This is a genomic window from Desmonostoc vinosum (assembly GCF_059505385.1).
In genome coordinates, this window is record NZ_JCACKM010000023.1 from 1 (window position 1) to 57,671 (window position 57,671).

General features: G+C 41.5%; 54 protein-coding genes and 1 pseudogene (1 of these 55 running past the window's edge). 24 read left to right on the plus strand and 31 right to left on the minus strand.

Annotated features, from left to right (window positions below):
• Positions 1–408: 408 nt before the first annotated feature.
• Complete coding sequence (locus tag AC5JMF_RS02395) at positions 409–1,557, minus strand: alanine--glyoxylate aminotransferase family protein (protein ID WP_495794126.1); 1,149 nt, start codon at positions 1,555–1,557, stop codon at positions 409–411.
• 199 nt (positions 1,558–1,756) lie between these two features.
• Between AC5JMF_RS02395 and AC5JMF_RS02400 the strand changes: the two are divergent.
• Positions 1,757–1,933 (plus strand): annotated as a pseudogene (locus tag AC5JMF_RS02400) (DUF1499 domain-containing protein); the annotation flags it as partial.
• Here AC5JMF_RS02400 and AC5JMF_RS02405 read toward each other — a convergent pair.
• Positions 1,930–3,015: a glycosyltransferase family 4 protein gene (locus AC5JMF_RS02405; protein WP_495794180.1), complete on the minus strand. Its 1,086-nt coding sequence runs from the start codon at positions 3,013–3,015 to the stop codon at positions 1,930–1,932. The pseudogene AC5JMF_RS02400 and the gene AC5JMF_RS02405 sit on opposite strands and share 4 nt — an antisense overlap.
• A gap of 452 nt (positions 3,016–3,467) precedes the next feature.
• On the opposite strand from AC5JMF_RS02405, the gene AC5JMF_RS02410 reads away from it, so the two are divergent.
• The 5 genes from AC5JMF_RS02410 to AC5JMF_RS02430 all read left to right on the plus strand — a co-directional run bounded on the left by AC5JMF_RS02410 (position 3,468) and on the right by AC5JMF_RS02430 (position 6,363).
• Positions 3,468–5,093, plus strand: a complete 1,626-nt coding sequence (locus tag AC5JMF_RS02410; protein WP_495794127.1) for a CocE/NonD family hydrolase — start codon at positions 3,468–3,470, stop codon at positions 5,091–5,093.
• 38 nt (positions 5,094–5,131) lie between these two features.
• Positions 5,132–5,389 (plus strand): hypothetical protein, encoded by a 258-nt coding sequence (locus tag AC5JMF_RS02415; RefSeq protein WP_495794128.1) that lies wholly within the window; start codon positions 5,132–5,134, stop codon positions 5,387–5,389.
• Between the two features lie 119 nt (positions 5,390–5,508).
• A complete protein-coding gene (locus AC5JMF_RS02420) occupies positions 5,509–5,817 on the plus strand; it encodes a DUF3181 family protein (RefSeq protein WP_495794129.1) in 309 nt (102 codons plus the stop codon).
• Between the two features lie 64 nt (positions 5,818–5,881).
• The gene (locus tag AC5JMF_RS02425; RefSeq protein ID WP_495794130.1) at positions 5,882–6,100 is read left to right on the plus strand and encodes a hypothetical protein; all 219 of its coding nucleotides are present in this window, start codon (positions 5,882–5,884) and stop codon (positions 6,098–6,100) included.
• A gap of 44 nt (positions 6,101–6,144) precedes the next feature.
• A complete protein-coding gene (locus AC5JMF_RS02430) occupies positions 6,145–6,363 on the plus strand; it encodes an acetyltransferase (RefSeq protein ID WP_495794131.1) in 219 nt (72 codons plus the stop codon).
• 124 nt (positions 6,364–6,487) lie between these two features.
• Here AC5JMF_RS02430 and AC5JMF_RS02435 read toward each other — a convergent pair whose 3' ends face one another.
• The 3 genes from AC5JMF_RS02435 to AC5JMF_RS02445 form a co-directional block, all read right to left on the minus strand.
• Complete coding sequence (locus tag AC5JMF_RS02435) at positions 6,488–6,952, minus strand: ABA4-like family protein (RefSeq protein WP_495794132.1); 465 nt, start codon at positions 6,950–6,952, stop codon at positions 6,488–6,490.
• Between the two features lie 130 nt (positions 6,953–7,082).
• On the minus strand, positions 7,083–8,123 hold the full coding sequence (gene cobW / locus AC5JMF_RS02440) for a cobalamin biosynthesis protein CobW (RefSeq protein WP_495794133.1): 1,041 nt from the start codon (positions 8,121–8,123) through the stop codon (positions 7,083–7,085).
• 342 nt (positions 8,124–8,465) lie between these two features.
• A complete protein-coding gene (locus AC5JMF_RS02445; RefSeq protein ID WP_495794134.1) occupies positions 8,466–9,182 on the minus strand; it encodes a biliverdin-producing heme oxygenase in 717 nt (238 codons plus the stop codon).
• 282 nt (positions 9,183–9,464) lie between these two features.
• On the opposite strand from AC5JMF_RS02445, the gene glmM reads away from it, so the two are divergent.
• Both glmM and AC5JMF_RS02455 read left to right on the plus strand, forming a co-directional pair.
• The gene (gene glmM / locus AC5JMF_RS02450; RefSeq protein ID WP_495794135.1) at positions 9,465–10,931 is read left to right on the plus strand and encodes a phosphoglucosamine mutase; all 1,467 of its coding nucleotides are present in this window, start codon (positions 9,465–9,467) and stop codon (positions 10,929–10,931) included.
• Positions 10,932–11,068: 137 nt separating this feature from the next.
• Positions 11,069–11,521 (plus strand): DUF2141 domain-containing protein, encoded by a 453-nt coding sequence (locus tag AC5JMF_RS02455; protein ID WP_495794136.1) that lies wholly within the window; start codon positions 11,069–11,071, stop codon positions 11,519–11,521.
• A 112-nt stretch (positions 11,522–11,633) separates the two neighbouring features.
• Here the strand turns inward: AC5JMF_RS02455 and AC5JMF_RS02460 are convergent, their stop codons facing one another.
• The 3 genes from AC5JMF_RS02460 to AC5JMF_RS02470 are packed head-to-tail and all read right to left on the minus strand — an operon-like array spanning position 11,634 to position 15,186.
• On the minus strand, positions 11,634–12,305 hold the full coding sequence (locus AC5JMF_RS02460; RefSeq protein WP_495794137.1) for an ABC transporter ATP-binding protein: 672 nt from the start codon (positions 12,303–12,305) through the stop codon (positions 11,634–11,636).
• 38 nt (positions 12,306–12,343) lie between these two features.
• A complete protein-coding gene (locus AC5JMF_RS02465; RefSeq protein ID WP_495794138.1) occupies positions 12,344–13,624 on the minus strand; it encodes an ABC transporter permease in 1,281 nt (426 codons plus the stop codon).
• A 23-nt stretch (positions 13,625–13,647) separates the two neighbouring features.
• A complete protein-coding gene (locus tag AC5JMF_RS02470; protein WP_495794139.1) occupies positions 13,648–15,186 on the minus strand; it encodes an efflux RND transporter periplasmic adaptor subunit in 1,539 nt (512 codons plus the stop codon).
• 528 nt (positions 15,187–15,714) lie between these two features.
• Between AC5JMF_RS02470 and AC5JMF_RS02475 the strand changes: the two genes are divergently transcribed.
• Positions 15,715–16,503 (plus strand): choice-of-anchor W domain-containing protein, encoded by a 789-nt coding sequence (locus tag AC5JMF_RS02475; RefSeq protein ID WP_495794140.1) that lies wholly within the window; start codon positions 15,715–15,717, stop codon positions 16,501–16,503.
• A gap of 170 nt (positions 16,504–16,673) precedes the next feature.
• Here the strand turns inward: AC5JMF_RS02475 and AC5JMF_RS02480 are convergent, their stop codons facing one another.
• The gene (locus AC5JMF_RS02480; protein WP_495794141.1) at positions 16,674–16,874 is read right to left on the minus strand and encodes an aldehyde dehydrogenase family protein; all 201 of its coding nucleotides are present in this window, start codon (positions 16,872–16,874) and stop codon (positions 16,674–16,676) included.
• A 74-nt stretch (positions 16,875–16,948) separates the two neighbouring features.
• Positions 16,949–17,866, minus strand: coding sequence for an Rpn family recombination-promoting nuclease/putative transposase (locus tag AC5JMF_RS02485; protein ID WP_495794142.1), 918 nt, complete (start codon positions 17,864–17,866; stop codon positions 16,949–16,951).
• Positions 17,867–18,083: 217 nt separating this feature from the next.
• Here AC5JMF_RS02485 and AC5JMF_RS02490 point away from each other — a divergent pair, with 217 nt between their 5' ends.
• Positions 18,084–19,055 (plus strand): CobW family GTP-binding protein, encoded by a 972-nt coding sequence (locus AC5JMF_RS02490; protein ID WP_495794143.1) that lies wholly within the window; start codon positions 18,084–18,086, stop codon positions 19,053–19,055.
• 121 nt (positions 19,056–19,176) lie between these two features.
• Here the strand turns inward: AC5JMF_RS02490 and AC5JMF_RS02495 are convergent, their stop codons facing one another.
• From AC5JMF_RS02495 to grpE, 7 genes are all read right to left on the minus strand, one after another.
• Positions 19,177–20,766 carry a glycoside hydrolase family 57 protein gene (locus AC5JMF_RS02495; RefSeq protein ID WP_495794144.1) on the minus strand — a complete coding sequence of 530 codons (1,590 nt, stop codon included), beginning with the start codon at positions 20,764–20,766 and terminating at the stop codon, positions 19,177–19,179.
• Positions 20,767–21,110: 344 nt separating this feature from the next.
• The gene (locus AC5JMF_RS02500; RefSeq protein WP_495794145.1) at positions 21,111–21,266 is read right to left on the minus strand and encodes a hypothetical protein; all 156 of its coding nucleotides are present in this window, start codon (positions 21,264–21,266) and stop codon (positions 21,111–21,113) included.
• Between the two features lie 203 nt (positions 21,267–21,469).
• Positions 21,470–22,573 carry a small ribosomal subunit biogenesis GTPase RsgA gene (rsgA, locus tag AC5JMF_RS02505; protein ID WP_495794146.1) on the minus strand — a complete coding sequence of 368 codons (1,104 nt, stop codon included), beginning with the start codon at positions 22,571–22,573 and terminating at the stop codon, positions 21,470–21,472.
• Entirely contained in the window at positions 22,573–22,827 is a 255-nt protein-coding gene (locus AC5JMF_RS02510; RefSeq protein WP_495794147.1) for a sulfurtransferase TusA family protein, read from the minus strand. Before AC5JMF_RS02510 ends, rsgA begins: the two co-directional genes overlap by 1 nt.
• Positions 22,827–23,960, minus strand: a complete 1,134-nt coding sequence (dnaJ, locus tag AC5JMF_RS02515; protein WP_495794148.1) for a molecular chaperone DnaJ — start codon at positions 23,958–23,960, stop codon at positions 22,827–22,829. The genes AC5JMF_RS02510 and dnaJ overlap by 1 nt, the downstream gene beginning before the upstream one ends.
• Before the next feature lie 708 nt (positions 23,961–24,668).
• On the minus strand, positions 24,669–26,627 hold the full coding sequence (gene dnaK, locus AC5JMF_RS02520; RefSeq protein WP_495794149.1) for a molecular chaperone DnaK: 1,959 nt from the start codon (positions 26,625–26,627) through the stop codon (positions 24,669–24,671).
• Between the two features lie 239 nt (positions 26,628–26,866).
• On the minus strand, positions 26,867–27,613 hold the full coding sequence (grpE, locus tag AC5JMF_RS02525; RefSeq protein ID WP_495794150.1) for a nucleotide exchange factor GrpE: 747 nt from the start codon (positions 27,611–27,613) through the stop codon (positions 26,867–26,869).
• 519 nt (positions 27,614–28,132) lie between these two features.
• Between grpE and AC5JMF_RS02530 the strand changes: the two genes are divergently transcribed.
• The 4 genes from AC5JMF_RS02530 to AC5JMF_RS02545 all read left to right on the plus strand — a co-directional run bounded on the left by AC5JMF_RS02530 (position 28,133) and on the right by AC5JMF_RS02545 (position 33,307).
• Complete coding sequence (locus AC5JMF_RS02530) at positions 28,133–30,145, plus strand: GspE/PulE family protein (protein ID WP_495794151.1); 2,013 nt, start codon at positions 28,133–28,135, stop codon at positions 30,143–30,145.
• 111 nt (positions 30,146–30,256) lie between these two features.
• A complete protein-coding gene (locus AC5JMF_RS02535) occupies positions 30,257–31,384 on the plus strand; it encodes a type IV pilus twitching motility protein PilT (RefSeq protein ID WP_495794152.1) in 1,128 nt (375 codons plus the stop codon).
• 57 nt (positions 31,385–31,441) lie between these two features.
• On the plus strand, positions 31,442–32,665 hold the full coding sequence (locus tag AC5JMF_RS02540; protein WP_495794153.1) for a type II secretion system F family protein: 1,224 nt from the start codon (positions 31,442–31,444) through the stop codon (positions 32,663–32,665).
• Positions 32,666–32,749: 84 nt separating this feature from the next.
• A complete protein-coding gene (locus tag AC5JMF_RS02545; RefSeq protein WP_495794154.1) occupies positions 32,750–33,307 on the plus strand; it encodes a hypothetical protein in 558 nt (185 codons plus the stop codon).
• 4 nt (positions 33,308–33,311) lie between these two features.
• Here the strand turns inward: AC5JMF_RS02545 and bioU are convergent, their stop codons facing one another.
• Positions 33,312–34,316 (minus strand): (S)-8-amino-7-oxononanoate synthase BioU, encoded by a 1,005-nt coding sequence (gene bioU / locus AC5JMF_RS02550; RefSeq protein ID WP_495794155.1) that lies wholly within the window; start codon positions 34,314–34,316, stop codon positions 33,312–33,314.
• A gap of 188 nt (positions 34,317–34,504) precedes the next feature.
• A complete protein-coding gene (locus AC5JMF_RS02555; protein ID WP_495794156.1) occupies positions 34,505–34,741 on the minus strand; it encodes a hypothetical protein in 237 nt (78 codons plus the stop codon).
• 337 nt (positions 34,742–35,078) lie between these two features.
• On the opposite strand from AC5JMF_RS02555, the gene AC5JMF_RS02560 reads away from it, so the two are divergent.
• From AC5JMF_RS02560 to AC5JMF_RS02570, 3 genes are read left to right on the plus strand one after another with little or no spacing between them, the layout of a single operon-like run.
• Positions 35,079–35,288 (plus strand): DUF2997 domain-containing protein, encoded by a 210-nt coding sequence (locus tag AC5JMF_RS02560; protein ID WP_495794157.1) that lies wholly within the window; start codon positions 35,079–35,081, stop codon positions 35,286–35,288.
• A 39-nt stretch (positions 35,289–35,327) separates the two neighbouring features.
• A complete protein-coding gene (locus tag AC5JMF_RS02565; RefSeq protein ID WP_495794158.1) occupies positions 35,328–35,714 on the plus strand; it encodes a DUF1257 domain-containing protein in 387 nt (128 codons plus the stop codon).
• Positions 35,714–36,175: a ferredoxin gene (locus tag AC5JMF_RS02570; protein WP_495794159.1), complete on the plus strand. Its 462-nt coding sequence runs from the start codon at positions 35,714–35,716 to the stop codon at positions 36,173–36,175. The genes AC5JMF_RS02565 and AC5JMF_RS02570 overlap by 1 nt, the downstream gene beginning before the upstream one ends.
• Before the next feature lie 67 nt (positions 36,176–36,242).
• Here the strand turns inward: AC5JMF_RS02570 and AC5JMF_RS02575 are convergent, their stop codons facing one another.
• The 6 genes from AC5JMF_RS02575 to hpsL all read right to left on the minus strand — a co-directional run bounded on the left by AC5JMF_RS02575 (position 36,243) and on the right by hpsL (position 43,440).
• On the minus strand, positions 36,243–36,881 hold the full coding sequence (locus AC5JMF_RS02575) for a peroxiredoxin (RefSeq protein ID WP_495794160.1): 639 nt from the start codon (positions 36,879–36,881) through the stop codon (positions 36,243–36,245).
• Positions 36,882–37,046: 165 nt separating this feature from the next.
• Positions 37,047–38,228 carry a hormogonium polysaccharide biosynthesis glycosyltransferase HpsP gene (hpsP, locus tag AC5JMF_RS02580; protein ID WP_495794161.1) on the minus strand — a complete coding sequence of 394 codons (1,182 nt, stop codon included), beginning with the start codon at positions 38,226–38,228 and terminating at the stop codon, positions 37,047–37,049.
• A gap of 42 nt (positions 38,229–38,270) precedes the next feature.
• Positions 38,271–39,446, minus strand: coding sequence for a hormogonium polysaccharide biosynthesis glycosyltransferase HpsO (gene hpsO / locus AC5JMF_RS02585; protein ID WP_495794162.1), 1,176 nt, complete (start codon positions 39,444–39,446; stop codon positions 38,271–38,273).
• Positions 39,447–39,631: 185 nt separating this feature from the next.
• The gene (gene hpsN, locus AC5JMF_RS02590) at positions 39,632–40,612 is read right to left on the minus strand and encodes a hormogonium polysaccharide biosynthesis glycosyltransferase HpsN (RefSeq protein WP_495794163.1); all 981 of its coding nucleotides are present in this window, start codon (positions 40,610–40,612) and stop codon (positions 39,632–39,634) included.
• 13 nt (positions 40,613–40,625) lie between these two features.
• Entirely contained in the window at positions 40,626–41,780 is a 1,155-nt protein-coding gene (locus AC5JMF_RS02595) for a glycosyltransferase family 4 protein (RefSeq protein WP_495794164.1), read from the minus strand.
• Between the two features lie 10 nt (positions 41,781–41,790).
• Complete coding sequence (gene hpsL, locus AC5JMF_RS02600) at positions 41,791–43,440, minus strand: hormogonium polysaccharide biosynthesis protein HpsL (protein ID WP_495794165.1); 1,650 nt, start codon at positions 43,438–43,440, stop codon at positions 41,791–41,793.
• A 365-nt stretch (positions 43,441–43,805) separates the two neighbouring features.
• Between hpsL and AC5JMF_RS02605 the strand changes: the two genes are divergently transcribed.
• The 4 genes from AC5JMF_RS02605 (at position 43,806) to AC5JMF_RS02620 (ending at position 46,625) form a co-directional block, all read left to right on the plus strand.
• A complete protein-coding gene (locus AC5JMF_RS02605) occupies positions 43,806–44,627 on the plus strand; it encodes a carbonic anhydrase (RefSeq protein ID WP_495794166.1) in 822 nt (273 codons plus the stop codon).
• Entirely contained in the window at positions 44,617–44,793 is a 177-nt protein-coding gene (locus tag AC5JMF_RS02610; RefSeq protein ID WP_495794167.1) for a hypothetical protein, read from the plus strand. Before AC5JMF_RS02605 ends, AC5JMF_RS02610 begins: the two co-directional genes overlap by 11 nt.
• A gap of 103 nt (positions 44,794–44,896) precedes the next feature.
• Positions 44,897–45,595 (plus strand): carbonic anhydrase, encoded by a 699-nt coding sequence (locus AC5JMF_RS02615; protein ID WP_495794168.1) that lies wholly within the window; start codon positions 44,897–44,899, stop codon positions 45,593–45,595.
• A gap of 130 nt (positions 45,596–45,725) precedes the next feature.
• The gene (locus AC5JMF_RS02620) at positions 45,726–46,625 is read left to right on the plus strand and encodes a S66 peptidase family protein (RefSeq protein WP_495794169.1); all 900 of its coding nucleotides are present in this window, start codon (positions 45,726–45,728) and stop codon (positions 46,623–46,625) included.
• 6 nt (positions 46,626–46,631) lie between these two features.
• Here AC5JMF_RS02620 and AC5JMF_RS02625 read toward each other — a convergent pair whose 3' ends face one another.
• A complete protein-coding gene (locus AC5JMF_RS02625; protein ID WP_495794170.1) occupies positions 46,632–47,375 on the minus strand; it encodes a class I SAM-dependent methyltransferase in 744 nt (247 codons plus the stop codon).
• 274 nt (positions 47,376–47,649) lie between these two features.
• On the opposite strand from AC5JMF_RS02625, the gene AC5JMF_RS02630 reads away from it, so the two are divergent.
• From AC5JMF_RS02630 to AC5JMF_RS02640, 3 genes are all read left to right on the plus strand, one after another.
• Positions 47,650–48,759 (plus strand): class I SAM-dependent methyltransferase, encoded by a 1,110-nt coding sequence (locus tag AC5JMF_RS02630; RefSeq protein ID WP_495794171.1) that lies wholly within the window; start codon positions 47,650–47,652, stop codon positions 48,757–48,759.
• A gap of 314 nt (positions 48,760–49,073) precedes the next feature.
• Entirely contained in the window at positions 49,074–49,727 is a 654-nt protein-coding gene (locus AC5JMF_RS02635) for a glycosyltransferase family 2 protein (RefSeq protein ID WP_495794181.1), read from the plus strand.
• An 18-nt stretch (positions 49,728–49,745) separates the two neighbouring features.
• Complete coding sequence (locus AC5JMF_RS02640) at positions 49,746–51,092, plus strand: ABC transporter substrate-binding protein (RefSeq protein WP_495794172.1); 1,347 nt, start codon at positions 49,746–49,748, stop codon at positions 51,090–51,092.
• Positions 51,093–51,201: 109 nt separating this feature from the next.
• Here the strand turns inward: AC5JMF_RS02640 and AC5JMF_RS02645 are convergent, their stop codons facing one another.
• The 5 genes from AC5JMF_RS02645 to AC5JMF_RS02665 all read right to left on the minus strand — a co-directional run.
• Complete coding sequence (locus AC5JMF_RS02645) at positions 51,202–52,401, minus strand: DUF4159 domain-containing protein (RefSeq protein WP_495794173.1); 1,200 nt, start codon at positions 52,399–52,401, stop codon at positions 51,202–51,204.
• Between the two features lie 104 nt (positions 52,402–52,505).
• Positions 52,506–53,543, minus strand: coding sequence for a phage tail protein (locus AC5JMF_RS02650; protein WP_495794174.1), 1,038 nt, complete (start codon positions 53,541–53,543; stop codon positions 52,506–52,508).
• Positions 53,544–53,554: 11 nt separating this feature from the next.
• Complete coding sequence (locus AC5JMF_RS02655; RefSeq protein WP_495794175.1) at positions 53,555–55,756, minus strand: putative baseplate assembly protein; 2,202 nt, start codon at positions 55,754–55,756, stop codon at positions 53,555–53,557.
• Between the two features lie 73 nt (positions 55,757–55,829).
• Entirely contained in the window at positions 55,830–56,237 is a 408-nt protein-coding gene (locus AC5JMF_RS02660; RefSeq protein WP_495794176.1) for a GPW/gp25 family protein, read from the minus strand.
• Between the two features lie 350 nt (positions 56,238–56,587).
• Positions 56,588–57,671: the 3' portion of a VgrG-related protein gene (locus tag AC5JMF_RS02665; RefSeq protein ID WP_495794177.1), read on the minus strand. It continues 677 nt past the right edge of the window; the window shows 1,084 of its 1,761 coding nt (coding positions 678–1,761); its start codon lies beyond the right edge, outside the window; its stop codon occupies positions 56,588–56,590.

Below are 57,671 nucleotides of genomic sequence, written 5' to 3' on the forward strand. Positions count from 1 at the left end.
TCGTGACTCAAAAAACGTTGTCAGTTAAGACTTAGGCTGGTCAGAATGGCTATCCGGATTTCTCTTTCAAGCCTCATGCCTTTAGGCTGAGGTTCCTGACAATTACAATATCTAGGAAATATTACTCAACCAGATAAATGCTAATCGAATTCTAAAACGGCATAAATCAGTATCTTCACTTAATTTAAATAGCTTAAATATCGTTATTGTTATACTTATTAAATACAGTCGTTGTTACTAGAGATATTTATTTACTCAACAAATTTAGCCAGAAGTACTATTATGTGGACACTGCCCATAACTTAAAAATCAGGGTTTAAGTGAAGTATAAACAGTGCCCACCTTACAAAAATTGCTATCAAGCAATTGTTAAAATGCGAATTAACAGCAGTATAAATTATGCTAAAACTACTTAGGTAAAACCTGTCGCAATGCTGCCAAAAGTTGATCAACACTTTCTTTGCGACTGTTAAAACCCATCAGACCGACGCGCCAAACTTGACCGGCGAGTTCACCAAGACCACCGCCAATTTCAATCCCATGTTCATTTAACAATTGTTTAGCGATCGCTTTACCATCCACTCCGGCTGGAATGCAGACAGTAGTGAGAGTTGGTAGTCGATATTGTTGCTCAACGTGTAAACTCAATCCTAAATCTTCCAACCCTTGCCATAGATACTCTACATTATTTTGATGACGCTGCCAGCAATTTACTAGTCCCTCTTCTGTAACCAAACGCAGTGCTTCTCGTAATGCATAGTACAGGTTTATTGGGGCTGTATGGTGATAGGTGCGTTCAGTGCCCCAATACTTGCTAAGCAATGACATATCCAAATACCAGTTTGCCACCTTAGTGCGACGTTGCTGCAATTTCTGGGCCGCACGCGGACTCATTGTAAATGGTGAAGCACCAGGCGGGCAACCCAACCCTTTTTGGCTACAGCTGTAGGCTAGGTCAACCCCCCAAGCATCTAAAAAGATGGGAACACCGCCTAAACTTGTCACTGTATCCACTAGTAATAGTGTGTTAAATTCACGACAAATCTCAGCAACTCCTTCTAAAGGTTGACGTGCGCCAGTAGAAGTTTCGGCATGAACCAAAGCCAAAATAGCCGGACGATGAGTTTCCATGGCTGTCCGTAGTTCTTCTAAACAGAAGACTTTTCCCCAAGGTTTGGTGATGGTTCGCACATCAGCACCATACCTTCCAGCCATATCTACGAGGCGATTACCGAAGTATCCAGCAACACCAATTAACACGACATCACCGGGTTCTATGGCATTGGCGATGGTTGCTTCCATAGCAGCTGAACCGGTACCACTAACGGCAATGGTCAGTGGGTTTTCTGTTTGCCAAACGTAGCGCAGCAACGATTGAATCTCATCCATGAGTTCCAAAAAAGCTGGGTCAAGATGTCCAACCGGTGAGGTGTTCATCGCTTGGAGAACTGTGGGATGAGCATTCGATGGGCCAGGCCCCAACAGTAGACGGTGTGGTATTGCTAAGGGTGTGAGTGATAAACGCTGAGTGTCGTTGATTGAGATTGTTTGCGTCATAATTCGACGATCACTTAAATAATACTGATCGCATAATAAGGCGATCGCATGGCCAATATTTTACTCAGCTAAAAACTATAGCCTGCTCTACATAAATCAAAGATGTGAAAGTTTAAGAGTCAGAGTTCTGATCCCATCCACCAAATTGCACCATTGAATTTCACATCTACCCCAGAATAAGCGATCGCAGTTCTTAAAGGTATCATTCAAAAGTGCTTTGATGGGATTTGTGGATGATGCCGAGCTCTATCTAGACCGGAATGCAAATGTAATTCAAGTTCGCTCAGCCTCGCACTGGGGTTACGGTGATTTAGGCGTTAATCGTCAACCCATAGAGACCATTAGAGCCAAGTTCAACGAGGTTCTGAACACCTAAATGCGGTTGTTTGCAATCCCAACCAAGCTACGGAAATGACCATTTTGAGCAAATCGGTCTGCTAAAATTTGTCGATATAGTGCCTCATAGCCATCGACCATTTGCTTGACGCTAAAACGGTTTTCAACATATTTCCGACAAGCATAACGGTCTAACTCTGATGCTTGCTCAATCGCACTGATGCACTCTTGAATGCTGTTGCATAACAAACCCGTCTTGCCATGGTCAATAATTTCCACAGTAGACCCTAGCTTCATCGCGATTACTGGCGTACCCGCAGCCATAGACTCAACCATCACTAACCCAAAGGGTTCGCGCCAAGTGATGGGGAAAAGAGTTGCCACTGCACCTCCCATGAGGGCATTTTTTTGAGCATGGTTAGCTTCACCGAGATACTCAATTTGCTTACCGTCGATGTGTGGTTTGATTTGTTGCTCATAATATTCCACATCAACAACGTCTACTTTCCCTGCCATTTTTAAATGCCAGCCAGATTTTTGAGCAATTTCTATTGCTAGGTGCGTTCCCTTTTCTGGAGATATCCTACCCAAGAACGCTAAGTAGGGAGGTTCTTCCGCTTGGGGATAAAATTTGTAACTGCTGACATCAATCCCATTGTAGACTGTGGCTGCATAGTTCAACCCTAATCTGGGTTCTCGTTGGGTATTGGAAATACTCACATAAGGCTGATTTTTGCCAAATTTAAAGATTTTTTCGTTGTCCGGGGTAAAAATACCGTGCAACGTATGAACAGTGGGAGTTGTCACCAGGTTTGTGTAAGGTAGTGTGATGTGTCCCACATGGGAGTGAATGATATCAAAATCTTCTGCATGTTCGTATACAGAAGCTAATTGCAGCATATCGTAAATGCTGTGATCTTTGATTGTCGAATCTAGTCTGAGGGCGCGGGGATGAACTGATAAGAGTTTTGCCAGACTGATAGAATCTCCCGATGCGAACAAAGTCACTTCATGTCCACGTTTAACTAATTCATCTGTTAGTAACCCTACAACAAGCTCGATACCTCCATAAGCTGGAGGTGGTACTCTCTCCCATAGTGGTGCTATTTGAGCAATTCGCATCATAAACCTCCTAAAAAATAAAACTAGAATTAAAAGTGTTTCCTTTTTGTTTCGATGTGCTTGTAAACGTTTATTTTTACTCTAGAAAAACAGACTTTACTTGATTAACGCATCAAGATTTTATGCGTTTATTTCTATATTGTTAGTCTATCTTAGGTAAGGAAACGTCCTTGACTAAAGAGGTATATTTCTTTTGCATTACTTAGAATGAGAAAAGTTTTTAGTAGTAAATATAAGCTAAAAATTAATTATTCGTCAACCCAGATTGATTGCTGTTTGTCATTCCATTTTTAGTTGGCAACGAGAATAGTTGTATTTATTCAAGGGGATGAATTCTAATCAACAAAATTTCTGATCGGTCGATGTCAAGTATTTAATTTTTCAATCCAAACTATAAGGATTTAGCGGATACTTAAGTAGGTGCAAATATTAAACTATACTTTTTAGATTTTATGCTCAAAATCTTTGCTAAAGAAACTGCCTGTATGCAAGCTAGAGACGGTGTTCGCCTAGATGCGGATATCTATCGTCCCGATGCGGATGGTGAGTTTCCGGTGTTATTAATGCGACAACCTTACGGCAAAGCGATCGCATCTACCGTTGTTTATGCCCATCCTAGTTGGTATGCTGCCCACGGCTATATTGTGGTGATTCAAGATGTGCGAGGCAGGGGCACTTCTGAAGGTGAATTTAAGTTATTTACTAATGAGATTACAGATGGTGAAGATACAGTCAATTGGGCAGCAAATCTATCTGGTAGTAATGGCAAAGTTGGCATGTATGGTTTTTCCTATCAAGGAATGACTCAGTTATATGCCGCAGCTACTAAACCAAGTGCCCTTGTCACAATTTGTCCCGCGATGATTGGCTATGATTTATACACAGATTGGGCTTATGAAGGAGGTGCATTTTGTTTACAAACTAATCTCGCTTGGGCAATTCAATTAGCAACGGAAACTGCTCGTTTACGTAAAGATAAAACAGCTTTTACAGGATTATCTGCCGCTAATGGCAATTTACCTCTAACTAATTCTGAAATTCTCCAGCAATTTGCACCTGACTCGTTCTATCACGAGTGGTTAATGCATTCCCAACCAAATGCATATTGGCAAGAAATATCACCCAAATGCCACCTACAAGGTATTGACTTGCCCATGTTACATATCGGTGGATGGTTTGATACTTATCTACGTGGTACTATGCATCTATACAAAGACATGGCAGCCCGTAGCAGGATGCCTCAACATTTATTAGTCGGGCCTTGGGCACATTTACCTTGGGGTCGTAAAGTTGGTGAGGTTGACTTTGGTGCTAAGGCGGTGAGTCCTGTAGATAAAATGCAAGTCCGTTGGTTTGATCAGTTTCTTAAAGGTGTAGATACAGGATTGCTTCGGGAATCGTCTGTTTGCCTGTTTGAAATGGGGAGTAATATTTGGCGCACTTTCCCTAATTTACCTATAGCAAACCAGAAATCTTACTTTTTGTCAACCACTGGGCTTGCTAGCATCAGAGAAGATTCAGGCACTCTCAGTACCCAAAACTCTCCACTTGGCACTCATGATGTATTAGTTCATGATCCTGGGCGACCAGTTCCGTCTCTGGGTGGACATGCGGCAATTCCAGCAGGTGTGTTTGAGCGATCGCATCTCGATTGTCGCAGTGACGTATTAACTTATACTAGCGAGCCATTAACAACTGACTTGCATTTGGTAGGGGATATAGCAGTAGAAATTTGCGCTCAAGCGGATCAGCCCAGTTATGATTTATGTGCTGTTTTGTCGCAAGTATATCCCGATGGACGCGTGTACAATGTGACCCAAGGTTATGCCCATTGTAGAGACGTGACATGTCACATCTCTATAACGAAAATTCAACTACAAACTACTTGTGTGCAAATTGCCAAAGGTAACGCCCTACGCTTGAGTTTAAGTGCGGCATGTTTTCCAGCTTATGCAATGAACTCTGGTAATAGTGCGGTGATTAGCAGCGAAAGTTTATTAGATGCTCAGATAATTACGCTGAGAGTGAGTTGTGGAGGCGAGGCGAATTCTCAAGTTTTGTTACCCGTGATTGTTTAAAATGAGTAGGGACATATTCAAACCTGTAATAAATATTTATGCCTCCTCGTTGGCCTCGTCAACCCGATCGCAAAGATCCAGCTTACCGTAAATTAGATGACCGGATGAATTTCGCCGTGCATGTAGCGATCGCTGCTACGATTAACTCTGGATTGTGGTTCTTCCATAACCTAAAAGCAACAACTTGGGAGTGGCTACCGTGGTTGACGGTGAGTTGGGTAGTAGTATTATTAGTGCATCTAATTTATATTACGGCGATCGCTAACTACACTGAAACCCCACCTAAATCCACCTGAAGATGGACTACTGTTGCTAGGGCGATTGTAACCTGTGGCAGTAGAGTTAGCCCGATTAATTAAGCGATAATATGAAATAGCCTAGAGTTGATACTCTTTATTAATGCAAGGTTATTTTTATGGCTAATACTAGCACCACAGAACTACTAGAAGCCCTAGCCGCTGAAATTGGCGAAAATGTCTACATAGATATTGCTAAATGGCATCTTTACTTATCTGATGCCAAATTGCATAAAGTTGTTGCGGAACAACTGTATCCTTTAATTACTTCCAATACCATCAACGAAGACAGAGTTATCCAAGTTTTAGAATCTATTCCAGTTAAAATCGGCGGTGGTAGACGGGAACTTGCCCTACTAGATTTACTGCCATTACAATGCCAAGTTAACCTAGTGGATATTTTAGAAAAATATCAACGCGAGATCTAACCCATCTACTATGCTTGTTCCATAATTTGCTTCTTTAGCAATCCTCCTATAGGAAGTGGAAAGCATGAATACTTATCAATTTCATGATGAATATACTTTAGCAGAGACAGCAGACAAACTGGGGAAAGTAGCTTTAAAGTTAGGTCTGATATCTAGCTTTGTCGTGCGTTATTTTCCTGATAATAGGCAATACTACATTCCCAACGAACAAGAATCTGAACCGCTGACACCAGAACAAGCATATATGCGGTTTAGAAAATTAATTGAAAATTCTGGGAAGTAAACACGCCCTCATACATCTTTATAATCTTTAGTGAGGTTAGTTATATGTTTTTACAAATCAAAGATAGCACCGACTTAATAAAAATCCTGGATATACAGGAATTACTTGATCCGAATAATGACATTATTCATGGGCAAGAACAAGAAGGTGAAGAAGAACAAGAAACTGATACTTTTAAGAAAGAAAATTTAGTTTTTCCGTCTGGCGAAAGTTTACCACGTTGTTGGCTAGATGCTGACTACAGAAAGGCAAAAGTATCGTAATTCTCTAATTATCAAAACAATCAGGTCTAAAACCGGACTTCGTCCAAAGTTTTTGTAGCGGGGTATAAATCCCCGTTACAAAAACGACCTGCGACCTGCTGTCTATGATATTGTGAGTTGATATTTATGCTTCTTCTGGTATATTCACCGCTTCATCTTGTTGTGACTTCGAGAAAAATTTCTTAGTAATCAAGTTAGTCAAGATGTGAGATAGTACTCCTAAAGGGCCAGCAAAAAAACATAAGGCAAGAGAGTGAATTGTCCAGACACCTGTTTTTTGTCCTTCCCAATATATCCAACGACCGACAAATAAATCCATAACTAAAAAATGAATCCAACCCGTAGCAGCGGCTTTTTCATCAGCAAAAAATCGCGCAATATCCGCTAATTGAGGATTAGATAAAGCTTGAGCAGTTTCTGGTGTCACACTGCTGATAAATAAATACAAATATACTCCAGCTAACACGATAAAAGGAAGAAATGATTCCATTAACCGCCTTGTAACTTGCCAATTTGGAAAAACAATCATCAATAACCAAAATGGCACAACGAAAAAATTAGCAATGTTGAAAATTTGAGAAATAATCATAATAGGGATGAAAGAGATTGTATAACTCACCACTCACAAATTATATAGGAATAGTATTTTATCTTTAAAAAAACTCCCTACTCCCCACTCCCTGTCTACGCAAATAATTTCATCAGCCAAGTTTAGATCCCTATAGCTTGATGAGTTGTGATTCTATTTCTGAGGATTTCAAATCACGACCGATAAAAACTAAGCGAGTTTGCCTAACTTCTTCTGGTTGCCAAAGACGATCGTAAAATTGATCAAATCGAGTCCCTACACCTTGCATAACTAAACGCATCGGTTTGTTAGGCACTGCAACAAAACCTTTAATGCGGTAAATCTCTTGTTGATTTGCTATTGCTTGTAACTGTCTTTGCAGTTTTTCTGGTTCAAAAGCACGGTCTAAAATCAGATGAGTTGAAGTAATTTCTTCATCATGATCATGGTCTTCTTCATGATCATGATGACTGGGACGGTTATCTAAATTATCTTCCACTGCCGCTTGAAATCCGAGTAATATAGATGGGTCTAGTTGACCGCGATCGCTCTCAATCATCTTCACCACTCTGGGCAACTCTTGTTTAATTAATTCCTCAACTTCAACTCGTGTTTTAGCATCTATCAAATCAATCTTACTCAACACCACCAAATCTGCACAAGCAAGTTGATCCTCAAACAATTCTTGCAAAGGTGTCTCATGTTCTAGACTATCATCAGCTTGTCGCTGTTGTGCGATCGCTTCAGGATCGCTGGCAAAAGTTCCCGCTGCTACCGCCGCACAATCTACCACAGTAATCACAGCATCCACAGTAGCAGCATTGCGGATTTCTTGCCAACGAAAAGCCTTAACTAGCGGTTTAGGTAAAGCTAAACCAGAAGTCTCAATCAAAATACAATCGATACTGTCTCGTCGCTTAATTAACTGTTGCATCGTCGGGAAAAACTCTTCCTGGACAGTGCAACACAAACACCCATTAGTTAACTCAAAAATATTACTTTCACCATCACCATCTTCAGGACAAATCTGACAAGATTTTAATAACTCACCATCAATACCAAGTTCGCCAAACTCATTAACTAAAACAGCAATCCGGCGTCCTTGATTATTTTGTAGCAAATGGCGAATTAAACTAGTTTTACCACTACCTAAAAAGCCCGTAATTACCGTAACAGGAATTTTTGTTGCCATAATAATAATTCGTAATTTGTAATTAAGACACAGTTTGAAAAGCTTGATACAAGATGTGTCCAATTTTTTATCCCGCACACATCATTGCTCAAAACTGAGGGGCAATTTCCCCATGCTTGCTTTCATCAATAAAAAGCATTCATAGGGCCATTGCCCCTAAATATGTTCAGTGCCTTACAAACACCCTAATTCATACAACCAACGCAAACCACCCTCTCACACTTTATTTTTTTGCGTCCTCTGCTCCTTAGGATGCTCGTACCTCGCTCTAAACGAGGCTATGCTGTAGGCTTTACGCTACCGCTTCGCTAATGCGTCTATGCTTCTCCTTAAAAAACCAAACTACTCAGCTGTAGCCAGCTCAGTACTACCACGAGTACGACGCCGTGTGAGGCTATTGTACAGCATGACACCGATCGCCTTAATCAAATTACCTTCCAACTCTTGGAACATCTTCATATTCATCCCAAAAGCGGCGTTAGCTTCATCAACAATGCGATCGCCCGTAGTATCATCAACAGGTAATTCATCCAAAGCTTGACGATACTTAACTTTAAATGCCTTCTCATCAGGAATTTCGTCAAATTCATAAAAAGCCGTACCTTGTCCATCAGACAAGTTCATCGCCGTTTGGGCAATATTTTTCAGGATTTGTCCCCCTGATAAGTCGCCAAGGTAACGAGTGTAAGAATGTGCTACCAATAATTCCGGTTCCTTTTGCGAAATTTCCCGGATACGCTGTACATAAGCTTCCCCAGCCGGAGATAATTTAATTTGCTCCCGCCAATTACCACCGTAGTAGTAAACTAAGTCTTGCTCTAGAGTATGCTTACGGTTAAGCTGGGGAAAATTAATTCGTGAAACAATCGGATGCTGACGAAGCTTTTCCATCTCCTCTTCCATCGCAGAGTAGATGAAGTAGAAGTTAGCAACTAGTTTCCGGTACGAGTTTTTCTCAACTACACCTTTTAAAAAGCACTTGACAAAACCTACATTTTCTGCCATTGTGTGGGCTTTCTTAGTACCTACACGTAATTTGGTTGCTAAATTGCTGCTCATGCTAAATTTCTCAACTTTAAAAAGTCAACTGCTGGAGTCTGGATTTACGAACGGCTAAAAAAGCCATTAAAACGTTACATTAGAACTATTTGATGAGAATTTATATTAATATTTCTTAAGCGTAGATGTTTTGTAAAATTTTACACAGCAAATTGGCTAGGAAATGGGGAACTCGGGGCCCCCGCTTCTGGAGGGAGTGGGGAATTGGGAATGTAAAGAACATTTAACCAATGACTAATGAATAATGACTAATGACTAATTGTGTGGAGTGTTTAAAAGATTATGGTTTCATCTATAACTAAGATTTCCGAGATTTCTGGGGATTCTGCTGCCGCAAGTGATGGATTGGGTAAAAGTATTGAGGATAGCTTTATGCTCAACTTAATGCCTCTACCAGCAACTCCTCTGTTTGGCACAGATGGCATTCGCGGACGAGTAGGAGAATTGCTGGGTGCGCCTTTGGCTTTACAAGTTGGTTTTTGGGCGGGTATTGTTTTGCGTAGCCATGCTACTCAAGTCGGGCCAGTGGTTTTGGGACAGGATTCTCGCAACTCCAGTGATATGCTGGCAATGGCTTTGAGTGCGGGCTTAACAGCAGCAGGGTTAGAAGTTTGGTATTTGGGATTGTGCCCTACTCCTTGCGTTGCTTATCTCACCAGCGTCAGTGATGCTATAGGTGGAGTAATGATTTCTGCTAGTCATAATCCTCCAGAAGACAACGGAATTAAAATCTTCGGTGCAAATGGTACAAAGTTACCCCAACCATTGCAAGCAGAAATTGAGGCTGGACTACGCGGTAACATCTCAGCAGCTATTAGCGGCAAGTGCGGACGGCATCACTCGCGTTTTGGGTTAATAGGGCGTTATGGCGAGGCGTTGCAAAAACCTTTACAAAATAAGATAACTCTTCAAGGAATGAAGATTGTCTTAGATTTAGCATGGGGGGCAGCAGTTGGTTTAGCACCAACAGTATTTACACAAATGGGTGCCGAAGTCATCTGTTTACATAACGAAGCAGATGGCGATCGCATCAACGTCAACTGCGGTTCCACTCACCTAGAAATCTTACAAGCTGCGGTAAAAGAACACAATGCCGATTTAGGCTTCGCTTTTGATGGCGATGCTGATCGCGTTTTAGCCGTAGATCATACTGGTAGGCAAGTAAACGGCGATTACATTCTCTATCTGTGGGGACGCGACTTACAACAACAGCAACTCCTACCAGATCAGCTGATTGTGTCTACGGTGATGGCCAACTTAGGCTTTGAAAGGGCTTGGCAGCGACAAGGAGGCAAATTGATTCGCACCGCCGTCGGTGATCAATACGTACAAGCCGAGATGCTGCGGACTGGGGGAATGTTAGGTGGTGAACAATCAGGACATATTTTGTGTTGTCACTATGGCATGACTGGAGATGGCTTGTTAACAGCCTTGCATTTAGCAGCCTTAGTGAAACAAGCGGGAGTTTCTCTAGCAGAATTGGTAGATCAAAGCTTTCAAACCTATCCACAACTACTGCAGAACGTGAGAGTATTAGATCGCGATCGCCGTTTAGCATGGAAAGATTGTCAACCTCTACAACAAGCGATCGAACTTGCTGAGGCCGCCATGGGTGACTCTGGTAGAATTTTAGTCCGCGCTTCAGGCACAGAACCAGTCATCAGAGTCATGGTAGAAGCCGCCGATGCAGAACTTGCCAACCACTGGACAAATGAGTTAGTCTCACAAGTCGAACAACACTTAGCGTAGAGAGTGCTGAGTAATCATGAACAACCCCTGACTAACATCGTTTGAGCCAGGGGTTTCTACATCCCGGCGTAGTTTGAGATTATCCCTGTTGTGTCGCTCTAGGCAGAAGAAAAATAAGTGATACTGGTAAAAATATTATGCTCAAAGGATTAAAACTTAGTGTATTAGTAGCAGTGCTGATGAATCTGGCATGGTCATTGCACGCCCAAGCAAACTTTAACGGCAAACTTACCGTAGAAATTGATGGATTAAAAAATAAACAAGGACAAATCTGCGTTAGTATTTTTGCTAACAGTCAAGGTTTTCCCAACAACCGCGATCGCGTCTTACAAAAGCAATGTACCAAGATTGGCGACACCCCTTTACTCGTTAGCTTTGACAACCTCAAAGCAGGTAACTACGCTGTTGCTGCAATCCACGATCAGAATAATGACCTTACCCTCAATCGTAACGACCTGGGGATGCCCATCGAAGGCTTCGGATTTTCTCGCAATCCCGAAGTTCGCACCAGCGCACCTAAATTCGGTGAAGCAGCTTTTTTAGTAGCAGGCCCAAACACAAATATCCAAATTCAGATGAAATACTTTTAAGGGGCCTGGGGACTGGATAATTATCTTTCTCCCTCGCTTCCTCATCTCCCGGTTGGTGAGCGAAGTCGAACCATATCTCCCCCAACTCCCCACCCTGTTCCTTATCTTCAATCTAGCCCACAATTAAACCATCCTGAACGCGGATAATTCTTCTAGTTTGGGCAGCAATATCTGACTCATGGGTGACAATCACAATTGTGATGCCTTGCTCATTTAGTTCTGTTAGCAAATTCATTACCTCACGGGAAGTTTCAGTATCTAAAGCACCCGTTGGTTCATCTGCTAAAACTAATGCAGGCCGATTTACCAAAGCACGAGCGATCGCTACCCGTTGTTGTTGTCCCCCAGACAGTTGACTGGGGCGGTTGGAGATGCGATCGCCTAGTCCTACTCTTTGCAAAGCTTCTAATGCTCTTTGACGACGTTTTGGTTTAGGCAAATTCGCATAAACCATCGGTAACATCACGTTTTCCAAAGCTGTTGACCGCGCCAATAGATTAAATTGTTGGAAAACAAAACCTATCCTTTGGTTGCGGATATAGGCTAATTCATCATCATCAAAAGTAGTCAGATTTCTACCTTCAAAAATATAATTTCCTGTCGTTGGACGATCCAGACATCCAACAATATTCATCAATGTAGATTTTCCCGAACCAGATGCACCCATAATAGCAACATATTCACCCTCTTCAATTGACAGTTGAATTCCTTTTAATATGGGTACATTCACCTCACCCAAACGGTAAGCTTTAGTAATAGATTCCATCCAAATCATGGTAGGCATAATCAGTAGTATTGAGTGTATTGAGAGTGCTGCTAGATTTAATCGCTACGCAATGCAGTAATTGGGTCTAATTTGGCGGCGTTTCTAGCTGGAATTACACCAGCAATTAAACCAACAGTTAAAGACAGTCCAAAGCCAGCAATAATTGATAATATAGAAATAACAAACGGAAACCTAAAAATATTTGCTGCGGCAAAAGCAATTACAACACCGCTTCCCATCCCAATGCACCCCCCAACAATTGAAATAACGATCGCTTCAGCTAAAAATTGATTTAATATTGCAGAATTAGTGGCTCCTACTGCTTTACGAATTCCGATTTCTCGTGTTCTTTCGACAACAGAAACTAGCATAATATTAGCAATACCAATTCCACCAACAACTAGAGAAATTCCCGCGATCGCTACTACCATGACTGTAAATAATCCGACTACATTAGTGAAGGTGCTGACGATATCGGCTTGGTTAGTGAGGCGAAAGTCATCAACTTGCGGCGGATAGATATTGTGTCGTAAACGTAATATATTAGTAACTTGAAATTGAGCAGCTTCTAATTTTTGCTGATTGCTAGCTTTAACCAAAACTCCACTCACAGAAATGCCAGTTAGGGCATTGTTACCAACTAATCTGCCGGACATACTCGTCAGGGGAATGAAAATTTGATCGTCTCTATCCATTGGCCCTTGAGAACCTTTAGGTTCCGTCACCCCAATTACCTTGTAAGCCTCTCCCTGAATCCGAATTGTTTCATCTATGGGGTTAACGCCATCACCAAAGAGTGTTTTTTGGACTGTTGGCCCTAGCACGGCAACTTGGGCAGCATTATCTAGTTCTTCTTGAGTAAAATATCTCCCTTCTTGGGGGTAAGTATTTCTGGCGTCTGGATAGTTCAAATCAGTACCGTAAATTGTAGTTGAGGTGTTTTGTTCCCCATACACAACTTGTGCATTCCTTTGCAGGTAAGCAGAAACAATTTCAGCCGATGGTGCTTCCTTGGCGATCGCTTTTGCATCTTCCCAGGTTAAGGTGCTAGTAGAACCCAGTCCTTGACTGATATTATTACCGCTTCTAGAGGCACCAGCTAAAACTTGCAGCACATCCGTACCCAACGCTTGGATTTGTTGCTCAACTCCTTTCTGTACTCCCTGGCCAACAGAGGTAATGGCAATGACTGAGGCAATACCAATAATCACACCCAGCATCGTTAGGCCTGTGCGTAATTTATTACTCCACAGCGTTTCTGCTGCCATTGACAGAATTTCCAATAGTGGCATTGTGCGAGTATTCTTAGCTTTAAACTTGTAAAATCCCTTCAGCATAATTGTTGTATTTAAAGCTAAGTTTAAGGAGAATTCCCACCAGAACGACGATTACCTCCTCCCGTACTAGGAAGAATACCGCCTCGTGGCCTTGATTGTGGTCGCATCCCTGGTGGGAAACTCAGCATGACTTTCTCAGTTCCCTGCAACCCAGATTTCACTTCCGTAAAATTATTGACAGTCGCGCCAGTCTCAATGCGCTTAAAAACAGGCTGACTATCTCCTTGGACTACAAACACACCCGTACCGCGTTCTCGACGAACAACTGCTGCTGTCGGCACTACCATCGCATTGTCTAATCGGCCGGCTTGAAAATCTACTTCTACATTCATGCCAGATCGTAGTATTCTTTGCGGATCTGATAAAGTTGCTTTTACTTGAAAGCTGGTGACATTTTGCTCTACTGTAGCTTGGGCAGCAACTTGACTAACTCGACCTGTAAAAGTTTTTCCTGGATGAGCATCTGCTCGAATTGTGACTTGTTGACCCAGACGAATTTTAGCAATGTTCGATTCAGCGACATTGGCTACAACTTGATTTGTCGAAGCCAAAGACAAGATGGAAGAAGAAGTTGCCGAAGAAACAGAACTCCCTGATGTTGTGGGAGTTACAAAAGCACCAGGATCGGCATACTTTTGGGTGACGATACTATCGAAAGGTGCGCGGAGTATAGTGTCATTGATTTGGGCTTGGATATTTTGTAATGAACCACGCGCAGACATGACTTGGGCACGGGCTGCTTCAATATCTTCTGTGCGCGTTCCGGCTTTTAGCAATGCCAAAGCTTGCTGTCTCTGTTTCACTACAGATCGTGCTTGTTCAATGTCTTCTGGACGTGACCCAGCTTTTTGCAAAGCTAATGCTTGCTGTGCTTCATTTACAGCAGCTTGGGCACTGTCGCGATCGCTGCGTTTTTGATTTACAGTCTGAAGAGAAATAGCCCCAGTATTATATAGTTGCTGGTTACGGCGAAAATCATCTTCTGCTTTACTCAAATTAGCTTGAGCGCTTTGTAGGCGTGCCTGCGCTTGGGCAATGTCTTGAGGACGATTGCCTGTTTGCGCCTTTTGTAGATTTGCTTGGGCTTCTTCTAATTGTGCCTGTGCCTGGCCAATATCTTGAGGACGGTTACCTGCTTGCGCCTTTTGCAGATTTGCCTCTGCTTGAGCTAGTTGTCCTCTTGCTTGGGTGAGTTGCCCTTGCAGATTAGAATCATCCATGTAAGCAAGCACTTGCCCCTGTTTGACAGTATCTCCCTCTTTTACCAGCAGTCTTTTCAATATGCCGGAATTTTTTGGGCTAACATTAATAGACCTTTCCGGCTTGACTGTACCGTTAGCTAAAACTGTGATTGGCATACTTTGCCTTTCTACTGACTGAGTGATCATCTGCTGTTTTGCTTCTTGCTTAGGAAGTACAGCTACTTGGTAGTAAACTGCATAACCAATTGCACCCACAAGACCAAACAGAAATAGCCAAGATAACCAATGATTCTTGCTCTTTTTTTTTGCTTGTGGAATCAAAGGTAGTGAATCTACAGAGTTTGATGTATCAACTGTCATATTTACTATCAATTTGGGAAAAATCGCCACCAAGCCATAGTCCAATACATTTAGTTAAAGGTTATTGGTGAAAGTATTGTTAGTAGAAAAGTGACAATGCAACATTTCTACATAAGTAAGCTGCCAACCGCGCTTGAACCATTGCACTCACCAAGGTTTTATCTGAACTGTATTGAACAATTGCCTGATGCATTTATCGTATAAATTCATGTAAGTAATTATCGATCAAAAAGCCGCTAATCAATGTATGACCAAAGTCACTAGTAATTTCAAATTGATGTATGACCTTGGTCATTAATTTATGAACAACTGAATTCCTTACTTTTCTAAAAAATGGTAACTTAAGTACTTTCACTTAAAATCTTCAATTTTATTTATTCAAGCTTATTAAGTGCTTATACTTAACAATAAGCAATATTTTATATTTAATAGAATTTTTAGTAAAAAATAGAGCTTTTTATAGACAGCATAGAAAACCTTACTTTAAGCTTGGGTTTGTAATTGATATGTTATTTGAGAGAGATAAAAATGCTGTCTTTAGGCAAATCTATAAATCAACACAAATCATTTCTAATTTTAGGTTTAGTAACACTGGGGTCATTTGCAGCAATCAACCCAGCCCAAGCGGTGACATTCGAGTCCAAAGCATGGACTACAGATACTGAATTTATATCGTTAGTGAATCGTAAAGAGTTTGAAGAATTGTTTGTTGCTGAAGGTCGGGTTGGTGACAGTGGAGGTATGGCACAGAAGGAAGTAAAGATTAATGGTGATGTTGTATTAGGCGCTCCGGTTCTTGACGAAAAGAACTTTAATTGGGGTAATAGTGGTACACTATGGGACTTTACCCTGGCATATACAGGAAGCGAAGTTAAATTCACCGTTGGTAACACACTCATAAGCACCACAAAAGTAGCAGCCAACAGTGAAATAGGTGATATCTTTATCCGTACTGCTGCTGTAAAAAACAGCAATACGACAGACAGCATTATGACGCTGAGTAACTTGCTGTTTAATGGTCAAGCAATAACGAATTCTTCAGGAGTGAGTAGCATCTCTTCTATAGGCTCTACAGGTACATCTAACGGTAGAGACATAGATTATTTACAAATTAAGGATGTGTCATCCACTAAATTTACAATCACTGGTAAAACATCTATGAGTTGGACGGGCACACGACCATCTAATTCTAATCTCGCTTTCCAAATCAAAGTGGGCAAGAAAAAAAGCGTACCAGAGCCTGGTATGGTCGCTGCAATCTTAGCAGTTGGAATCGTGGGTGCAACTGTTAGCAGAAGAAAGCAAGTAGTTATATAGGGAATGGGGAATGGGGAATTGGTTAAAAGTCAAGAATCAAGAGTTATTCCCTTACTTCCTCATACCCCGGTTGGTGAGCGGAGTCGAACCACATCCCCCTCATCTTCCCTCTAGCTTCTTACAGTTTGACAGTAACTGTCTTAACTTCGGTGTATTGCTGCAAGCCATATTCACCTAGTTCTCGACCGATACCAGATAGTACCAGCACGCACGTTATGAGCGATCGCATGTGCTTTGGTGATATCCTTTGTCCAGACTGCGGCGGCAAGTCCGTACATCGTACTATTAGCCCGTTGAATTGCTTCATCAATATCTTTAAATTTGATAATGCTCATCACTGGCCCAAAGATTTCCTTTTGGGCTATTTTCATGTCATCACGCACATCGGTTAAAACCCTACTTGTATAGTGAGTGGCTTAGTTTCCCCGTTCCCTTACTTAAATTACTACAGAAGTTGCCGGAACTCTTCAATAGTGTTTACAGTTTTGATAGCTTGTTGAATACTTTTTAATTGCTGTAAATCAGCAATTTGATAGATTGTAGGCATTAATTCCAAACCGGAGTTGCCAAATTTAATCTCTAATGCCAATTCAATACCTGAAAATAATTCCTCTCGCCGTCCACGTTCTTCCCCGCGTGCTTCCCCGCGTGCTTCCCCGCGTGCTTCTCCGCGTGCTTCCCCGCGTGCTTCTCCGCGTGCTTCTCCCTCGCGTAAAATTTCTTGATACCAAGGCGATTCACGTAACACAGTCATATCCCACCTCATAATTTCCTGAACTAACCCACTCTCTAAAACAAACGTAGCAAAAAAAGCTAATACCGTTTCCAGTTGGTTTAGTTGTTCATCTGCACGCAGAATTTGTAATGCTTCTCTAATGGTAGATTCATTTTCGCCACCTTTGAGAATGGGGACAAACGGCAGTAAGGATGGTAACGGTTGTTGAAAAGCAATATTGACATCAACTTCCCACAGGTTAATTACCCGATAATCTTGTATTGCCCGTAATCCTGCAAGATTGGAGATAAAGCTCGTGGGTATTTCGTTGTTGCCAGTTTTTAGAATGTTGATCAGAACAGGGTATATTGGTAAATAATATTTTTCTTCAGCAAGTGCTGCATATGCACGTATCCGGCGTGGTATTCTCGATTGATAGCGCAGTTGCACTTCATTGAGAACAAGAAATTCTCCATACTCAAGACTGTTGACACGGATTAAAACATCACTTTCTCGACTTATCCACTGAAATTCACCACTGAGAATTTCTCCAGCAACAATATCGGGGATTTGAGTCACCCATCTTACCCAGTTATCGGGCGCGAGACTGATTAATCTTTTGGTGCTAACATCAGCAGGTTTTGTCATTGAGTTGTAGACACACTTAGAAAATAAAGCTAATCGTAACCTAAAGGAGACAGAAACCGTAAACTACCATACAAATCGAAAAAATAGCTGTTTTTACTGGATTTTATGCAATTATTTGACCTAAGCACTAAGCAAACGCCAGTTCGCACAAAAATATAAAAAGATTTATGATCAGCGATAATGATTATCCATATGGTGAGAAAAGAGGCATGAGAGTATGGTGTCTGACGTAATCACAGATTCAGTTCCTGTTACTGTTTTAACTGGCTATCTGGGAGCAGGTAAAACAACTCTACTCAATCACATCCTCACCTACGAACATGGCAAAAAAGTAGCTGTGATCGTTAATGAATTTGGGGAAGTGGGCATTGATAACCAATTGATTATCGATGCAGATGAAGAAATATTTGAGATGAATAACGGCTGTATTTGTTGTACAGTGCGTGGTGATTTGATTCGCATCATTGGCAATTTGATGAAGCGACGTGATAAATTTGACCATTTAGTCATAGAAACTACTGGCTTAGCTGATCCTGCACCAGTGATTCAAACATTCTTTGTTGATGAAGATATGCAAAGTCAACTATCTTTAGATGCTGTGGTGACAGTGGTAGACGCTAAGCATATTCAACAGCACTGGGATGCAGATGAAGCGCAAGAACAAATTGCTTTTGCTGATGTGATTTTACTGAATAAAACTGATTTGGTAATACCGCAAGAATTAGATGAATTAGAAAAGCGGATTCGGTCGATGAATGCCATGGCAAAAATCTATCGGACACGTAATTCTGAACTCAAAATGGATGCCTTATTGGGCGTGAAAGCTTTTGATTTAGACCGCGCGTTAGAAGTTGACCCAAATTTTTTAGGCGAAGATACTCACGAACATGATGACAGTGTATTTTCTGTAGCTTTATTAGAAACGGGTGCGATTGACGGACAAAAACTAAACGCTTGGCTTTCTGAATTACTGCGTACTCAAGGGCCAGATATCTTTAGAATGAAAGGTATTTTAAACATTGCTGGAGAAGACAATAGATTTGTATTTCAAGGGGTGCATATGATATTTGATGGCAGATCTGATCGCCCCTGGAAACCAAATGAAACCCGTAAGAATGAGCTAGTTTTTATCGGACGCAATCTGGATGAAGCGCAACTTAAACAAGATTTTCGTGCTTGTTTAGCTTGAATAGAGAATAGGACGTGTTTTCAAACTGATATAGCAGATTGCAGGTAAATTTAGCAATGGACAGTTTGCTCCCGGTTGGAATCAGGCTGTATGCAACTGTCCTTACTTTTATGTCAAATCATTACAACGGGCGATAGACGCGGTAGTTGATGTTAGGGAAGATATTATCCATTAGCTCGACTTTTTCTAGCCAACCACTGTCTACTTTGCCAATTTTCAACTCCTCATAAAGCTTATTGAAGCGCATGAGGTGCGATCGCGTCCTTCTAACTGCATAGGGTACCATCGTTCCCGTCCGCATAATAAACGCCCAGTCAGAAGATTGAGCTAGTAGCAGTTCTCGCGCTGCTTGATTCAGCGCTCGCCACTGTAATTCATCCTCTGGCTCTAGGTGCGATATTTCAATCATCCGCTCTGCACCTTTGTGCAAATGTGGGTAAATCCACGCATTCGTTTCATTCAACCAATATTCGTGGAATCCCTTAAAACCCCAACTAGATTGCGAAGGACGACAAACTTGCTGAGTCGGTTCTGCTCGTAAATAATCCGCCAAGTGAGTCATTGCATAAGTTCCTTGGTCATGCCATGACTTACGGAATAGGTAATCGATGAACCATGGCCCCTCATACCACCAATGCCCAAATAATTCTGCGTCATAGGGCGAAACAATCACTGGCGGACGCTGCATGATCCCATGGAGATGCTCAACTTGCCGCTCTCGGTTATACATAAAGTTGCCAGCATGTTCTGCTGCTTTTTCTCTTGCCCAATAAGGATCGTAAAGTGCCTTATCAGATAAACCTAAACCACGACCTGTAATTTTATGATACTTAATACCCGTATTTTTACGCTGGCCATTAGGCATGATATAGGGCTTGATGTATTCATATTCAGCTTCCCAACCCAAATCTTTGTAAAATTCTCGATATTCTGCAGCGCCTGGATAGCCCACTTCAGAAGACCAAACTTGTTGCGAAGATTCATGATCTCGACCAAAGGCTGCGACACCAGTTTCAGTAAAAATCGGGGCATAGGTACCAAAACGCGGACGAGGACGGGCGTAAAGAATGCCATGCCCATCAGTGAGGAAGTAGCGTAAACCGGCATCTGCCAGCATTCGCTCTACACCCTCATAGTAAGCACATTCTGGCAACCAAATACCTCTAGGTGCCTGTCCAAAGGTTTCTTCGTAGTGTTCGCAAGCTACTTGTATTTGTGCCCACACTGCTTGTGGATACATTTTCATTAACGGTAGATAGCCGTGAGTAGCGCCGCAAGTGATGATTTCTAAATTGTTAGAGTCTTGAAACTGCTTAAAAGCTGTCACCAAGTCACCCTTGTTGCGTTCCCATATCTGACGCGCTTCGTTAAATTCAGTAGCGTAATGTTCAGCTAGATAAAGAATATGCCCATTGTGGAGATTACGCTCAGCCTCCATTTCTATAAGTTCTTCTAGTTGGGCTAAATGTGCGTCATAGCGTTCTTGCAGTAAGGGATCACGGAGCATCGACACTAAAGGCGGTGTCATGCTCATTGTGATTTTAAAGTCGATGCCGTCTCGCTTTAAGCCTTCAAATACTTTCAATAAAGGAATGTAGGTTTCGGTAATGGCTTCATAGAGCCATTCTTCCTCCAGCACATAGTCACTTTCTGGGTGACGAACGAAGGGCAGGTGTGCATGAAGTACAAGCGCGACGTAGCCAATAGCCATAGTGATTCTGGGGTGATACTTGTAAAGTGAAGTCGAGGGTTGGCAGAAATTAACAATATTTTAAGACTTTATCGTCCTTGTGATAGTAGTTTTGTCTCAAGTATTAGGAATCAAAGATAAATTCTTCCTAGTTCCCAGTCTCTAACCCAGTTCTCAAATACTCGCTCCAGATCAATACCTGCTGTTTGTCAACGTTTTGTCAAGATAATTGCGATCGCACTTTTTTGTTTCCATGTTAGCGTGAGTGAGCGGGCGCTCATAAGTAATTACAAGTGTTTATTTATACAAGTTTTAAATTTGTGATCAAGTAGGGATATATTCGGTGGATCGAATTACGTGAAGGATTAGGAATAGAAATTTTCGATTGTCGTTTGCGCGATCGCCTGCATTATACAAAACAGTTTTCCATCAATAATTTCATAGCGCTTCCATTCGTCAGTTGCGAGTAATTCTAGGTCTGAGGTTGTCCAACGAACTTGGTTAGAGATTATTTGATTCACAGCACTATATTGCCTGATGGAAAAATTCTACTTTCGGTGAACTCAGTTTGAAAGCAATGGCAACAGATTGAAACGTAGCGATGCCTACTGCGGTAGACTAGGCATTTTTTTGTCTCTATGCTAGCGGGACTGAGCAATCATAAATTTGTAGTTCTCTGTTCCCTTTATTTAGGTTGAGCAAATTATTGACTCGAAAAACCTTTTTATTCTTCACTATCCTGATATAAATCCTGCAAAGCTTGCTGTTGAGTTTTACGAGAAATACGGCGATATTTTTTACTTTCTAGTTTTGGTTCATACTGTTGTTGCCCTTTACCTTTAGTTTTCAACTTCATGCTAGATTCTGGATCGGCTTGTTGATGGAGCTGAGTTTGATGAGCGATCGCATCATCTAAAAATTCCAAATAATGTGGATATCGCTCCCAGTTTCCTCGCACAGCACACTCAGGTTCATCTCGGTGCAAACAATCATTAAACCGACAATTAGCAACAGCTAACCGTTCTCTGGCTTCTGGGAAATAATGTATTAATTCTTCTGGAGTAGCGTCAATATCAGGTTGATTAAAGCCGGGAGTGTCCGCCAGCAAGCCACCATCAGGTAACTCAAATAATTCTACATGGCGCGTAGTGTGGCGACCGCGAGCTAATTTCCCCGAAACTTCTCCTACACGCAGTTTAGCAGTGGGAATTAGCCCGTTAATCAAGCTAGATTTTCCCACACCGGAAGGCCCAGCAACTACAGTAATTTTATCGCTCAAATAATTAGCTACTTGGTCGATATTTACGCCATTCTTGACACTTATAAATAGCGGTTGATATCCCCAACCTCGTAGGCGATCGCTAATTTGCTGCTGCACCTGCAATGAAATTAAATCACTTTTATTGAGGCATAAAATCACATTTAAGCCAGTAAATTCAGCCTTTACTAAAAACCGACTTAGCTGATAAGGTTCCAAAGGTGGATCAGCGACGGCAAAAACCAACAGAATTTGGTTGACATTGGCAATGGGTGGACGATCTAGCTGAGTTTGACGCGATAAGACATCAGCGATCGCCCCTCTACCACCAGCCCAATCAGGTTCTTCAATGACGACGCGATCGCCCACCATCACCTGTTGCCCAATTTTTTTAAGGCGTGTTCTCCGAGTACACAGGAGAAATTGAAGCTGAGAAGGTTCTTGCTCCTTCTTCTCCCTGATTCCTCTCATCTGTTGTTGTTGATCTAGCTGTACTTGGTAAAAATTAGCCTGCACGGCCAGCACTGTACCAATTAACTGTTCAGATGCACTCAAGTTTTCCCCTCTCATTAGCCAGTAACTGGACGGCGTACTAACAGAGAAAAATAATCAGTGCAGTCTGTAATTTGTTCCACAAAATAGCCCGCCATTGCCAGACTATCAGGAACTTGCTCAATTGGCTCTCCAGAGTCTAGCCAGACTTCGAGCAAGCCACCTGGTTGCATCGTTTCCAAACGCAATTTTGTCCGCACAAAATTAATCGGGCAAGGGGTGCCACGCAAGTCGAGTTGAGCATCAGGAGTTGAAAGGGAGGAGGGCTTCATTACTTAAATAGATTTCCCAAGAATCCTTCTAGACCACCTTTACCAGTGCGGTCTCCCTTAATTTTAGCCAGTTTCTCTAATAGTTCCCTCTCCTCTGGAGTTACCTTTGTGGGAATATCAATTAATACTGTCAGCATATGGTCGCCCCTGCTTACAGGATTTCCCAAGCGTGGTACACCGCGATTTTCCAGTTTCATGATGGTATTTGGTTGAGTTCCGGCAGGAATTATCAGCTCCACTGGGCCGTCTACCGTATCTACTTCTAAACGACAACCTAGAATCGCTTGCAGGTAGCTGACTTTGATTTCCGAGAGAATGTTGATGCCGTCTCGATGGAATTCCTGATCTTCGTTGACAAACAAGTAAACATACAAATCTCCGGGAGGGCCACCACGTTGACCAGCATCCCCTTCTTGAGAGATTCGCAAGCGCGTACCATTATCTACCCCTGCTGGAATAGTAATTTTGAGTTTCTTGGTGACTTGATTTGCGCCTTTACCGTCACAGGCTTCACATTTGTCTTCAATGACTGTTCCCGTACCATTACAGGTGGGACATGTAGAAACTTGAGTGAAACTACCAAAGGGTGTTCTAGTGACACGGCGTACTTGACCCGATCCGCTACAAGTTGAACAAGTCCGAGGGCGCGTTCCTGGCTTAGCACCGGAACCATTACAGACTTCACAGTTTTCTAAATGTGAAATCCGAATTTCTTTTTCGCCGCCAAATACAGCTTCTCGAAAGTCTAACTTCAGGTCTAGGCGTAAATCATCACCTCGAACCGGCCCGCCACGTCGCCTTTGCTGCTGCGTTGGGCCACCCATACCACCAGCAAAGCCACTAAAAATACTTTCAAAAATATCAGCAAAGCCGCCCATATCGCCCATATCTTGGAAGCCACCGACACCAGCACCTGATACACCCTCTGGGCCAAAGCGATCGTAACGAGTGCGAGTTTCTGGCTCTGAGAGTACCTCATAAGCGCGGTTAATTTCTTTAAAGCGCTCTTCCGCTCCCGGTTCTTTGTTCACATCTGGGTGATACTTTCGGGCTAAGCGGCGATAGGCTTGTTTGATATCCTCTTTGTCGGCGTCGCGAGCGACACCCAGAATTTCATAATAGTCGCGGGCCATATAGCAAAGGTAAAAGTTAGAAGTAAGGAAGCAGAAAGCAGAAGGCAAAAGTTAACTTATATTAATAATTGATTGTACCTTTTACTTTTTACAAAAATCATCACCAAGTCTGGAGCAACAAGCGCTTTTTTCAAAGGAGACAACAAAAGCTAACGAAAGCTTATGTTCAGACTTTTTACTGCCTAAGACTGTCTCTTTTACAATTGTGCTACGTAGCAGGTTAAAATCTCGCCTATTAACTAGAGGAGCTAGCCGCACCATTAGGTGTGGAAAACCCCCATATGCATTGGATCGCATCTGTACTAAGACACTATGCCACAGATGGCAATTCGCTTCTACAATCTACCAAACCTTTGGGGAATGGGGGCAGGGGAGATGAGGGAGTTAACAATTCAAAATTCAAAATGACGCGACGCTCCTGTGTCGTTACCGCTGACACTCGTACCGACGCTCGATGACTCGCTACCGCTGCGAAGTGCAAAATTCGCCCATTAAAGACATTTTGAGTCGGGGATTTAAACCCCGACTCAAAATATGCTACGTGTAGACGTAGCGCAAAGTCTGAGCGCCAGCCTACGGCAACGTCTCCGACGAACAGAACTTTGTAACAGCCTAGTCTCAAACCCTTGAATGTACGATGAGGGAGAAATTTTCCGCGCGTCCCCGTGTCCCCGCGTCCCCGTGTCCCCGCGTCCTCTTGTCCATTCCCTAATCTATCGCTTCATAATCAGCCTGTGCGGTACTTTCTTCATCAAAATCAAAGTTGAACTGTGGGATTAAAGTGCCGTTCAGGGGTTGGTCTACTTCTGAAGGAAATGGATTAGCTGAAGCCTCATTACCGTCATCGTTTTGGCTGTTCGCGCGGTTGTAGACATCGGCACCGATGGCAAACAGAGTTTGTTGAAAGTCATCTAAGCGCTGCTTAAATTCTATAACAGAAATGCGATCACTTGTCATGGCGGCTTGGAGTTGCGAAACTTTTTCACTTGCCAAAACTTTCATTTGTTCACCAATCAATTCACCATTATCTTTTAAGGTAGATTCATAGCTGAACAATAGATTATCCCCTTGGTTTCTCAGTTCTACCAATTGTTTGCGTTGATCATCTTCTTCAGCAAATAATTCAGCTTCTTGCCGCATCCGTTCAACTTCGTTGGCACTCAGTCCACCTGTGTTAGTAATCCGGACACTCTGTTCTCTACCTGTCCCTTTATCTTGGGCAGAAACTTTAAGGATACCGTTGACATCGATTTCAAAACATACCTCAATTTGGGGAACACCACGGGGAGCTGGGGGAATTCCTGTGAGTAGAAACTTGCCGAGACTCTTGTTATCTCGTGCCATTGCGCGCTCACCTTGGAGAACATGAATCTCCACTGAGGTTTGCCCATCTACTGCTGTGGAAAAAACTTGTGACTTACTCGTGGGAATTGTGGTGTTACGTTCAATGATTTTAGTGAACACTTCTCCCAAAGTTTCGATTCCCAAAGATAGGGGAGTCACGTCTAATAGTAGAAGATTATCGACTTCTCCACCCAGCACTCCAGCTTGGATAGCAGCTCCCAGTGCTACGGCTTCATCAGGATTAATAGAACGATCAGGAGCTTTGCCGTTGAAAAACTTAATTAAAGCGTTTTGGACTGCGGGAATGCGCGTCGAACCACCTACCAAAATAATCCGATTGATGTCTTGAGGCTTGAGATCTGCATCTTTGAGTGCCTGGGCCATTGGTTCGATGGTAGCTTCAATTAAATGCCCTGAAAGCTCTTCAAATTTGGAGCGGCTAAGTTCCATCTCTAAATGTTTAGGGCCTGAGCTATCAGCGGTAATAAATGGCAAGTTAATGGAAGTACTCGCCATGTTGGAGAGTTCAATTTTTGCCTTTTCCGCTGCTTCCCGTAGGCGTTGCAGTGCCATTTTATCTGGGGAAAGGTCGAATTGCTCTTGTTTTTGGAAGCGTTCAATCATCCAACGCACAATGCAGTTATCAAAGTCGTCTCCACCTAAGTGATTGTTACCGCAAGTAGCTTTGACCTCAAAAACACCGTCTCCCAGTTGGAGGATAGAAACATCAAAAGTTCCACCTCCTAAGTCAAATACTAAAATTAGCTGTTCTTGGTCTTGTTTCTCCAAACCAAAGGCTAAAGCAGCAGCAGTTGGTTCATTGATAATTCGTAGAACTTCAAGCCCAGCAATTGTACCAGCATCTTTAGTTGCCTGCCGTTGCGCGTCTGTGAAATAGGCAGGTACGGTAATTACTGCCTTATCTACGGCTTCACCCAAGAAATTTTCCGCATCCTGTTTTAGCTTCTGGAGGATCATGGCGGATATTTCTTGTGGTGTGTAATTGCGTCCGCGAATCTGGACATCGACGGTATCGTCTCGACCCTTAACACAGTTATAGGGAACACGATCGCGTTCTATTTCGGTATCTTCCCAACGGCGACCGATGAATCTTTTGATACTATAAACTGTATTTTCGGCATTGGTGACAGCTTGGCGTTTTGCCAGTTGACCGACCAAGCGATCGCCGCTTTTGCCAAATCCTACAATACTAGGAGTAGTCCGTCCACCTTCGGTATTGGCAATTACAAGTGGTTGACCACCTTCCATAACTGCGACGCAACTGTTAGTAGTGCCTAAGTCGATCCCAATAACTTTTCCCATAGTTACCAGTATTTTTACTGAGTTCTTCTGCTGTATTTTACTGCGCGATATTTTTTTGGCGAAGAACCAAGGCTAGTGTAAACAGGCACTAAAAACGGGGAGTGGGAACTGGGGATTAGGGATTGGGGACTGGGGATTGGGGACTTGAATTATTTCTTCCCCTGCTCCCTCATCTCCCTTATCTCCCTCATCCCCCTCATCCCCCTCATCTGTTGATCAGCGAGGCGAGCAACTACAGGTTAACTGTCGGCTGGACTCGACTGATCTTCCTCCGTAGGAGGTGTGTCTTCCTTTGGAGCTGCTACTTTGACCATTGCATGGCGTAGTACGCGATCGCCCAAGTAATATCCGCGCACTAACTCTTCTAACACTGTTCCTTCAGGATGTTCATCCGTAGGTTCGCGCATTACGGCTTCATGGAGATTGGGATCAAATTCTTGACCTTCAGGACGCATCGGGGATACACCGAGACGCTTGAGACAGTCTACTAATTGTTTATAAACCCCTTGGTAACTTTTGTGGATGGTCATCTCGCCATCAGATTGCGGTTTGAGGTGCGATCGCGCCCGCTCAAAATTATCGACTACCGGCAACAACTCCGTAATCGTATTCCGCTTCACTAGCGCTTCTAGTTCTTCTTTTTCTTTGCTTGTGCGTTTCCGGTAATTCTCAAAATCAGCAGCAATTCGCATGTATTGAGTACTACGCTCGTCTAATTGCGCTTTTAGGGACTCGATTTGTTGAGTCAATTGTGCCAAAGCAGCCGCTTCCACTTCAGTCTTCTCAGTTGCAGCGACGCCATTGTCTTGTGGAATTGCAGAATCTCCAGATACATTAGCCTGGGTTGTTACTTGCTCAGTAACTTCGCTGCCAAATTCGTTAGAGTTGATTTCGGCTGGGGAGTCGCTCTTCATTGCTTGATTTACCTCTGTTGGTTCACCCAATTGCTGGCTTGTATAGTTTACCTGTTTATTTTCGTCCATCATTATCCACTCATCCCAGATACTTTTTACAGCATTGCATCGCCGGATATTGCGATCGTTGTGATTAACAACTAGCTATCGAGGCTGATTTTGTGCTGATATTTCCTGGATGTCATGTCACCGTCCTCTTATTGTGACAAATGCTGAACCTCATAGTGTAGGCTGAGAGCTAGGGGTTAGGGGTTAGAGAATTCAAAATTTCTTTTGAGAGCAAGGATTTAATAATTATTGATACCTGATGTTTGGGTGATATGTATTCTGCAAAGCAGAAATATAGGTAGTTTACCTCAATACCCTGTAAAGATTTAGCAATACTAAACCCCTTTCCCCATACTTCTCCTGTCAGAGACGCTACACGTAGCTTACTTAAGCATAAGGGTACGCTAAGTACAAGTTCCCTATTCCCCCTTCCCCGTTCCTAAATTATGAAGGGAGTATTAAATTTAATCAGTGTATATGAGAATTCTGCTTGTAAGGCTGGGAATACTCTAATGAGAGGTTTCCCCTACTCATTGCTCATCTATGACATCCTCTTCACCACAACGGCGCAGTACCGCTCTCACCACCAGAACAGAGTTGTCGCCCTTCGGCAACAAGCTAGTGCAATCTGGCTATGTCAATAGCGAACAGATGAAACAGGCACTGATTGAAAGCCGCAAGTCTGGCAGACCACTGACGGAAGTGCTAGAGTCAATCACTGGGCAACAACTGTCACCTGAGTTACTCAGGCAATATAAGAAACAGCAGCTATTTGAACTTAAAATACTCTACGGTGTTGAATTTCTTGATCCGGAAGTCAACCAAGTAGGTAACACGATGGTGGGGAACCTAATCGATACCCTCATCCCAGTGGATATTTGTCGTCGCCATCGCTTGGTGCCACTATCGAAAAATGAAGACCAAAACCCGCCCTCAGTATTAGTGGCGATGGTCGCGCCGGATAATTTAGAGGCTTCTGATGATCTAAACCGGATCTTACGCCCCCAAAACTTGGTTTTGCAGCGGATGGTGATTACCCAAGAGGATTACCAACAGCTAATCAACCAATATTTGGATGAAATGGCTGTCCGGCAGAAACATCTAGAACAAGAAAAGTTTACGGATATCAATCAGGATTTAGAAAATCTTGGAGGCCTTGACATCCAGGATGCGCCTGATGATATGGAGGCTGATTTAGGGGCAGCCATGAAGGGTGCGGAGGATGCACCAGTCATCAGCCTAGTCAACAGAATCCTAGCCAAAGCTTTGCATGAGAGGGTTTCTGATATCCACATTGAGCCTCAAGAGGAAAACTTACGAATTCGTTTTCGTAAGGATGGGGTGCTGCGTGAAGCTTTTGACCCTTTACCGAAAAAAATTATCCCGGCGGTGACAGCTCGGTTTAAAATCATCGCTAATTTAGACATTGCCGAACGGCGTCTGCCTCAAGATGGACGCATCCGCAGGATGTTTGAGGGACGGAAGGTGGACTTCCGTGTCAATACCTTGCCCAGTCGCTACGGGGAAAAGGTAGTACTGCGGATTTTGGATAACTCTGCAACGCAATTGGGATTGAATAAGTTAATTACTGATCCTGAAACTTTGCAGATTGTTCAGGATATGGTGGCCAAACCTTTCGGTTTGATTTTGGTAACGGGGCCAACTGGTTCGGGTAAAACAACCTCGCTGTATTCGGCACTATCAGAACGCAACTCTCCTGGAATTAATATCAGTACGGTAGAAGACCCGATTGAGTACAGTCTGCCAGGGATTACTCAAGTACAGGTAATTCGAGAAAAAGGGCTAGATTTCGCTACTGCATTGCGGGCTTTCTTGCGGCAAGATCCGGATGTGCTGCTAGTGGGTGAAACGCGGGATAAAGAGACGGCTAAAACAGCGATTGAGGCTGCTTTAACTGGTCACTTAGTATTAACAACCTTACACACTAATGATGCCCCAGGAGCGATCGCTCGTTTGGGCGAAATGGGTATTGAGCCTTTCATGGTTTCTAGTTCCTTAATTGGCGTTCTGGCTCAGCGTCTCGTCAGGCGTGTATGTACTGATTGTCGCATTCCTTACACACCCACATCTGAGGAACTCGCTCGTTATGGGATGTCAGCTTCCCAAGAAATAGGATTAACCTTCTATAAGGCTAACAGCTTGTCATTAGAAGCGATCGCCGAAGCTAAAGCCAAAAATCACCTTTGCCCGACATGTAACGGTGTTGGCTATAAGGGGCGTTGTGGTGTTTATGAAGTCATGCGAATTAGCGAAAACTTGCAAACTCTCATCAACGAAGAAGCACCAACGGAACGTATTAAAGAAGTTGCAGTTGAAGAAGGGATGAAAACCCTTCTGGCATACAGCTTAGATTTAGTTAAACAAGGTGCTACCACCCTAGAAGAAGTAGATCGAGTCACCTTTACTGATACAGGTTTAGAAGCAGAATTAAAAGCCAAACGTAAAAGCGGTCTTACCTGCCGGACTTGTAATGCTGAATTAAAACCAGAATGGCTAGATTGTCCGTATTGTATGACATCTCGTTTTCAAGATTAGTCAACCCCTGCGGGTAATTCAAAATTAATTTTTTGACTTTTGACAAATAACAAAGAACAAATAACAACTTACCTTGAGCAAAGTTGAAGGGATGACAAAGGATAAATATTTATGGAAATGATGATCGAAGACTTAATGGAGCAGATGATTGAAATGGGAGGCTCGGATTTACATTTATCCGCAGGTTTGCCTCCTTACTTTCGGATTAGTGGTAAACTCACTCCTATTGGCGAGGATGTATTAACTGCTGACCAGTGCCAAAGATTAATTTTTAGTATGCTCAATAATACCCAGCGTAAAACTTTAGAACAGACCTGGGAATTAGATTGTTCCTATGGTGTTAAAGGTTTGGCTCGCTTCCGGGTGAATGTTTATAAAGAGCGTGGTGCATACGCTGCTTGTTTACGGGCATTAAGTTCTAAGATTCCTAATTTTGAAAAATTAGGTTTGCCAGATGTGGTACGAGAAATGTCTGACAAGCCCAGAGGATTAATTTTGGTGACAGGCCCCACTGGTTCTGGTAAAACTACTACTCTAGCGGCCATGATCGACTTGATTAACCGCACTAAAGCAGAACATATTTTAACGGTAGAAGACCCAATCGAATTTGTTTATGAACCAATTAAAAGTTTGGTTCACCAACGACAACTAGGTGAAGATACCAAGAGTTTTGCTAATGCTTTGAAAGCAGCTTTACGGGAAGATCCAGATATTATTCTGGTAGGGGAAATGCGCGATTTAGAAACAATTTCTTTGGCCATTTCTGCTGCGGAAACAGGTCACTTAGTGTTTGGTACATTACACACCAGTTCAGCTGCACAAACTGTTGACCGGATTATTGATGTTTTCCCCCATGAAAGACAAACCCAAGTAAGAGTACAGTTGTCTAACTCACTAGTGGCTGTATTTAGCCAAACTTTGGTACCCAAGAAAAACCCTAAACCAGGTGAATATGGTCGGGTGATGGCTCAAGAAATTATGGTTGTTACTCCTGCTATTTCTAACTTAATTCGAGAAGGTAAAACATCACAAATTTATTCTGCTATTCAAACGGGTGGTAAATTAGGAATGCAAACTTTAGAGAAAGTTTTAGCTGACTTATACAAAGCAGGAACTATCTCATTTGAGGCAGCAATGTCTAAAACTTCCAAACCTGATGAAATTCAACGTCTTATCGGTACTACACCGCCGCCTGGAGGTGCAAAACCCGCTGCTAATGGAGCTGCTAGAGCGCATTAAAAAACAGGGTTAGGGGGAGAATTAAAAACTCTTGAATTTTGAATTTTGAATTGATTTATGCCAACTTTTGTTGCTCGTGTTAGAGACTCACAAGGAAAATCCAGAAAAGAAAAGATTGTAGCCAACTCCTTGGTGCAAGCCCGGACTAATTTGAGAGATCAGGGTTTTGTAGTTCAAGAACTTAAACAATCTTTGGGCTTTGAAACAAACTTTGACTTACAGAAAATCCAGAACTCTTTTGTCTCTGTTTCTGTAAAAGATAAAGCCGTTTTTTCTCGTCAATTTGCTGCTTTGGTAAATGCGGGAGTTGCGATCGTCAGAGGTTTAGGAGTACTCTCTGATCAGTGTACAAATCCTAAATTAAAACAAGCTTTGGTAGATATTAGCACTGATGTTCAAAGCGGAGTTAATCTTTCAGACTCTATGCGTAAACATCCAGATTGTTTTGATGGTTTGTATGTGAGTATGATTCAAGCTGGGGAGGTAGGCGGTGTATTAGATGAAGTGCTAAATCGGTTGGCTAAATTATTAGAAGATGTGGCGCGATTACAAAATCAAATTAAATCAGCTTTGGCTTACCCAGTTGTTGTAGGAATTTTAGCAACTGGTATTTTTGTGGGAATGACTGTTTTTTTAATTCCCATTTTTGCAAAGATTTTCCAAGATTTGGGAACTGAGTTACCTGCTCTCACTCAATTTTTGATGACTTGTAGTGAAATATTAAGAAGTTGGCGAGTTTTTGTGGTTATCGGTCTAATTGTAGGATTTACTATTGCCTATAAACAGTATTACAAAACTCGTGTCGGTCGTGAAACTATTGACCGTCTTTCCTTAAAAATGCCGCTATTTGGAGACTTAATTCAAAAGTCTTCAGTTGCTCGCTTTAGTCGGACTTTTGGAGCTTTGGCTCGTTCAGGTGTGCCAATTTTAACTTCTTTGGAAATTGTTCGCGATACATCAGGAAACCAAGTGGTTGCTAATGCTATAGATGCAGCACGCTTAGAAATTCAACAAGGAGGAATGATTAGTATAGCTTTGCAAAAAGACAAAGTTTTTCCTCCTATGGCAATTCAAATGATTAGTATCGGCGAAGAAACTGGAGAATTAGATGGTATGTTGATGAAAATTGCTGATTTCTATGAAGATGAAGTCGAGCAAGCAGTGAAAGCATTAACTAGTGTTTTAGAACCAATTATGATTTTAGTTCTAGGGGGTATGGTTGGTACGATTTTGTTAGCAATGTATCTACCCTTATTTAAGGTATTTGAAAAACTAGGCTAAAAAAAAGATGCAAACAGAAGGATCAAGAGTAGAAAATTTTATTCTTGATCCTTGATTTTTTATAATTAATACTTTAGAAGAAATATGCCTGTACAAAAATCTCACTATGAGGCTAGCTTGGCTGAGTATAGTAATCATCAGGCTGCGATCGCTCTACTCAAGCAGTACCGACCTTATCTAGAAATGATACCTAGTCTACGTCGTCCAGATGAAAGTATGATTACTATACCTTTACCAGTTGTGCGAATTCGCAAAACTGCAACGACAGAACTACAGGCGATTTCTTTATGCTGTGATGTGGCAATTTTAATGTGCGATCCGGAGTGGAAAATTAAAACTGGAGTTGAGATTTTAGTCTTTATTCATCGTCCTCATGAAGACTTTTCTGATTTGTTGGGACGTTGGCGACAAACCCAAGTTTGGTTAGATAAAGATTACGAATGGCTCATGCCCCCCCGTTACAATCATATTTTGAATGAGGGGGCTAATACTATATATCCTCTGTTCGTAGTTTTTGCAGAAACATCAGAACGTATTCAACGAGGCCTTATAGGTGCAGAACTTCCATTTATTATGGAAACAACTCAACTGGTACTTGAAGAGGTGGGAAGGGGTGAGGAGGGGCTAGCCCCTAGCCCCTAGCCCCTCACTTGACAAACTGAGGCATAATCTCAGCAGCGGTAAATATCCCGTAAATGCCGCGTTGGTGCAATTGCTTACCAGCTTTGAGATAGCCAAAAGCAGGGCCGCAGACATTCGCTGCCATGCTGGTGTCATCTCCTAATGTAAAAGTATGAGTGGAAATTTTGCCTTCAAAGGTGCGTCCTGTCACCTTAACATTGGTGCTGAGGGGCTTTTTGGGATTGCGAGTATCAACTACACCACCAACTGTAACGCGATCGCGCCCTACTATCCCTGCTATCTCTAACATGACATCATCGGCGTGTTCCATATTTTCTAAGGTAAGCACGCCATTGGTTTTATCTAGTAGTGCTTCTACCTCTGCATCAGTCATTGCCTTAGCAGTTTCTACTGTGTAACCAGGCATGTGACCAATATCTTCGCGGACGGTGGCGCGATAAGCTTCCCAGTTGGCAATGCCCACACCAAAGGTAATCTCTACCTTGTGAATTTCAGCATAACTTTGGGCGGCTAATGCAGCTGCTGCGGTTAATAGTCCTGGCGTCGCCCCACACCCTGTCATATAAGTAATTCCAGCTGCTTGCAGTTCCTCTTTCATCGTTAGTAATTGTTCTACTGCACTGGTGCGCTTAATTGCATCCACTAGCACACCCCGCCAACCGGATTTGATAAACTGCTTGGCAACTGAGGGAATAAAATCATTTGGTAGATTGGGTAAAGCCAGAAAATACCCATCTACAGGTTGACTTGTAGTGATTAAATCTTGAATACTGTTATTGCTTAATGTGCCAACTGGTTCTAGATAACCTACTGAGCCTTGAGATTGGTAGGTGGCGATGCATTCTGGAGTATTTAAACCTTCAGCGGCGTAAGCATAGCCTTTTTGATCTGCTGCTGCGACTAAAATCATTTCGCGTTTGCCAGTAAGTAGTTTAGTGGCGGCTTGTCCGAGTCCACCGAAACCCAGTACTCCGACGCAGATTGTTTTGTTCGCCTGTTCTGTATTCATAGTCAATTTGTTGAGTTGAATTAAAAGCCTTCAGTATTTGCCGTCTTAGATTCCGGCTTCTGGCTGATGGCTAAAAGCTATAAAGGTTAATTATGCTTTATTATCCTTGGTTCTTCGGCTGACCAATGCATTTTTTTTACAGGAAAGTTTTTGTTGATGATTTGAGATGCAGCGAAACTATATCAGTGTTAATACCTTAAAAGGAACTTTTGTTTTACCTTTGGCTGATGACTTTGACGAACCTCTCCCAGATTTTCACGAATATATGGAATGAGTAATTTTCTCTCAAATATTTGTGCAAAGGCATACTCTATAGTACTACTGCACTCACTCCCAAGGCTAAGAGAGGCGATCGCATACTCTACCATTTTGGGTTGAGCCATACTAATCTGAATTCCGCCTCGCCCATCGGTGAACTCAATCATAATGATATATTTTTTCAATAAATTTTATATTTTTGTAACCAACTTGGCTAGTTATGGTAACTGTAATGCTTATTTTTAGGGCTTTCGCTGCTTACGTAGCAAACTCAATTATTACCTTGACTAATCAATGAGGTTAAGAGACACTAACTAATGACAGACGTGTGTACTTACTAAGATTGATAATTTTTGTAAATATTCTGAGATATTTATTTTGAAAGATGAAACATTAGTTAAAAAATGGCAAGTTAGTATCTAAACACGATGTTTCAACGGCTATGTATTTAGCCATCAGATCAAGCAGTACAGTTCAAGCGTACTATAGTGGTTTGCCAAAAGCATGGAGACATTAGAGTTCATAATCTATCCAGATGGTCGGGTACAAGAGAAAGTTACTGGCATTACAGGCGCTTCTTGTGCTGAGGTTACAGCAGCGATAGAGGCGCAACTGGGGCAAGTACTTAATCAACAGACAACCTCAGAATACTTTGCCGCCCAGGTACAGCAACTTAGGGTGGTAAATACGCAAACCACTTTCAGCGATTGGTAAGTTTTCACAACAGTTTAGTGTTATTGATTCAGAACCACCATGTCACACTTTAGCCAAATTAAAACTCAAATCCGTAACCTTGACTCTCTCAAAGATGCTCTGACTGAGTTGGGTGTAGACTGGAAGCCAGGCCCACGCGAGGTACGGGGCTATCGCGGTCAAACCCATCCTGCGGAAATTACAATTGAACAGGAAAATGGCTATGATATCGGCTTCAGATGGAATGGCAAGGAATACGAATTGGTGGCTGACTTGCAATACTGGCAGCAAGATCTATCTGTAGATGGTTTCTTGCGCCAAGTAACCCAGCGCTATGCTTACCAAACAGTTGTTAAAGAAACTGCTCGTGTTGGTTTTCAAGTTGCCCAGCAACAACAAAATACAGATGGTTCGATTCGTCTAGTAGTACAGCGCTGGAGTGCGTGATGTCTGAGCTTCTGCCGTCGTCGGAAGAACAAGGAGAAAACCGCTCTGGTTTAGAGCCAGAGTTAGGGGGTTTTTTGCGGGATGCCCCTGAACGTTCTGGTTTGGAACCAGAATTAGGTGGAGTGCTACGTCAAAAGGGTGTTTATGTTGATGAAATCACCTGCATTGGTTGTAAGCACTGCGCTCATGTGGCGCGTAACACCTTTTATATTGAACCAGATTATGGGCGATCGCGCGTGGTTCGTCAAGATGGGGACGCGGAAGAAGTCATCCAAGAAGCAATCGATACTTGTCCGGTTGATTGTATTCATTGGGTTGATTACACTGAATTGAGAAAATTAGAATCAGAGCGTAAATATCAAGTAATCCCTGTAGTCGGTTATCCGGTTGAACATGCAGTTGCTTCTACAGAACGACGGCGCAAGAAGCAGAAGTTAAAGAGCAAAAAATCCCGTTATTAAAATAAAAAATTCAATAAATACAAATAATAAAGGACTGGTTTTATCCAGTCCTTTTGTTTTGTGTTTTTTACTTATTAGGCTGAGGAGTCATTCGCAGATAAGGTTTGACTTCTTCGTAGCCTTTGGGGAATTTCTCTTTAAGAACTTCGGGATCTTTCAGCGAGGGGACAATGACGACATCATCGCCGTCTTTCCAGTCAGCCGGAGTAGCTACGCTGTAATTATCAGTTAGTTGCAGTGAATCAATGACTCGCAAAAGTTCATCAAAGTTGCGTCCTGTGCTGGGGGGATATGTGAAACTCAGACGAAGTTTCTTGTTGGGGTCAATCACGAAAACCGATCGCACCGTTAACATTGCATTAGCATTAGGATGGATCATGTCGTAAAGATCAGAAACTTTCCGGTCTGCGTCTGCCAAAATTGGGTAGTTGAGAGTGGTGCTTTGAGTTTCTTCGATATCTCCCACCCATCCTTTGTGAGATTCTACATCATCAACGCTCAGAGCGATCGCTTTGACGTTACGCTTGTCAAATTCTGGCTTTAGTTTGGCAACCGTGCCTAATTCAGTCGTGCAAACAGGTGTAAAATCAGCTGGGTGAGAAAACAGCACTACCCAGCTGTCACCCGCCCATGCATAAAAATCGATATCGCCGTGTGTTGAGGTTTGCGTAAAGTTGGGTACTGTATCACCAAGACGGAGAGCCATGTGAGAATCCCTGTAGTTAAAAAGGCATAGTGTTCTACTTTGCCATCATGACACAAAACCCCGATTCCCCAATCGGGCTTGAGCTGTTTGAAACAAAATTTTAGAAATAATCAAAACCCCTGCTGAACAAGGCAGTGGCTACAGCAATACCTCGATTGATAAGTGTTAAAGCTTTTTATTAAAAATAATTTGATTGTAAGCTTGGATTGTTTGCCGAGCGATCGCATCCCAACTAAAATGTTGTAATGCATATTTTTGGGCATTTAATCCCCGGCGTTGGCGTTCTTGGGGGTTTTGCAAAGCTGTTTGTAGTAACTCAAAAAGTGCTTGCACATCTGTTGTTCCCACCCAGCCGGACTCGCTATCTTGCACCTGCTGATATATATGTACTTGGTCGGAAATTACCACAGGCGTTCCTGCTACCATGGCCTCAGCTACAGCAATACCAAAGTTTTCATAGTATGAAGGCAAGACAAATAAATCAGCAGCTTGCAGTAAACTAACTTTCAATTCACCTGTAACAAAGCCTGTAATTGTAGTGTGCGATCGCAACGGTGAATTTTGAATTTGGGATTTTATCTTTTGTTCATAATCTGGGTCTTGAGGATTTGTCCCAGCTAAAACAAAATGAAAGTTATAACCATTCGTTAATAGTTTTTCTAACGCCGGAATTAATAAATTTAACCCCTTTTTGGGGTCAATTCGTGACATAAATAATATCAAAGGTAAATCATTTGGTATTCCCAACTGTTTATAAAAAGAACTTCCACTATGTTCTTTTATGGGACTCACACCTACAGGAATTACTAAATCTAATGTTGCTACACCAAATCTTTCTGATATTTTAGCTTCTTGCTTGCTTGTAAAATGAATTGCTGCTGCACTAGCTAAATTTCGTCTTTCTAAAATTGCCACATAAAGTTGTTTTAACTGCTTTTTCTTGCGTAAATCCGCTGGGTCAAGAGTACCCAAAGGACGCAAAATATAAGGTAGCTTATACTGACGGCACACAGTCGCAGCAGCACTACTGATAGGAGAAAATAAAGCGTGAATATGTGCTATGTCAAAATCTTGCGCGTGATGTTTTAGCCACTGGAGTAAGTCTAACGAAAATTTGTAACGGCGAAATGGCGCACAACGAAAGTAAATTATTTCATAACCATCTTGTTTAATTGGGCGATTTAAAGGAACATCCAAGGGTTTTTGACCAGAATCGCCATTACTATCAGTTGTGAGAATTGTCACATCTACTCCCTCTTTTGCCAACGCCGGAGCTAATTCTAGTACCATTTGACTAGGGCCACCGTAAATCAGAGAAATTGAGGGGACAATTTGTAATATTTTCATTTTTTTGTTATTTGTTATTTGTCATTAGTTATTTACTAACGACTAATGACCATTAACTAATTCTTGATAAAACTCTAATTGCTGCTTAGCTAAAGCTTTATTTGTGTATTTTATCATGGCTTTTTGATAGCCCATTTCACCTAAGCTTTGAGCAAAATCTGGTTTTTCGATTAATTGAGTTAAGCAATTAGCTAGGGCTTGGCGATCGCCTTCAGGAAATACTAATCCAGCGTCGCCGATTACATGAGGAATTTCACCGGAATCAGAACCAATTACAGGTACTTTACAGGCCATCGCTTCGATGATTACATGCCCAAATTGTTCTTTCCAACCAACTGAAGTTAAGGTTTTAAATTTATAAGTTGTTTCTGAGGGTAATACTAAAGTACTCATTAAGTTAATGTAGTTAGCAACTTCATGGTGAGAAACGCTTTCTACTAAAATTACCCGTTCTTGAAAAGAATTTTCTATTGCAAATTTGATTAACTCGGCTTGTAACTCTCCCCGTCCCAGCAACAGTAATTTCCAAGGTTGATCTTTTAAAGAAACTAAAGCTTGTAAAAGTGTTAGCAAACCCTTTTCTTGCACAAATCTGCCAACAAAACCCACGACAAAATCATCTTGTTTAATACCCAGCTTAGCTGCTAATTCTGGTTGTTTTTGGGGAGTAAACAGTTTTTCATCTATACCTAATTGTGGCATGACTTTAATTGGCCCTTGATATCCACGTTGGCGTAATATTTCGGCACCGTCCTGATTACCAGAAATGATACCGTGGCTGTGATTGAGATTATATTTCTCTAGTAAAGCAACTGGTAATTTGAGTTTATAAGGGAGATTCCACCAAGTAAAAAATACATTTTTGGCTTTGAGTCCCAGTAGCTGATTTAAAGCAATCATTTGAGTATAAGCCAGTCCTCTAGATCCTTGTTCGACTTGGATAATTTGAGGACGAAACTCTCGTAACAAAGATATTAAATCAGTGCCAAAAGTCAAAAGCCCTTGATGGTTTTGACTGAAGTTAGCAATTGGAACTATTTTAAATGCTCCTTCATCTCGATATTCAGTTTCGATAATTCTGTTTTGTACACCGCCTGGTTTCCAACGTTTTGGAACTACTACCGTTACCTCTATTCCTGGTTCTAACTTAGATAAAGCGCGTAACTTTTCACAGTTCAGGTCTACTATATAAGTATGACTAGCAACTAAAACTTTCATTGTTGTTATTTGTTATTTGTCATTTTTTTGCGTTCTTCTTTGCGTAGCAGTTACCAAAAGTTGGGGAACCCGATGACACTTGCTACAACGGGGCGGCACATTTTGGTGGGAAGCTTCCCCCCAAAAGCTGCCTTGTCTTTGCGCGAAACAAAAAAATATTTATGCAAGAAGTCCAATGACTCTTATTAAACTTGTTGATCTAACTGACTGTAAATTTGTCCATCATGCCAAATTGATTGGATGATAGTAACCAAGGCTTTGAGAAAACCCAAGGTGTAAAAAATGGCACGAGTAGCAATTTTGAGAAGAGAACCGCTTTTGTGACAAGGGGGACGCCCTAAGACGTGACAGTCGAATAGACGGGCGTATAGACGTAAAGCTTGAGTGATGGTAAGGTTTTTTAGCCCCATCAAGAAATGATTGTGGTAGAAGGTGAGTTGATATTTAAGCGATCGCATACTAATATCATGACAACCTCCTGTCTCTTCTCCTAAATGCACTAAGTAAGCTTCAGGGTCGTACCAAATCTTATATCCTGTTTGTCTGACTCGCAAACAAAAATCTGATTCTTCCCGCACAGCACTACCGCGAAATCTCTCATCAAATCTCAGTCCATGCTTGGTGAAAATTTCGCGGCGAAAAGACATATTGCAACCCCTAGCTGTTAAGACTTGTTGGGGTTTAGTTGTATGCACTAAATCAATATGATACCAAGCAATTCCTGGATCCATGGCTTGGGGAGGCAAATATTCAATCTGCAAATCCCCGCCAGAATCGCCTAATTTCATTCTGTCAAACACTCGTCCAGCAACAGCCCCTATCTCTGGATTTTGCGTATAGTTTTTGGCATGGGCTGCTAAAAATCCGGGGGTTAGCTGCACATCATCATCGATAAATAATATTATTTCACCAAGCGATCGCCGCACTGCATAATTCCGCGCCCCTGGTAAACTCGCCCAATCTAGGCGTAACCATTTAATTTTATTGGCTATTGCTACCTCTTCTAGGTAAGCTTGAATTTCTGGTTGATGTTTTGAGGTTTGGTCTACTACTAAAACTTCAAAATTCGGATACTCTTGCTTGAGAACATCTGCAATACTATCTCGTAGTGCTTCCTCCCGGTTATAAGTGGGAATAACTACGGTAATTAAAGGACAATCATTCATAATTTTTAATTATTTATCTAAATGCAGCTGCCGCGTAGAGGTTGTTGAATAACTCACTTTGTTTTTCGGAGTTATGCATATTCTGTGCTTGCGATAATGCACCTGCACTTAAATATTCATAATGTTCCTGTTTATCAACTCTATCAAGAAATTGGATGATTTGTTGTAATGCTTGTTCTGCTAAAGATTCATAGGTGCTGTTGACAATCTCCCAATATTCAGCAGTTTTAGTTTTTTCACCGTGTAACCAATTACTCCAATGACGAATTTCATTAATTGGTAATTCTAAAATATATCCATTTTCACCGTGACGAACAAACTCTGGTAAAGCACATACATTAGTTGTAATAGCTGGCGTAGCAACGGAAAAACCTTCGATAACGCTAAAGCCATAGGTATCGTGTAATGTTGCCATTAATTGAAAATGACTTTGCGATAGTAACTCGATGACTTTTTCGTTAGGAATATGTTTGTGAAAGACAACATTACTGAGATTTAGTAGCTTTAAATCCTCTGTATATTTATTGCGATCTGGAAAATCGGTGGGTATTGCACCATATTCTAGTCCAGATACTATATGTACAGTAAGAGGTAAACCTAATTTTTCTGCTTTTTTAGCTAGTCTTAAAGCAACAACTCCGCCTTTTCTGGCGAAATGGTTGCCAACAAATATTAACTGTAATTTTTGTGTATCTTGAAAAATCTTAGGTTGATTAACTCTAACAGGAAAACTCGGATGAATAACAGTTAATTTCTCAATAATTTCTTTTTCTATCTTCCAACCATTTACCCGGTTACAAAATCTCATTTTTGCATAGTCTGACATGGCTATGAGTTTTTGACAATTTTTGAGGGCTAAGCGATTATTCAATAGTTCGTAAATTATCGATTCTCCCTGATTTTGAGGGTTTCTGTATAAGACTCGATGGTCTTCAAAGGTGACAAACCAAGGTTTATTGGTATAGATAATTCTGTTAAAAGAATGAATAATTTGGTATCTTTCCCGTAAAGGTTGCCAAGCGAAAAAACTGCTCAAAGGATACCAAATTTTTTCTATAGGATATCTACCCGTAGGAAAAGGTTTAGGACGAATGATTTTATGACTAGAATTTCGTGGTAGATTAGGGGTACTGAGGTGTTTTTGACCTCCTACGATAACTTTGACCATTTTGCCTCGTTTAAAATTTGGTTTGTAGGCGTCTTTTTTTGGTTTTTTGTTGAGGATCGGTATCTTCTTTTTCTTGTTTATCCAATACTGGCAATTTGAAAAGAACTCCTGCAAAAAACCAATAGTAAACAGCAACTGGATCGACATCCAGAGGATAGTAGTAAGTGTTATAGCTAATAAACAATATAAACACCCATAAAGCAGCTCCGTAACTGCGGAAATTACGGTTTTTTATAGAACGATATGTCCGGAAGGCTGCGATTGTTAAAGTTGTGACTAAGCCTAAAAATGTCAGTACTCCTACTATTCCCACTTCATAGAGGACTTTGGGGTAGTATGTTTCTACTAATTTAGTTGCACCCATTGTCCTAGCTGAGTTAGTTGCCCTACCTAAACCACTTCCTAACGGGCCATCTACATTTTTCCAATTTTCTTCAAATTGTTGGACGATAAAATCTTGGGGTGGTGAAGCTGCCCAACGACTGGTAAAACTATCGGTTCTCTCTTGTACGACAGCTGGGTTAGTAATCATAGCAATTCCCAAAATTAAAGCCAGCCCAATACCAATAGGAATAAATCGTTTGAGGTTGCCAATTTGCCCAGTTAGCAATAATAAAATTCCAAAGCAAGTTGGGACTAAAGCTAGGGCAATTCTTTGTCCAGAAATGACGGCATTGATAAAGACTGATGCCATAGAACCTAAACCAATCAATCGCCATGTCATAGAAGGATCTGTAAAACCAGTAGCAAAAGCAAAGAAGGTGCTAGCTATTAAAAACCATGCCCATTGCCAAGGGGCGACAAAGGTTCCCGGTAAGCGAATTATTCCTTCTTGAGGGCTATAAACTAATGCACCACCAAAATAACATCGGGCTTCAAGAGATGCTGTAAATAAAGCATTTCCTTCGGCGTTTCTAGTGCCTTCGCAAACTCCAGTTAGTAGTAATAGGTATTGAATAAATCCTAAAGCGCAACAGATAATAATTAGAACAATTTGGATGCGAGACAATAATAAAAAATCTTGCTTATTACGGATTAAATAGTAAGCACAACTAATCAATGGCACGTAACCTAAAAACACTTTTAACCCTAGAATTCCCATACCTAAGGGAAATTCATTAGGTGGTTTTTCTAGAAGTCCAACGCTAGGGGGGTTGAACTGTTGCCCACCATTGACAAATAACACTGTGAGGATGCTAGTGGCTAATACAATGTATAGGGGAATTTTAATCGCTTGGGGAATGATAAAAGGTAGCCCCTGTTTGCGGCAACTTTGCCACAGTCCAATGACTGCGGGTAGGTAAAAAGCGTCTTTTGCTAGTTGCAGTATAGGACTATTGCCCAAATAGTAGGTAATAGTGCCGCCAAGGGGTACGTAGATAATAAAGGCATACAGGGCTTGGCGGGGATACTTAAAGGAAAAGGACATGATCAGTACCCCTAAGAGTCCGGGAACTGCTGCTTTAATTCCACCAATAAAAAATAGCAGAATACCTAAGAAGACACCGCCAAAGGTGGCGGTGGTAAGTAAGCTAGTAAGTTCTTTTCGCGCTAAGGTTGCTTTGCGCTTTTGGGCTAATCGTTCTTTGAGAGTGAGGGTAGGAGTTTCTTTTTGTGACTGCTTTTTGGAACGTCGGGATTTTTGCTTGGGTTTTACCATTAGTATTGAGTGATAAGTAGTAAGCTGTTACCATACTGAGTGCTGTAGACGCTTCTGCGGCTTCCGGCAGGGTGGAGTCAGTTGTGTACAGTTCCCCTTGTTGAGCGAACTGATGTTGCTGAGTCAAGTAAAAAATCTTGATATGTCTTTAGAGAACCCCAGCACCAATATACGCGATCGCCCAGTTGCAACCACCTGAGATTTTATATGGATAAGTTTTAAATTGGCATTCTGTGGTCTAAAGAAACGTAAGTCGTACCGTTAATTGCTGACGGACTTCAACTGCTTAGCTAGAATCTGGCATACTTTGCCAACAGGTTACTCTTTATACATTCCCATCAAACGAATAAAAATAATCCCCAGCAATGAAGAAATTAATTAAAGGTCTGCGCGAATTCAAATCTAGCTATTTTTCGACACATCAACAATTGTTTGAACAACTTTCACATGGTCAAAAGCCCAGGGTATTATTTATTACCTGTTCTGATTCACGTCTTGATCCAAATTTAATTACACAAGCCCAAGTTGGTGAATTATTTGTCATTCGCAACGCAGGTAACATCATCCCACCCTATGGCGCAACTAATGGTGGTGAAGGTGCAACAATTGAATACGCTGTCCAAGCTTTAGATATTCGTCAAATTATTATTTGTGGTCACTCTCATTGTGGTGCAATGAAAGGGCTAATGAAGTTACAGAGTCTCAGCGATGAGATGCCGCTAGTGCATGACTGGCTGAAATATGCAGAGGCAACTCGAAGGCTAGTTCTAGACCACTACAGTCACTACAACCAAGAAGAACTGCTAGAAATTATGATCGCTGAAAATGTTCTAACTCAAATTGAGAATTTGCGAACTTATCCAGTGATTCACTCTAAGCTCTATCAGGGAGAACTCAGCATCTATGCTTGGATTTATCACATTGAAACAGGAGAAGTTTTTGCATACGATCCTCAGAAGCACGCTTATGTTTTGCCTCAAACCCAGCTTCCAGAATCAGAGATAGATGAGTCGGTCTGGGGTCAGTTTCCAAATACCAATGTAGCAGTGCGTTCCCCTCAAAACCACCACAATGATATTAATTCTTCTGAGAAACCTCCTGTTACTGCATTTGAGTGGTTTCCAATGAAACGCCTCTCTCCAGAACAGATGGAGCGAATTTATCGAGGTTCAAATCATGGAAATTAAGAGTTGTGGTCAAGCCATTTTTGCCAAGATGCTATTTACAAAATGCAAATCTTGGCTAGGTATTCTTGCTAAAGAACAAAACTTGATTTGGGTATTGTTACGCGTTTGGCAAGGTCGAATCCCTTCCAAATCGCGTCCACTAACTCATCGAAAAAATGTGGGCTGAAGATTGCATTAAGTTTATTATCTCTTCAGATAAATAAATGTTATAAGATACCTATGATTGGTTTCGCTATCTATTAATGAGATACCACAAAATTGAGGAACTCTTGAAAAATAATCAAGATTGGGTTGCCCAAAAACTGGCTCTTAATCCGAATTATTTTAACGAATTATCTAGCGGACAAAAACCACCCTTTCTCTACATTGGTTGTTCTGATAGTCGTTTACCATTAACTAACTTTACCTGCACAGAACCTGGTGAATTATTTGTACATCGTAATATTGCTAATCAAGTTTCTCTGACAGATATTAACTTTCTCGCAGTATTGGAATATGCAATTTCTCATTTGCAAGTGGAACACATTATTGTTTGTGGTCACTATGATTGTGGTGGAATTAAGGCAGCATTGGAAAGTAGAACAACTGGAATTATTGATAACTGGGTAAACCCAATTCGAGAACTCTACTTGCAAAACCAATACGAAATTGATATCTTGCCAACAAGAGGAGAACGTCTAAATCGTTTGGCAGAAATTAATGTTTTGGCACAAGTAAAAAATCTTTACCAGACTTCCATTATGCGTCAGGCGCTGCACAATCAAAACGCGCCAATGGTACATGGCTGGGTATTAGATATTCATACTGGGCTGATCAAAGATTTGAATGTTGCAACTGTACAATGGCAATTGTACCCAGGTTGCTTACTTGAACAATCGCCTTTATTTTCTGTTGCTCATTTTCAGCCAACGGATGAGGTTACAGGTTGTTGCTGCGAAGAGGCAGAGCATGTAATTCGTAATTCGTAATTCGTAATTAATTCAGAGTTTTTACCAATCCCCATACTTCGACTCCGCTCAGTACAAGTTCCCAATTCTCCATTCCCAATTTCCTATCATTTGTGAAATACTGTACTTTTTAGTATTCGCACATTGATTAATGCAATCCAAAATCTTACCTCCACCCTTGAAACCCGGTGATTTGCTGCAAGTAATTGCTCCTAGTGGGGCTTTGCGAGAATTGGAGGCGTTTGAACGGGGTCTGGAAATTTGGCGATCGCGTGGTTATCAAGTAAAGGTCATCCCTAAGATAGATGACAGATGGGGTTATTTAGCCGATAAAGACGAAAATCGCCGCAATCAGCTAGCAACCGCATGGAAAGATATTGATTGTCGAGGTATTCTCTGTGCTAGAGGTGGTTTTGGTAGCACTCGTATTTTGGAAGACTGGACTTGGCCAATTGAGAATTGCAAGTGGTTAATTGGTTTTTCTGATATTACAGCTTTGCTATGGAGCTTGTATAAAGCGGGGATATCTGGTGTACATGGCCCTGTGATGACCACTTTAGCAGATGAGCCAGAGTGGTCAACAGAGCGATTGTTCGATTGGGTGGAAGGTCGTCCTCTCTCTCCTCTCAAAGGTTGTGGGTGGGGTGGCAGTGTTGCTAATGGCATTTTGTTGCCAGGTAATCTGACTGTGGCTACCCATCTTTTAGGTACACCATTGCAACCACATTTTGATGGTGTAATTTTGGCGTGGGAAGATGTGACAGAAGCACCCTACCGCATTGACCGAATGCTGACGCAGTGGCGCTTGAGTGGTGCTTTGGCTAAAGTTAGGGGTATTGCCTTGGGACGCTTTAGTCGATGTGAACCGCCGCAAAATATCCCTAGTTTTACTGTAGAAGAAGTTTTGCGCGATCGCTTGGGTGATTTAGGTATTCCGATTGTATCTGACCTGCCTTTTGGTCATGGCGGTATCAATGCAGCGTTACCAGTGGGTGTAGAGGTGAGTTTAGATGCAGATGAAGGTATCTTAGACATCAAGCATCAAGTGTAGTGAAATTCAAATCCACTTGCGGTAACAACGAGCTGTAATCAGGTAAGGCTGGAACATTTCTAAAAATTTACTCTGGAGTGTTTGAAAGAAGACATCAACTAGTTGCGGATCATCTAGATGGAAGGGAAACTCTTGATTAAAACCCTTAAAGAAATTCCAATTCATGATAATCTTACCTTCGGGTGTCAGAATTTGATGGAACTGGAGTAACTGTTGGCTAGGGTCTGGTATGTGTTCTAAAACGTCAAAGGTAATGATTGTTTCAAAAGTTTCTTGTGTAGGTATTTCAGCACACAAAATAATTTTTTTACTCAAACCTAGTTGCTCAGTTCTATAACGCACAAAATCACGATTAATCGGATTAATATCGCAATATACGACTTGCTCAACTTGCGGACAAAGAGCAGCACCAATAGCATGAGTTCCAATACCACCGCCAAAATCTAGCACTCGACCTTGAGCAAAATCTGCCACTAACCGCAGTGTATCCCCAATATAATCATGACTTGAAAGATGCCACGCTCCTAATTCAAATAAGTAAATTTCTCCTACTTTGTCGCTATAAAAAGCAGTTGCTGTTTCCCAATCAAAATCTTTATGACCTAATTCTGCCATCTGTTGCTGACCTGCCGCCAACTTCATCTCTAGTGTTTCTGTATCTATATGCAAAAAGTCTTGGATGTGCTGCTTTAAATTAAATGAATTTTGCCAATATTGGCTGAGAAAAGGTGGTATTGGTAATGTCTTCATCAAGTTTTTTCCAAAATTAACTCGAATTATATGATACTACGTCAAATGTGTGATTCTATTTTAGAATTAGCTCGCCGCAACATTTTTGGTTATTTATCTAACAATTAGATAGATATATAGAACTCCTATTTGATCTCTGAAAAAATTCAGTACCAATCGAAAAGGTTTTTCCCCACTCCCCACTCCCTACTCCCAGCCTGTCGCGCTTAGGGCACCAAAAGCGGATTACTATATTATTGTTTAGTGTTAATGAGAAATTTTAGGTAAGCAAAATATGTTCCGAAAAAAGTATGTAACTAACGCCTTTTTGAAAGTTGAAGATTCTCGATTATATGCAATTTTTGCCTGGAGTAAGAAGACAGCAGAAATCATCACTGCAAAATCATGGTTGATAATGCTAGAAATATTTGTCCATGAACATTCTCTAGAAAAAGCATACCAATTATTTCAAGAAATTAAATACGCTACAATTCCAGAAAAAGCCATTATCGAACTAGAACAATATCGTAATCTTAGCCAAGATTCTATAATTTTTTTAGCAGATGGCAACGTCACAATTTTTGGTAGAGGATTTCGGAGTTTTATTGAGAAAGACATGCAATTTGAACTAGGTTTATTAAGTCAAGCAACTTACCAAGTTCTTTTACAGCTATTTTCTCAATGTCAATTGAAAGATGACTTAGAATGTATTGAAAATATAGAAGATTTTAGTAAACTTGTAGAAGATTTAGAAAGAATTGGTTTGTTATCACCTGCTACAGGTTCTGTAGAATGGGGTGATCTGAAAAAAGCAGTTCCTATTTGTCAAGCATTTGGATTAACTAGAGGAACTCCTATTGATAGATATTATATTAATCAATTTATTGAAGAAATTCGCTCTCAAGTGTTTGGCAATCTTTTGGAGGTAGGTGGCACTCCCAAAGATAAAGATTTTTATCAAATTAATTCGAGTACATCATCTAAAATTCTTAACTTAGAAGCAGGTTTAGGGGTTGATATAGTTGGAGATGTTCATGATGTATCAATTATAGAGCCTGAGTCTTTTGATTCAGTTATTAGCGTGAATGTTCTAGAGCATTGTTACGCCCCTTGGATAGCAGTTGAAAACATTTACACTTGGCTAAAACCTGGTGGTAAATGTTTTATTACAGTGCCAAGTGCTATTAGAGTTCATACTACTCCTGGTGATTACTGGCGATTTTTACCTGATGGTGTGGGTTGGATATTTAAGAATTTCTCTCGGCAGCAATTATATGTTTATGGTAATCCGATAAGTGTCATAGCTAGCTATCATGGAATTGCAGCCGAAGAATTGACTATTGAAGAATTAGATGTTTTTCATCCAGATTACCCGGTTGTGACTTGTATTGTGGCTGAAAAATAATTATATAGTATTATACAGGCAGCACTAAGCTAAAAAACATCTAAATTACATAATCAAATTAAATAAAACTCTTGTGGGGTGGGCATCTTGCCCGCCCTAATTATGCAAGTTATATGTGGAACAGCTTAGTAGAAAAGTTACACCCAAAAAATGGTTCCAAGCTCCTATCGCTGGCAGTAATTGTGAAAAATGCTCCTAAAGATGCTTCAGTTAATGAAAACTATTAGATATAAGAATGAAGAAACATCAAAAATTTAATGCTTCTTGCAAAACTACTGTGACCAAATAATCTAGTTGTTTTTGAGTTATTGATGATGAGTAGTGTAATTTTTAAACAAACTCCAGAAATATCAATTGTCCTTTGTACATACAATCGAGCCAAATATCTAAATAATTGTATTGATAGCGTTATCGCTCAAAGTTTCTCAAATTGGGAGCTAGTGATAGTAGATGATGGTAGCCAAGATAATACTTTTGAAATAGTTAATCCTTATATTCAAAAATTCCAGAATATTCGTTATTTGAAACATCAAAATAGAAAACTTTGGTATGCAAAAAATGTGGGTATTCAAGCATCTTTTGGTAATTACATCACATTTATTGATAGCGATGATGCATATGCACCAAATCATTTGGATACACGATTTGAGTATATGATTGCTAATTCGGAAGTTGATTTAATAGAAGGTGGTTTTGCAACAGAAGAAGAGATTTGGGTAGCAGATTATTTTCAAGCAGGGGCAAAAATCAATTTGCGAGAATGCGTGTTAGGCCCAACATTTTTTGGAAAAAGGCAAGTCTTTTTTGAGTTACAAGGTTTTAATAATATTGCTTATGGCGAAGATACAGATTTTTGGCATCGGGCAGAAAAAGTTTTTAAAACTCAAAAATTCAAAGAACCGCAAACATATATCTACACAAGAGCAGAAACTAGTATTACCAAGAGTGTTTTAGAGAAGATTTCTTAATCTGGCTAACTACTTGGCATGAAAAATATACTTTTACTATCGCAACTCAAAAGTTATTTTTATCAGTTTGTCAATTCTATTTGGCAAATTCTCACATATCGACTTCGCTCAGCTTTAATTTTAGGCACTGTTCTCAGTTTGTGTTTAGTTTTATTTGGTTGTCAGGGAACGACGCAAAAAGATAACAATGTCATTCATCTAACACTTTGGCAAGGGATTAATCCGCCTGTCAATCGGGATGTATTTCAAAAATTGGTAGATAAGTTTAATCAAACTCATACTGATATTCAAGTAGAGTCTATATTTGCTGGTAGTCTTGACCAACAATTACCAAAAGTTTTGACAGCAGTTGTAGGTAAATCACCTCCCGATATTTTGTCATTCTACCCCCAAGTTACGGGTCAATTGATAGAGCTAGGGGCGATTTTACCTTTAGAAGATTGGTTAGAAAAATTGCCGATTAAATCAGAAATTAGCCCTAATCTTTTTGAGGAGTTGAAATTAGACAATCATCTTTGGTCAATTCCACTGTATACCAGCAACATGGGAATTTTTTACCGGCCTAAGCTTTTTCAAGCGGCGGGAATTACGCAAACGCCAAAGACTTGGTCAGAATTGCGACAAGTTGCGAAAAAACTGACCATAGACCGTAATGGCGACCATAGACCAGAACAGCACGGAATTTTATTGCCTTTGGGAAAGGGAGAATGGACAGTTTTTAGTTGGTTCCCTTTTTTACTTAGTGCTGGCGGTGAGGTAGTGACAAATGACAAACCGAATTTAACGAACGCTGGAGCGATCGCGGCCTTACAATTTTGGCAAGAGTTACTCAAAGATGGTTCAGCAACGCTGTCTTTGCCAGAACGAGGTTATGAAGAAGATGGCTTCATTGCTGGCAGGGTGGCGATGCAAATCACTGGCCCTTGGTCTTACATCACCAAATCTGACATTGATTATGAAGTTTTTCCTATACCTGCAAGCGTTGGACAAGTGACGGTGACAGGTACTGGAAATATATATTTGATGAAAACTACACCAGCGAGGGAGCAAGCCGCACTCAAATTTTTAGAATATATTTTGAGTGAAGAATTTCAAACAGAATGGAGTATTGGCACAGGTTTTTTACCTGTTAATTTGAAATCTACTCAAAGTGCAGCTTATCAAAAATTTGTTCAGCAAAGACCTTGGTTAAAAGTGTTTATAGAACAAATGCCTGAAGCACGCGCTCGACCAATTATAGCTGGATATAATCGTCTTTCTGATAACCTTGGTAGAGCGATTGAGGCTACATTATTGGGTGAGTCTCCCCAAAAAGCTCTAAAAGTAGCTCAACAGCGTTTAGAACTAATTTGGAACAGTAAGTAATTCGTTAGATACAAATTACGCGCTTCGCAGCGGTAGCGTAAAGCCTGCGGCATAGCTTCGCTTAGAGCGAGTCATCAAGCGTCGGTACGAGCGTTATTACCAATTAGTATTACCATTGACCTGAACTGTCTTGTTGTTGCAGACCGATAAACTGTCGCCGTTTCCAAGCAAAACTTAAAATATTAGTTCCTAATTCCTGAGCTGTACGAATTGTTAAACGAGGTAGATTAAATTCTCTATCTAGTCCCCAAGCTGTTGCTAAATCACCAATTACCAAAATAATTCCGCCACCTACTAATAGTCGAATTAATTGTTGGTTAACTATTGGCATTGCTGCAAATAAAAAAGGTTTAGTCCTTAAAGGATGGCTGCGTTGTAATTCTTCTAGAGGTTTTAAAGGACTTTCTAATTGTTGTGCTAAGGCTTGGGTACTTTCTATTAGCGGGTTAGCATCTATTGGTGCATCAACTAAAAGTACACCACCTGTATTTAAATAAATCTTTAGTGATTCAAATTCAAGACTATTTAAAGATAATGCTTCTCTACCTGTCAAATAAAGTATGTCATATTCTTGAATATTGTCAGCCAAAGAAACCTGACCTGGTTCATCAGCTCCCCGCAAAGTAGAGTATAGGGGTTCTACTGCTTGTAATAAATATGAAAGACTAAAGAAATTACGGGCACATTCTGCATCGCTGTGGTTGATTTGTGCCATCCGCACAATTGCTTGGGGACGCATTTGTGCCTGACGACGATAACGCAAATCTATATTGTTATAACCAGGAAAGAAAACATCAGTTGGCTGGTTAATTGTAGTTTGCCCTGGTTGTAAAAGTATACGGCAAATTTCTATAGCAAAACTTTCTGGTGAAGAGTTTACTTGATCTATACGATAAGTTTCTTGAACAATATCTTTTTTCTGTGTACGTCGCAGTTCATCAGGGTCTACATAGCCAGCTACTAAGTAGATCATAATTGGTTCAGAAGTGGCTACTTCTACGTCAATGGGAAAGTCGTAAGGGTTGGGTACAATAATTAGATTACCTGCCAAATCAATGGCAATTCCTGGCTGAATTTGCACCCAACGTCCGTCACGAAACTTAGCTTCTACTTGCCGAGGTGCAGGAATATCTCGGACACCTAAACCACAGACAATTCCTGGCTGATTTAAACATTGATATTGAGCATTTTGTCGCAGACGGTGGTATTCATGTGCCGCCCGCCAGCGTTCGGCATTAATGAGTAAACCGTCTGAAGCTTGCAGACGTTCAAAGGTTTTGATGGGTGGTGTTGGAAAAGGGTGTGTCATATTCTTTGCGCCTTTGCGCCTTTGCGTGAGATAAATTTATATTTTCAGCAACGCCAGAATTAATTACGAATTACGAATTACGAATTACGAATTATTTAATGTAGTTAGGTATTAGATGGATTTTCAATCATTAATTCGTATGTGCAAAAAGCAGGTTTTTCTTGTTCAATGATGCGTCTGACAAGTTGTTCGTTGATGCCGTTATGAGGACGGTCTGGACGTAAACGGACTATAAAGTGATATGGTTGTCCACCTGATAAAGTTGCATTACCTAGTTGAGCTTCTCCGATGATAAAGCTAGGGCCAAAAGGTTCTGTGATACTAATATGTTTATCAGATTCATTGGGTAAATTTTCGTCTAAGGGTAAACCTGTATAAAGATGTAAATAAAGGCGCAATCCTTTACGAGTTCCTCGCCAGCGATACAGCTCTACTGCGCGACGAATTAGCCGACGTTGTTGTTGGAGATCCCAAATTGGGTCTATTTCCCAAGCAACCCAGTGGGCAACGAAGGGTAATAATGCCCGTGGTGATGTTAAAGGATCGAGGTTGGCCCACATGACGTCGAAGCTATCAACGACTGGTTGAAAGGCTTGCTCAAATATTTTCATGAACCGACTCATGAAGTCTATCTCGCGATACATGACTGGTAGAAACTTCATGTAGTCGGTGTAGGGACGGATGTATAAGTTAAAGTCCTGGCTTTTATAAATTTGTTCTTGGTCAGTCTCTGGGTCTACGTGGATGTTAACTAGGCAGCGAAAGTCTAGATTTAATCTGGTTTGTTGATCAGGGGCGATCGCTTGCTGATCTTCAAAAAATGTTGCGGGTACTACAAAATACAGTACAGCATCCATCTGTCCTAGTGGCGGAATTTCACTACCTTCTGTACCAATTTGATACCACTGAGTAGGAAAGTTACCTTCGATATGCAAGCTGATTCTGATGGAACGCTGTTCTAAGTTTTGCACTTGCACAATCATCTCGCTGGCGTACCCAGGATGCAAAAGCAAGCTATTTCCTGTCACATCCATGCTATCTGCACCAGCAAATGCTGCTAAACCCTTACCGGGTATAGCTTCGGGGATTTGCATCGGCGTTAAGTGAATGCGGATAGCGGAACTAGAACGACTTTGAACCATAAAATTTTGCCTCAGCGACTAACAATCTGAATATCGTGACTTGACCGCAGAGTATTATCAGCCCAAGAACAGATTAAACCTTGTGGGCCTGGGTCTATTAGTTGTTCTGGTGACGGCTGGCGTCTCCAAACTTCGCCTTGCTTGCGGATGGGAAATAGCAAGACTGGGCCTAAATAACGCACTCCTGGAGTTTGTTGCATCAATGCCACAATATCTGATGTGTAGACGGGTCGCCCCAATGGCCAGCCTTTACCATCTGTGCCGCCAATCAAGGGATTTAAATATTTATACAGTGACACCCTTAATTGACGGAGAATTTCTTCTTTGGCTTGGGGGTTGTCGTAAACGGCTTCTACTGCAACCTCGGATTGTACGGAAACTCCCACATAATCTGGTTCTTGTAAATATACTTGGACTCCTAATAATTTTCGGTCATTTAAGTAGTTGAGGATTTGGTCTTGGAGGGCTGCGCTGAGGGCAAATTTATCTGGTGAAATGCCTTCGCCTTGGGCAATTCCATCTGTATTGGCTTGGGGGACAATTAGTAAACCAACCATACCCGCTTGAGTTTGAGATGTGGCTGGTAAACAGCGTACACGAGCGATCGCTCCACCACTAGCTTGCTGTGCTAAAACTTCAAAGTCTTCAGCAGTCACCGCCCGGTCACGGGTGCGTAGAATGCGGGGTGCTTTGATTACTGCTTGTTCTAGTGATTCCGCATCTGCACCATTGATACCTTCTTTGTAGTTGATTACACTTTCAACATACGGAAATGCTGATTTTAAAAACTGGATTGTGCCAACTTGCACATTCCCCTCTCTACCGCCACCTGTACGGTAAGCAACCATCCGAATTTCCGAACCGCGTGGGGGAACTGCCCCGTACTGATGTTCGTGTTGGTCGGCAAGGTCACTCACTTGTACTATAGTTTGTTCTAATTGTGATGGTTTTTGGATGCGCGATCGCAATACTGTTTGTTGTTTGAGTTGGCTGGGTTCACGAATTAGCGGCCCAAATTGGACTATGCCGGTCAGCGAATCGAGGGTGTAATGTAAGTCTTGGGCACGAGATTCCGCAAAATCTCTCACCTCTTGCCATCTTTGTGGCAAGCCACTAGGGGGAGTCACTAAGATATATTCTTCTTCTGTACGTTCTAAAATCGGCGTTTGTTGTAGGTTAAAAGTTTGACCTGGTTTTCCATCACTGATGCCTAAACGCTCATCTTCAATTAAGGTGCTGTGACTAGCCCTCACTGTACCGCCAATTGACCGCATTGCTAGACCAGTAATACGCGGTGGACGATTATAACCAGATTGATTTGTTTCTAGGGGTGACAAGACACAGCGCAGCCAACGCCCGCGATAGGCGGTAAAGTTAGTTACAGGCCATTTTTGCGGTAAATGCAGACGAATATCTGCTCCTTGGGCCGGATTACCGCCCTGTTGAACGATTTCATAGAAACTGAAACCTCGCGTCTCATCGTCTGCTTCTTTAAGTAAAATCGGTTGCCAATTTTCCCCATTCCAGGCTTCCCACTGACGCGGTGGTTGATTGGGGTTAATACCCGCAGGTGTCGCCGCAGCCCCTTGGAAGGTAATTTCTAAGACATTAGCATCTAATGGATCATCAGAATTAACTACCAAGTAAAAGCAGTTACCGGGCTGGGGTTGTTCTTCAAATATTGGTTGTTCATTGCCTGACCAATAACCGTCAGATTGACGAGTCCACGAACTTGTGACTCTTTCGCGTAGAGACTGGGGAATATCTTCGACGGTTTGGGCGGTTAAAAAGTGTTGGATGTGGGGTGTGCCAATAATTAAAGGATAATCTGTGCTAAAAGTAATCGCTTCTGTTGTCTCGGTGCGGATAGTAGAAACTTCTATTCCTGCCGGGATAGTATAACTTTCCGATAGGTCAGTACTTAAATAAAAAGTTAATTCGGTACGTGCTGGGGCAGCTGGTTGGAGACGAATACCTAGTAATTCGAGAAAAGCTACATAATTTTTACGCGGTACTTGGTTAAATCTGAGTAACATCTGGTCAGTTAACCAAGCAAATAATTCAATCAGCGTAATTCCTGGGTCGCTGAGGTTATGGTCTGTCCACTCTGGACAGTAGCGAGGAATACGCATAATACACTCTTCTACCAATTCATCAAAAGTGCGATCGTCTAAATTGGAAGAAGGTAATTGTGGTAAAAAATCAAATTTCATAAATTATGTATGTCTTAATTACGAATTACGAATTACGAATTACGAATTACGAATTACGAATTACGAATTACCATTACTCCTCTGGAGCAAGTAAGTAAAAAGGATAAACTAAGCTATAAGTATCTGGATAATCTTTAAGTCGATAAATAATATTGATGTCTACTCTGCCACGGATGGGATCAGGATCAATTATTACTTCTTCAAGTGTGATTCGTGGTTCCCAAACCTCCAAAGCCTCAGTGACATAGAAGCGAATTAGCAATAACGTTTCACTGTTTAATGGTGCAAACGCCAGTTCTGACAAACGCGAGCCAAAATTAGGTCGATAGACTCGCTCACCCACGCTAGTACGAAGGATAATCCAAATAGATTCTCGGACTTTTTTTTCTTCAGAACTAAGCTGTATCCCTCCCTGCAAGCTTAAACGCAGTGGGTAAGCCAAGCCTTTGCCTAAATAAGCCTGTTGTTGACTGTAAACCATATGGGGAATTGGGAATGGGGAACTCGGGGCCGCCGGGAGCGGGGATTAGGGGTAATGGGCTTCTCCTGTCGGAGACGCTCTCGATAGCTTGCTTAAGCGTAGGGGTACGACTTCGCTCAGCCCACAGGAAACGGGGAATGGGTGTTGATTATTTCTCTCACATCTCCCGGTTGGTGAGCGGAGTCGAACCACATCCCTAGTTCCTAGTTTGATGATGAATACTAGTCAGCTTTTATCTTCAAAGATATCGATCTAGAAGATTTAAGCATATTCGCCAAAGGTCGAGGATGAGGGGAAGAAATAACAATTCTCAATTAATTCCCCACTCCCCACTCCCGACTCCCGACTCCCTAATTCAAATTGATTATCCTACCCTTAACTGTTACCAGGCCAGTAGCATTAATATCTATATTTCTCCGAGCTTTGAGTGTAATATCACCTGTGGAGTCGATGGAAATTGAACGAGTTTTATCGTCCATATTAATTTTTTGACCGCGTTTGGTTTTAATCTCTATCTCTTTTTGAGTGTCATTGAGATAAATTCGGTGGCCATATTTAGTTTCAATCACAATACCTACTTCGCTACGACCTTTGACTTCTTCTATAAACTGTAGAGTGTGCCCTACACGAGTTTTAAAGGTGCGTAATCTTACTCCTTTAGCACCAACCGCATCAGTTACCAATTCTGGTGGTGCATCTTTGCCATTCCATACTCCACCAAGTATATATGGACGGTGAATATCGCCATGTTCAAAACCTACTAAAACTTCGTCGCCAACCTCTGGCAAACAATCAAAACCCCGCTTTGCTCCTGCTCCTGTAGCTACAATTCTCGCCCAATAGCTTTCATCTTTATCTGCTAAGGTCGGGAACTCAACCTTGACTCTACCCCATTTATTTGGGTCTTTATTATTAGTGACAATTCCTACTAAAAAAGTCTGACCTGGTTGTAAATGTAACTGTGATGCTAGGGTTGTAAATAAGTTACCAGCACGCAGTCCCCGCACACTGAAATCAGTTGTATAGTTGCGTCGAGTAAAGAAATGACGTGTTTCTGTAACGTAATACTTACCACTATAGTTTTTGCCTAAGTTCTTAATATTAACAACCTTTCCGGCTCTAATTTTAGGATTACCCTCTGATTTAGCATCTGCATAAACAAATTCTCCTCCCAACTCATCACACACAGCCTTAGCAATTGCCTCCGCTTCTTTTTCCATTCTCGGAGTCTGTTCATCGGTAACGGGTTGATCTACAACAACCATTTTGGGAGCTGGCTTAATTTGGAATTTACTGCTAGTACTACTTCCTTGACCATTTGGTGTAGTAGTTATTACTTTTTCTTTAGTAGCTGTTTTTTTAATTAGTTTTTTCTTGGTATAGTCCCAGCTACGCACTTCTACAGAATTCACCTGCTCAGCACTAGTGACGCGG

Bases quoted from the DNA above. Each gene is read 5' to 3' on its own strand.
- AC5JMF_RS02395 (WP_495794126.1), bottom strand. From the start codon at position 1,557: ATGACGCAAACAATCTCAATCAACGACACTCAGCGTTTATCACTCACA.
- AC5JMF_RS02405 (WP_495794180.1), bottom strand. From the start codon at position 3,015: ATGCGAATTGCTCAAATAGCACCACTATGGGAGAGAGTACCACCTCCA.
- AC5JMF_RS02410 (WP_495794127.1), top strand. From the start codon at position 3,468: ATGCTCAAAATCTTTGCTAAAGAAACTGCCTGTATGCAAGCTAGAGAC.
- AC5JMF_RS02415 (WP_495794128.1), top strand. From the start codon at position 5,132: ATGCCTCCTCGTTGGCCTCGTCAACCCGATCGCAAAGATCCAGCTTAC.
- AC5JMF_RS02420 (WP_495794129.1), top strand. From the start codon at position 5,509: ATGGCTAATACTAGCACCACAGAACTACTAGAAGCCCTAGCCGCTGAA.
- AC5JMF_RS02425 (WP_495794130.1), top strand. From the start codon at position 5,882: ATGAATACTTATCAATTTCATGATGAATATACTTTAGCAGAGACAGCA.
- AC5JMF_RS02430 (WP_495794131.1), top strand. From the start codon at position 6,145: ATGTTTTTACAAATCAAAGATAGCACCGACTTAATAAAAATCCTGGAT.
- AC5JMF_RS02435 (WP_495794132.1), bottom strand. From the start codon at position 6,952: ATGATTATTTCTCAAATTTTCAACATTGCTAATTTTTTCGTTGTGCCA.
- cobW (WP_495794133.1), bottom strand. From the start codon at position 8,123: ATGGCAACAAAAATTCCTGTTACGGTAATTACGGGCTTTTTAGGTAGT.
- AC5JMF_RS02445 (WP_495794134.1), bottom strand. From the start codon at position 9,182: ATGAGCAGCAATTTAGCAACCAAATTACGTGTAGGTACTAAGAAAGCC.
- glmM (WP_495794135.1), top strand. From the start codon at position 9,465: ATGGTTTCATCTATAACTAAGATTTCCGAGATTTCTGGGGATTCTGCT.
- AC5JMF_RS02455 (WP_495794136.1), top strand. From the start codon at position 11,069: ATGCTCAAAGGATTAAAACTTAGTGTATTAGTAGCAGTGCTGATGAAT.
- AC5JMF_RS02460 (WP_495794137.1), bottom strand. From the start codon at position 12,305: ATGCCTACCATGATTTGGATGGAATCTATTACTAAAGCTTACCGTTTG.
- AC5JMF_RS02465 (WP_495794138.1), bottom strand. From the start codon at position 13,624: ATGCTGAAGGGATTTTACAAGTTTAAAGCTAAGAATACTCGCACAATG.
- AC5JMF_RS02470 (WP_495794139.1), bottom strand. From the start codon at position 15,186: ATGACAGTTGATACATCAAACTCTGTAGATTCACTACCTTTGATTCCA.
- AC5JMF_RS02475 (WP_495794140.1), top strand. From the start codon at position 15,715: ATGCTGTCTTTAGGCAAATCTATAAATCAACACAAATCATTTCTAATT.
- AC5JMF_RS02480 (WP_495794141.1), bottom strand. From the start codon at position 16,874: ATGAAAATAGCCCAAAAGGAAATCTTTGGGCCAGTGATGAGCATTATC.
- AC5JMF_RS02485 (WP_495794142.1), bottom strand. From the start codon at position 17,866: ATGACAAAACCTGCTGATGTTAGCACCAAAAGATTAATCAGTCTCGCG.
- AC5JMF_RS02490 (WP_495794143.1), top strand. From the start codon at position 18,084: ATGGTGTCTGACGTAATCACAGATTCAGTTCCTGTTACTGTTTTAACT.
- AC5JMF_RS02495 (WP_495794144.1), bottom strand. From the start codon at position 20,766: ATGGCTATTGGCTACGTCGCGCTTGTACTTCATGCACACCTGCCCTTC.
- rsgA (WP_495794146.1), bottom strand. From the start codon at position 22,573: ATGAGAGGGGAAAACTTGAGTGCATCTGAACAGTTAATTGGTACAGTG.
- AC5JMF_RS02510 (WP_495794147.1), bottom strand. From the start codon at position 22,827: ATGAAGCCCTCCTCCCTTTCAACTCCTGATGCTCAACTCGACTTGCGT.
- dnaJ (WP_495794148.1), bottom strand. From the start codon at position 23,960: ATGGCCCGCGACTATTATGAAATTCTGGGTGTCGCTCGCGACGCCGAC.
- dnaK (WP_495794149.1), bottom strand. From the start codon at position 26,627: ATGGGAAAAGTTATTGGGATCGACTTAGGCACTACTAACAGTTGCGTC.
- grpE (WP_495794150.1), bottom strand. From the start codon at position 27,613: ATGATGGACGAAAATAAACAGGTAAACTATACAAGCCAGCAATTGGGT.
- AC5JMF_RS02530 (WP_495794151.1), top strand. From the start codon at position 28,133: ATGACATCCTCTTCACCACAACGGCGCAGTACCGCTCTCACCACCAGA.
- AC5JMF_RS02535 (WP_495794152.1), top strand. From the start codon at position 30,257: ATGGAAATGATGATCGAAGACTTAATGGAGCAGATGATTGAAATGGGA.
- AC5JMF_RS02540 (WP_495794153.1), top strand. From the start codon at position 31,442: ATGCCAACTTTTGTTGCTCGTGTTAGAGACTCACAAGGAAAATCCAGA.
- AC5JMF_RS02545 (WP_495794154.1), top strand. From the start codon at position 32,750: ATGCCTGTACAAAAATCTCACTATGAGGCTAGCTTGGCTGAGTATAGT.
- bioU (WP_495794155.1), bottom strand. From the start codon at position 34,316: ATGAATACAGAACAGGCGAACAAAACAATCTGCGTCGGAGTACTGGGT.
- AC5JMF_RS02555 (WP_495794156.1), bottom strand. From the start codon at position 34,741: ATGATTGAGTTCACCGATGGGCGAGGCGGAATTCAGATTAGTATGGCT.
- AC5JMF_RS02560 (WP_495794157.1), top strand. From the start codon at position 35,079: ATGGAGACATTAGAGTTCATAATCTATCCAGATGGTCGGGTACAAGAG.
- AC5JMF_RS02565 (WP_495794158.1), top strand. From the start codon at position 35,328: ATGTCACACTTTAGCCAAATTAAAACTCAAATCCGTAACCTTGACTCT.
- AC5JMF_RS02570 (WP_495794159.1), top strand. From the start codon at position 35,714: ATGTCTGAGCTTCTGCCGTCGTCGGAAGAACAAGGAGAAAACCGCTCT.
- AC5JMF_RS02575 (WP_495794160.1), bottom strand. From the start codon at position 36,881: ATGGCTCTCCGTCTTGGTGATACAGTACCCAACTTTACGCAAACCTCA.
- hpsP (WP_495794161.1), bottom strand. From the start codon at position 38,228: ATGAAAATATTACAAATTGTCCCCTCAATTTCTCTGATTTACGGTGGC.
- hpsO (WP_495794162.1), bottom strand. From the start codon at position 39,446: ATGAAAGTTTTAGTTGCTAGTCATACTTATATAGTAGACCTGAACTGT.
- hpsN (WP_495794163.1), bottom strand. From the start codon at position 40,612: ATGAATGATTGTCCTTTAATTACCGTAGTTATTCCCACTTATAACCGG.
- AC5JMF_RS02595 (WP_495794164.1), bottom strand. From the start codon at position 41,780: ATGGTCAAAGTTATCGTAGGAGGTCAAAAACACCTCAGTACCCCTAAT.
- hpsL (WP_495794165.1), bottom strand. From the start codon at position 43,440: ATGGTAAAACCCAAGCAAAAATCCCGACGTTCCAAAAAGCAGTCACAA.
- AC5JMF_RS02605 (WP_495794166.1), top strand. From the start codon at position 43,806: ATGAAGAAATTAATTAAAGGTCTGCGCGAATTCAAATCTAGCTATTTT.
- AC5JMF_RS02610 (WP_495794167.1), top strand. From the start codon at position 44,617: ATGGAAATTAAGAGTTGTGGTCAAGCCATTTTTGCCAAGATGCTATTT.
- AC5JMF_RS02620 (WP_495794169.1), top strand. From the start codon at position 45,726: ATGCAATCCAAAATCTTACCTCCACCCTTGAAACCCGGTGATTTGCTG.
- AC5JMF_RS02625 (WP_495794170.1), bottom strand. From the start codon at position 47,375: ATGAAGACATTACCAATACCACCTTTTCTCAGCCAATATTGGCAAAAT.
- AC5JMF_RS02630 (WP_495794171.1), top strand. From the start codon at position 47,650: ATGTTCCGAAAAAAGTATGTAACTAACGCCTTTTTGAAAGTTGAAGAT.
- AC5JMF_RS02635 (WP_495794181.1), top strand. From the start codon at position 49,074: ATGAGTAGTGTAATTTTTAAACAAACTCCAGAAATATCAATTGTCCTT.
- AC5JMF_RS02640 (WP_495794172.1), top strand. From the start codon at position 49,746: ATGAAAAATATACTTTTACTATCGCAACTCAAAAGTTATTTTTATCAG.
- AC5JMF_RS02645 (WP_495794173.1), bottom strand. From the start codon at position 52,401: ATGACACACCCTTTTCCAACACCACCCATCAAAACCTTTGAACGTCTG.
- AC5JMF_RS02650 (WP_495794174.1), bottom strand. From the start codon at position 53,543: ATGGTTCAAAGTCGTTCTAGTTCCGCTATCCGCATTCACTTAACGCCG.
- AC5JMF_RS02655 (WP_495794175.1), bottom strand. From the start codon at position 55,756: ATGAAATTTGATTTTTTACCACAATTACCTTCTTCCAATTTAGACGAT.
- AC5JMF_RS02660 (WP_495794176.1), bottom strand. From the start codon at position 56,237: ATGGTTTACAGTCAACAACAGGCTTATTTAGGCAAAGGCTTGGCTTAC.